46 protein-coding genes, 2 tRNA genes, 1 other RNA gene and 2 pseudogenes (1 of these 51 running past the window's edge) are annotated in these 57671 nt (G+C 58.6%); 22 read left to right on the top strand and 29 right to left on the bottom strand.

Annotated elements, in window-relative coordinates:
* From HMPREF2849_RS09510 to HMPREF2849_RS09475, 9 genes and pseudogenes are all read left to right on the top strand, one after another.
* A protein-coding gene (locus HMPREF2849_RS09510; protein ID WP_016423055.1) for a glucose PTS transporter subunit IIA crosses the window boundary here: on the top strand, positions 1–5 show its end. 2116 nt of this gene lie to the left of the window's left edge; the window shows 5 of its 2121 coding nt (coding positions 2117–2121); its start codon lies beyond the left edge, outside the window; its stop codon occupies positions 3–5.
* A 41-nt stretch (positions 6–46) separates the two neighbouring features.
* Positions 47–886 (top strand): annotated as a pseudogene (locus HMPREF2849_RS11410) (PRD domain-containing protein); the annotation flags it as partial.
* A 177-nt stretch (positions 887–1063) separates the two neighbouring features.
* Positions 1064–1330: an HPr family phosphocarrier protein gene (locus tag HMPREF2849_RS11405; protein WP_224433282.1), complete on the top strand. Its 267-nt coding sequence runs from the start codon at positions 1064–1066 to the stop codon at positions 1328–1330.
* 88 nt (positions 1331–1418) lie between these two features.
* Positions 1419–3110 carry a phosphoenolpyruvate--protein phosphotransferase gene (gene ptsP / locus HMPREF2849_RS09500; protein ID WP_070862918.1) on the top strand — a complete coding sequence of 564 codons (1692 nt, stop codon included), beginning with the start codon at positions 1419–1421 and terminating at the stop codon, positions 3108–3110.
* Positions 3111–3577: 467 nt separating this feature from the next.
* On the top strand, positions 3578–4981 hold the full coding sequence (brnQ, locus tag HMPREF2849_RS09495; RefSeq protein ID WP_070549801.1) for a branched-chain amino acid transport system II carrier protein: 1404 nt from the start codon (positions 3578–3580) through the stop codon (positions 4979–4981).
* 80 nt (positions 4982–5061) lie between these two features.
* Positions 5062–6306 carry a dicarboxylate/amino acid:cation symporter gene (locus HMPREF2849_RS09490; RefSeq protein WP_049189588.1) on the top strand — a complete coding sequence of 415 codons (1245 nt, stop codon included), beginning with the start codon at positions 5062–5064 and terminating at the stop codon, positions 6304–6306.
* 123 nt (positions 6307–6429) lie between these two features.
* On the top strand, positions 6430–7878 hold the full coding sequence (thrC, locus tag HMPREF2849_RS09485) for a threonine synthase (RefSeq protein ID WP_049189589.1): 1449 nt from the start codon (positions 6430–6432) through the stop codon (positions 7876–7878).
* Between the two features lie 135 nt (positions 7879–8013).
* On the top strand, positions 8014–9747 hold the full coding sequence (locus HMPREF2849_RS09480) for a thiamine pyrophosphate-binding protein (RefSeq protein ID WP_246822150.1): 1734 nt from the start codon (positions 8014–8016) through the stop codon (positions 9745–9747).
* A 77-nt stretch (positions 9748–9824) separates the two neighbouring features.
* Complete coding sequence (locus tag HMPREF2849_RS09475; RefSeq protein WP_070862916.1) at positions 9825–11252, top strand: MFS transporter; 1428 nt, start codon at positions 9825–9827, stop codon at positions 11250–11252.
* Positions 11253–11281: 29 nt separating this feature from the next.
* Here the strand turns inward: HMPREF2849_RS09475 and HMPREF2849_RS09470 are convergent, their stop codons facing one another.
* The 3 genes from HMPREF2849_RS09470 to HMPREF2849_RS09460 all read right to left on the bottom strand — a co-directional run bounded on the left by HMPREF2849_RS09470 (position 11282) and on the right by HMPREF2849_RS09460 (position 18178).
* Positions 11282–13495 (bottom strand): hypothetical protein, encoded by a 2214-nt coding sequence (locus HMPREF2849_RS09470; RefSeq protein WP_070862915.1) that lies wholly within the window; start codon positions 13493–13495, stop codon positions 11282–11284.
* Positions 13496–13593: 98 nt separating this feature from the next.
* Complete coding sequence (locus tag HMPREF2849_RS09465) at positions 13594–16776, bottom strand: bifunctional [glutamine synthetase] adenylyltransferase/[glutamine synthetase]-adenylyl-L-tyrosine phosphorylase (RefSeq protein WP_070438619.1); 3183 nt, start codon at positions 16774–16776, stop codon at positions 13594–13596.
* Positions 16777–16837: 61 nt separating this feature from the next.
* The gene (locus HMPREF2849_RS09460) at positions 16838–18178 is read right to left on the bottom strand and encodes a glutamine synthetase family protein (RefSeq protein ID WP_005511085.1); all 1341 of its coding nucleotides are present in this window, start codon (positions 18176–18178) and stop codon (positions 16838–16840) included.
* A gap of 140 nt (positions 18179–18318) precedes the next feature.
* Here HMPREF2849_RS09460 and panB point away from each other — a divergent pair, with 140 nt between their 5' ends.
* Together panB and HMPREF2849_RS09450 are read left to right on the top strand one after the other, a co-directional pair.
* The gene (gene panB / locus HMPREF2849_RS09455) at positions 18319–19128 is read left to right on the top strand and encodes a 3-methyl-2-oxobutanoate hydroxymethyltransferase (RefSeq protein ID WP_224784052.1); all 810 of its coding nucleotides are present in this window, start codon (positions 18319–18321) and stop codon (positions 19126–19128) included.
* Between the two features lie 30 nt (positions 19129–19158).
* On the top strand, positions 19159–20979 hold the full coding sequence (locus HMPREF2849_RS09450) for a CYTH and CHAD domain-containing protein (RefSeq protein ID WP_070862914.1): 1821 nt from the start codon (positions 19159–19161) through the stop codon (positions 20977–20979).
* A 12-nt stretch (positions 20980–20991) separates the two neighbouring features.
* Here the strand turns inward: HMPREF2849_RS09450 and HMPREF2849_RS09445 are convergent, their stop codons facing one another.
* Positions 20992–21195 (bottom strand): SPOR domain-containing protein, encoded by a 204-nt coding sequence (locus HMPREF2849_RS09445; protein ID WP_016423068.1) that lies wholly within the window; start codon positions 21193–21195, stop codon positions 20992–20994.
* 263 nt (positions 21196–21458) lie between these two features.
* Between HMPREF2849_RS09445 and HMPREF2849_RS09440 the strand changes: the two genes are divergently transcribed.
* Entirely contained in the window at positions 21459–22622 is a 1164-nt protein-coding gene (locus HMPREF2849_RS09440) for a galactokinase family protein (RefSeq protein ID WP_049170173.1), read from the top strand.
* 11 nt (positions 22623–22633) lie between these two features.
* Here the strand turns inward: HMPREF2849_RS09440 and rnpB are convergent.
* The 5 genes and pseudogenes from rnpB to cobC all read right to left on the bottom strand — a co-directional run bounded on the left by rnpB (position 22634) and on the right by cobC (position 26987).
* An RNA gene (rnpB, locus tag HMPREF2849_RS09435) (RNase P RNA component class A) lies at positions 22634–23098 on the bottom strand.
* A 59-nt stretch (positions 23099–23157) separates the two neighbouring features.
* A pseudogene (locus HMPREF2849_RS09430) lies at positions 23158–23823 on the bottom strand (histidine phosphatase family protein); the annotation flags it as partial.
* Positions 23824–23847: 24 nt separating this feature from the next.
* Positions 23848–24591: a zinc ribbon domain-containing protein gene (locus HMPREF2849_RS09425; RefSeq protein WP_049189597.1), complete on the bottom strand. Its 744-nt coding sequence runs from the start codon at positions 24589–24591 to the stop codon at positions 23848–23850.
* A gap of 5 nt (positions 24592–24596) precedes the next feature.
* Positions 24597–25784, bottom strand: a complete 1188-nt coding sequence (locus HMPREF2849_RS09420; protein ID WP_049192886.1) for a Nif3-like dinuclear metal center hexameric protein — start codon at positions 25782–25784, stop codon at positions 24597–24599.
* A gap of 69 nt (positions 25785–25853) precedes the next feature.
* Positions 25854–26987, bottom strand: coding sequence for an aminotransferase class I/II-fold pyridoxal phosphate-dependent enzyme (gene cobC / locus HMPREF2849_RS09415; protein ID WP_070429149.1), 1134 nt, complete (start codon positions 26985–26987; stop codon positions 25854–25856).
* A gap of 35 nt (positions 26988–27022) precedes the next feature.
* Here cobC and HMPREF2849_RS09410 point away from each other — a divergent pair, with 35 nt between their 5' ends.
* A complete protein-coding gene (locus HMPREF2849_RS09410; RefSeq protein WP_049192884.1) occupies positions 27023–27703 on the top strand; it encodes an HAD hydrolase-like protein in 681 nt (226 codons plus the stop codon).
* A gap of 68 nt (positions 27704–27771) precedes the next feature.
* Positions 27772–28275 (top strand): low molecular weight protein-tyrosine-phosphatase, encoded by a 504-nt coding sequence (locus HMPREF2849_RS09405; RefSeq protein WP_369707166.1) that lies wholly within the window; start codon positions 27772–27774, stop codon positions 28273–28275.
* Here the strand turns inward: HMPREF2849_RS09405 and HMPREF2849_RS09400 are convergent.
* A complete protein-coding gene (locus HMPREF2849_RS09400; RefSeq protein WP_042388795.1) occupies positions 28272–28853 on the bottom strand; it encodes a GtrA family protein in 582 nt (193 codons plus the stop codon). The genes HMPREF2849_RS09405 and HMPREF2849_RS09400 overlap by 4 nt on opposite strands.
* 136 nt (positions 28854–28989) lie before the next feature.
* Between HMPREF2849_RS09400 and HMPREF2849_RS09395 the strand changes: the two genes are divergently transcribed.
* Complete coding sequence (locus tag HMPREF2849_RS09395) at positions 28990–29976, top strand: SURF1 family cytochrome oxidase biogenesis protein (RefSeq protein WP_049170162.1); 987 nt, start codon at positions 28990–28992, stop codon at positions 29974–29976.
* Here the strand turns inward: HMPREF2849_RS09395 and HMPREF2849_RS09390 are convergent.
* The 4 genes from HMPREF2849_RS09390 to HMPREF2849_RS09375 form a co-directional block, all read right to left on the bottom strand.
* The gene (locus tag HMPREF2849_RS09390) at positions 29973–30932 is read right to left on the bottom strand and encodes a cobalamin biosynthesis protein (RefSeq protein WP_222865368.1); all 960 of its coding nucleotides are present in this window, start codon (positions 30930–30932) and stop codon (positions 29973–29975) included. The two genes, HMPREF2849_RS09395 and HMPREF2849_RS09390, sit on opposite strands and share 4 nt — an antisense overlap.
* Before the next feature lies 1 nt (position 30933).
* Positions 30934–31539, bottom strand: coding sequence for a zinc metalloprotease (locus HMPREF2849_RS09385; RefSeq protein ID WP_141698021.1), 606 nt, complete (start codon positions 31537–31539; stop codon positions 30934–30936).
* A gap of 72 nt (positions 31540–31611) precedes the next feature.
* Positions 31612–31683: transfer RNA gene (locus HMPREF2849_RS09380), tRNA-Val, on the bottom strand.
* 123 nt (positions 31684–31806) lie between these two features.
* Positions 31807–32217, bottom strand: coding sequence for a DUF3052 domain-containing protein (locus tag HMPREF2849_RS09375; RefSeq protein ID WP_005511050.1), 411 nt, complete (start codon positions 32215–32217; stop codon positions 31807–31809).
* 276 nt (positions 32218–32493) lie between these two features.
* Here HMPREF2849_RS09375 and aceE point away from each other — a divergent pair, with 276 nt between their 5' ends.
* Both aceE and HMPREF2849_RS11040 read left to right on the top strand, forming a co-directional pair.
* Positions 32494–35250 (top strand): pyruvate dehydrogenase (acetyl-transferring), homodimeric type, encoded by a 2757-nt coding sequence (aceE, locus tag HMPREF2849_RS09370; protein WP_070546218.1) that lies wholly within the window; start codon positions 32494–32496, stop codon positions 35248–35250.
* Positions 35250–35615, top strand: a complete 366-nt coding sequence (locus tag HMPREF2849_RS11040) for an acyl carrier protein (RefSeq protein WP_083276308.1) — start codon at positions 35250–35252, stop codon at positions 35613–35615. The genes aceE and HMPREF2849_RS11040 overlap by 1 nt, the downstream gene beginning before the upstream one ends.
* On the opposite strand, the gene HMPREF2849_RS09360 is transcribed toward HMPREF2849_RS11040, so the two are convergent.
* The 4 genes from HMPREF2849_RS09360 to HMPREF2849_RS09345 all read right to left on the bottom strand — a co-directional run bounded on the left by HMPREF2849_RS09360 (position 35591) and on the right by HMPREF2849_RS09345 (position 40690).
* Entirely contained in the window at positions 35591–36214 is a 624-nt protein-coding gene (locus HMPREF2849_RS09360; RefSeq protein WP_070546216.1) for a DUF3145 family protein, read from the bottom strand. The genes HMPREF2849_RS11040 and HMPREF2849_RS09360 overlap by 25 nt on opposite strands.
* A gap of 267 nt (positions 36215–36481) precedes the next feature.
* Positions 36482–37336: a serine hydrolase domain-containing protein gene (locus tag HMPREF2849_RS09355; protein WP_070546250.1), complete on the bottom strand. Its 855-nt coding sequence runs from the start codon at positions 37334–37336 to the stop codon at positions 36482–36484.
* 10 nt (positions 37337–37346) lie between these two features.
* Complete coding sequence (locus tag HMPREF2849_RS09350; RefSeq protein WP_048732641.1) at positions 37347–38729, bottom strand: dicarboxylate/amino acid:cation symporter; 1383 nt, start codon at positions 38727–38729, stop codon at positions 37347–37349.
* Positions 38730–39046: 317 nt separating this feature from the next.
* The gene (locus tag HMPREF2849_RS09345) at positions 39047–40690 is read right to left on the bottom strand and encodes a DHA2 family efflux MFS transporter permease subunit (RefSeq protein WP_083295715.1); all 1644 of its coding nucleotides are present in this window, start codon (positions 40688–40690) and stop codon (positions 39047–39049) included.
* A gap of 257 nt (positions 40691–40947) precedes the next feature.
* Between HMPREF2849_RS09345 and HMPREF2849_RS09340 the strand changes: the two genes are divergently transcribed.
* Positions 40948–41021: transfer RNA gene (locus HMPREF2849_RS09340), tRNA-Ile, on the top strand.
* Between the two features lie 20 nt (positions 41022–41041).
* Here the strand turns inward: HMPREF2849_RS09340 and HMPREF2849_RS09335 are convergent.
* On the bottom strand, positions 41042–41608 hold the full coding sequence (locus HMPREF2849_RS09335) for a thymidine kinase (protein WP_048732776.1): 567 nt from the start codon (positions 41606–41608) through the stop codon (positions 41042–41044).
* A gap of 94 nt (positions 41609–41702) precedes the next feature.
* Between HMPREF2849_RS09335 and HMPREF2849_RS09330 the strand changes: the two genes are divergently transcribed.
* Entirely contained in the window at positions 41703–42707 is a 1005-nt protein-coding gene (locus HMPREF2849_RS09330) for a PfkB family carbohydrate kinase (protein WP_069359224.1), read from the top strand.
* Between the two features lie 69 nt (positions 42708–42776).
* Here the strand turns inward: HMPREF2849_RS09330 and HMPREF2849_RS09325 are convergent, their stop codons facing one another.
* The 9 genes from HMPREF2849_RS09325 to HMPREF2849_RS09285 form a co-directional block, all read right to left on the bottom strand.
* Positions 42777–43409 carry a MusI family membrane protein gene (locus HMPREF2849_RS09325; protein ID WP_070546210.1) on the bottom strand — a complete coding sequence of 211 codons (633 nt, stop codon included), beginning with the start codon at positions 43407–43409 and terminating at the stop codon, positions 42777–42779.
* 115 nt (positions 43410–43524) lie between these two features.
* A complete protein-coding gene (locus HMPREF2849_RS09320) occupies positions 43525–44421 on the bottom strand; it encodes a carbohydrate ABC transporter permease (protein WP_070862949.1) in 897 nt (298 codons plus the stop codon).
* Between the two features lie 18 nt (positions 44422–44439).
* Complete coding sequence (locus tag HMPREF2849_RS09315; protein ID WP_016423090.1) at positions 44440–45285, bottom strand: carbohydrate ABC transporter permease; 846 nt, start codon at positions 45283–45285, stop codon at positions 44440–44442.
* Between the two features lie 179 nt (positions 45286–45464).
* Positions 45465–46748 (bottom strand): ABC transporter substrate-binding protein, encoded by a 1284-nt coding sequence (locus tag HMPREF2849_RS09310; RefSeq protein WP_088611979.1) that lies wholly within the window; start codon positions 46746–46748, stop codon positions 45465–45467.
* Between the two features lie 525 nt (positions 46749–47273).
* On the bottom strand, positions 47274–48485 hold the full coding sequence (locus HMPREF2849_RS09305) for a DUF4032 domain-containing protein (RefSeq protein ID WP_172620277.1): 1212 nt from the start codon (positions 48483–48485) through the stop codon (positions 47274–47276).
* Between the two features lie 81 nt (positions 48486–48566).
* Positions 48567–49703 (bottom strand): ABC transporter ATP-binding protein, encoded by a 1137-nt coding sequence (locus HMPREF2849_RS09300; RefSeq protein WP_016423093.1) that lies wholly within the window; start codon positions 49701–49703, stop codon positions 48567–48569.
* 97 nt (positions 49704–49800) lie between these two features.
* Positions 49801–51075, bottom strand: a complete 1275-nt coding sequence (locus HMPREF2849_RS09295; RefSeq protein WP_042388806.1) for a PhoH family protein — start codon at positions 51073–51075, stop codon at positions 49801–49803.
* Positions 51076–51263: 188 nt separating this feature from the next.
* Positions 51264–52700 carry an FtsX-like permease family protein gene (locus HMPREF2849_RS09290; protein ID WP_070862913.1) on the bottom strand — a complete coding sequence of 479 codons (1437 nt, stop codon included), beginning with the start codon at positions 52698–52700 and terminating at the stop codon, positions 51264–51266.
* On the bottom strand, positions 52697–53413 hold the full coding sequence (locus HMPREF2849_RS09285) for an ABC transporter ATP-binding protein (RefSeq protein ID WP_141764556.1): 717 nt from the start codon (positions 53411–53413) through the stop codon (positions 52697–52699). Before HMPREF2849_RS09285 ends, HMPREF2849_RS09290 begins: the two co-directional genes overlap by 4 nt.
* A gap of 126 nt (positions 53414–53539) precedes the next feature.
* Between HMPREF2849_RS09285 and HMPREF2849_RS09280 the strand changes: the two genes are divergently transcribed.
* The 3 genes from HMPREF2849_RS09280 to HMPREF2849_RS09270 all read left to right on the top strand — a co-directional run bounded on the left by HMPREF2849_RS09280 (position 53540) and on the right by HMPREF2849_RS09270 (position 56683).
* On the top strand, positions 53540–54319 hold the full coding sequence (locus HMPREF2849_RS09280) for a sensor histidine kinase (RefSeq protein ID WP_083327266.1): 780 nt from the start codon (positions 53540–53542) through the stop codon (positions 54317–54319).
* Complete coding sequence (locus HMPREF2849_RS09275) at positions 54316–55041, top strand: LuxR C-terminal-related transcriptional regulator (RefSeq protein WP_038626003.1); 726 nt, start codon at positions 54316–54318, stop codon at positions 55039–55041. The genes HMPREF2849_RS09280 and HMPREF2849_RS09275 overlap by 4 nt, the downstream gene beginning before the upstream one ends.
* A 121-nt stretch (positions 55042–55162) precedes the next feature.
* Positions 55163–56683: an acetaldehyde dehydrogenase ExaC gene (locus HMPREF2849_RS09270; protein ID WP_070600897.1), complete on the top strand. Its 1521-nt coding sequence runs from the start codon at positions 55163–55165 to the stop codon at positions 56681–56683.
* A 181-nt stretch (positions 56684–56864) separates the two neighbouring features.
* Here HMPREF2849_RS09270 and HMPREF2849_RS09265 read toward each other — a convergent pair whose 3' ends face one another.
* Complete coding sequence (locus HMPREF2849_RS09265; RefSeq protein WP_070600898.1) at positions 56865–57302, bottom strand: hypothetical protein; 438 nt, start codon at positions 57300–57302, stop codon at positions 56865–56867.
* Between the last annotated feature and the right edge of the window lie 369 nt (positions 57303–57671).

Raw genomic sequence — 57671 nt, 5'->3', positions numbered from 1 at the left:
CATAATTGATTTCTAGAAGGCATACCGGCCTGAAATCCCTCAACTTATGGAGGAGTTCACGGTTACCGACATGGAAATCCTGAGAGTATTCAATAACAACGTGGTCCTGGCCAAGGACGCGACCGGTGAAAAAATCATCACCGGCCGCGGCATTGGGTTCAAGGCTCGCCCGGGACAGCCGGTTGATTCGAGCAAAGTAGTCCGAATCTTCGTCCCGGCAGAAGGCCGCGATCCGGACCATATTGCCACGATGCTCACAGAAATTCCGCTGGCTCACATGACTCTTGTGACCGATGCGGTAACCGCAGCCGGCCTGCCGGAATCAATGACGAAGAACGCTTCCCTCCTTGTGGCGTTGGCCGATCACATTGGTTTCGCCATCATGAGGGCAGCTAACGGGCAGCGAGCCGATTACCCGCTGCTCGCGGAGGTCAGCCAACTTTATAGTGAAGAATACGCGCAGGCGCAGGCGATTTTGTCGCATATCAATCGCGCTCTCAATGACCGTCGTATAGCGCCATTACCCCGCTCAGAAGCGGTGGCGATTACGTTACACCTAGTCAATGCTGGTTTTTCTACGGGTGATTTGAGCTTCACCTACACCATGACGGGCGTCCTGCAGCAGCTGCTCACAATCATTGAAAGTGATTTTGGCATCACGCTGGAGCCAGAGACTGTCAATGTGGGGCGCTTCATCACACACCTGCGCTACCTGTTCGTCCGGATTGCCAAGCATGAGCAGTTGAAAGATCACTCCTCCGCTATTGGCCAGGCCATCCGTGACTCCGCCCCAGAGGCGTTTCGCTGCGCACAGCGTATCTCCGCAGTCATTGAACTGCGTCTGGGGTCGGGGTTGACGGAAGACGAAGTTTCCTACCTCACCCTGCACATTGCACGCATTGTGCAGGCAGCGGCTGTATCTCCCACCGCCTCCAGGGTTTCCCGGAGCGTGCGCGACGTTGATGCTAAGCAAGCACCAGCGGGCGGCGCACCAGCGGTGGGGTGTACAGGCACTGTGCCTGAGTCAGAAAATTTCACATATTCGACCCGAAAGGATTCAACCATGATTACTCGTACCGCTACCATCGGTTCCTCCGTAGGCCTGCACGCTCGCCCGGCTTCCCTGTTCACTCAGGCTGCTGCTGAGTACGACTACGACATTGTCATTTCCCTTGACGACGAAGAGGCCGATGCCGCCTCGATCCTGGAGGTCATGACCCTCGGCGCTAAGCACGGCGACGAAGTCACGCTGAGCTGCGAGGACGACTCCGCAGCTGCAGCTCTGGACGAGCTTGCAGCCATGCTCGAGCGCGACCTTGATGCCGAGTAAGCCCAGCTAGAACGCTCCTGGATAACACCACGGCACACCACGACCGACGAGTATCCCCGCAGAGGTCCCGAAAAGGAGATCGGAAGCAATGAACGAGCAGCACACTGTCATCTATGGCATCGGTGTCTCGACCGGTACGGCCAGCGCTGAAGTAGTAAAGGTACTCCCCGCCCCGGGAGTTGATACTCAAGAGCCGTCGTCGACCGATCCCGTCGCCGATGGTGAGCGCGTCCGCGCGGCGATGGCCAACGTCGCAGAGTCGCTGAAGAAGCAGGCTGAGCACTCCAGCCCGCAGGCACGCCCGATTCTGGAGGCCACTGCGCAACTGGCTTCCGATAGGGCGCTCGCCAAGGCCGTGGTGAAGAAACTCAAGGCAGGCTCCGGCATCACCCAGGCCGTTCACGATGCCGTTGAAGACTACGCGCAGCTCCTAACCAGTCTCGGTGGCTACATGGCTGAACGTGTCACCGACCTCTACGATGTTCGCGACCGCACAATTTGCGAGCTGCGTGGCCTGCCAAAACCGGGCGTCCCGGATGTTTCCACCCCAACTATTCTGCTTGCCGACGATCTCGCGCCCGCCGAAACCGTGGGTCTTGACCCCGAGTTTGTCGTAGGCATTGCCACCGCCGGTGGCGGGCCGACCAGTCACACGGCTATCCTCGCAGCACAGCTGGGCATTCCAGCCGTCGTTAAGGCGAAGGGCGTCATGGAACTCGAGGCCGGTACCTTCGTCGCCATTGACGGCGGCGCCGGTGAGGTAATTGCGAATCCGACCGCCGATGAGGTCGCCGCGTTAGAAGAGCGCGCTCGACGCCGGGAAGCAGCCCTGGCACAGTCTGTGGGCGCAGGCAAGACCGCTGATGGGTACCCCGTGAATCTGCTGGCCAACATTGGTACGGCGGAAGATGGTGAGTCTGCAGCAGCGCAAGATAATGAGGGCACCGGCCTGTTCCGTACTGAGTTCCTTTTCCTCGACCGCGACAAGGCTCCGAGTTTGGAGGAACAAACGGAAACCTACACTCGTGTGCTGAAGGCATTCGGTGAGCGACGCGTGGTTGTGCGCACGCTGGATGCGGGTGCGGATAAGCCGCTGAGCTTTGCCGACCTAGGCGAGGAAGAAAACCCGGCGCTGGGTCGCCGCGGACTGCGCCTGTCGCAGGTTCGGGAAGATTTGCTGGATACGCAGCTGGATGCACTCGCCGCTGCGTTTGACGCCACCGGCCGTAAGGCTGACCTGCGGGTTATGGCTCCGATGATCGCAACGGTCGAAGAAACAAAGTGGTTTGCAGACAAGGCACGGGAGCGTGGCCTGCCGAAGGTCGGCATCATGATTGAGGTCCCCGCAGCAGCAATTCGCGCGAAGCAGCTGCTGTCCATTGTGGACTTTGCCTCCATTGGTACTAACGACTTGTCGCAGTACACTATGGCGGCCGACCGTATGCAGGGGGCTCTGGCGGATCTCCTATCGCCATGGCAGCCGGCTGTGCTGCAAATGATTAAGTCCGCATGCAAGGGCGGCAATGCTACCGGCAAGCCCATTAGTGTCTGCGGTGAAGCCGGCGGTGACCCGCTGCTGGCACTGGTCCTGGTGGGCCTCGGCGTGAGCTCGCTGTCCATGGCTTCCAAGAAGGTGCCGGCCGTCCGCGCCGCTCTCCGCCTCCACGACCGCGCTACCTGCCAGCAGATGGCAGCATACGCTGTCGATGCCGAAACTGCGGCCGATGCGAAGGCCGCAGTGACCGCGCTGGTGGATCCGAAGGTGAAGGATCTGCTGTAGAGCGACGGAATTAGCACTAAGCCTGGCGTACACACGCTGTCAGCGTAAACGTGTGCGCCAGGCTCTTTCTCTTATGTTCGCTGCCCCATCACAGGCAGCAAATTTTCTGGGAAATTTCTTGATTTTCTCTCTCTCGAACGCCCCATTAGGATAAATAGAGTGCCTTCGTCGGCACCACCAACGCCGTCGAAGCCCCTTAATAATTCCAATAAAGACGGCTCATACAAGCCGCAACTTAATTCACGCATCAGGCTCCACCCAGCCCGTGAAAATTCACAATTTCACATTAAGAGTGTCAGTTTTCGACATCGTGGCCTTTCATCTACATGGGCACACGAACTGCAATTGCGCTGTTGTAACGGGCGTTTGCGCCACCGCAGCACAGGCAACAACGGCGTCGCCACAGCAGCTTGCAGCATCGCCCTTGACCTTACGGGCGACACTAATTTAGAAAGAACACAATTCTCATGACCAAGTCGAGCGGAGTGGAGTCCCCGAAGTCTTTCGCTTCCATTATCGTTGTTACAGCTCTCATGCTGTTTTCGATGTTCTTCGGCGCGGGCAACCTCATCTTCCCGCCGAAGCTCGGAGTGGATTCCGGTACCAATTTTGGCCCCTCAATCACCGGCTTCCTGCTCACCGGTGTGGCGTTGCCAGTTCTGGCCATCATCGCCATCGCCATTTCAGGCAACAACCTGCGTGACCTAGCGTTTCGCGCGGGCCGCATCTTTTCCTTAGGCTTCCCGGTAATCGCATACCTTTCCATCGGTGCTTTCTACGCTCTGCCGCGTACCGGTGCCGTGTCGTACGAAACCGGTGTCCAGCCGATTTTCGGCAGTGATTCACTGGCCGTCGCTGCGGCCTTCTACTTTGTTTTCTTCGGTATCGCCTTAGCACTTGCGTGGAATCCGAATGAAATTGTGTCCAAACTGGGCAAGATCCTCACCCCGGCTCTGCTAATTCTCTTGGTTGTATTGGTTGGAATGTCGGCATTCAAATTCGATGCCGCTCCGGCTGCGCCAATTGAGAAGTACTCCTCTACCCCATTTGCCTCCGGCCTGGTCGAGGGCTACCTCACAATGGACTCCATCGCCGGCCTGGCATTCGGCATCATTGTCATTTCTGCCCTCCGCGTCAGCGGTGTCCCAGAGGGCAAGCGTATGGTTCGCGGCACAATGATCTCAGGCCTGTTCGCCGGCATTTTGCTGGCCATCATCTACTTGGGTCTGGGCTATGTCGGCCAGGTGCTGCCGAATGCCGCCTCCTTCGATAACGGCTCGGGCATTCTCGCAGAGGCTTCCAAGCTGGCCATGGGCCAGGTCGGACAAATCGTCTTCGGCCTCATCGTTCTGCTCGCATGTATGACCACGGCTGTCGGCCTGATTGCCGCCACCAGCGAGTTCTTCAACCTGCTACTTCCGGGCATCAGTTACAAGGCATGGGCGATTATCTTCACGGTCATGTCCTTCGTAATGGCAACACAGGGGCTGTCTCAGGTACTGGCGATTGCCGCGCCAATCATCACCTTTATTTACCCGCCGGCTATCACGCTGATTGCACTGACTCTTCTCGACCCGGTCATTTCCTACTCCTTCAAGCTGCATTACACCTACCGCCTGGGCGTCTGGGTTGCCACCATCTGGTCGGGTATCTCGGTGCTCTCCGGTTTGGGTGTCGGTGGTTCTGCTTTGGCGGACTTCCTCAGTCTCGTACCTGGTCAGACCATCGAGTTCGGATGGTTCCTGCCAACTCTGGCAGCGACGGTAATTGGTTACGCAATTGACGTCGTCACGCGAAAGCAGCGCGCAAATCGCCCGGCGAGTGTGCTTGCCGACGAGACCGTTGCAGAAGAGGTAGCCGAAAAGGCGTAAAACCACACCCGGTTATTTGCGTTGCATAACGTAAATACCGCACGCTAGAGAAGTAAATTCCATCCGAACAAGGATTGACTATGAGTACCCGAATGCGTTTTACGCAAACGCTCCTATTCCGCGTTATTGTCGCGATTATTCTGGGCATTGTCTGCAGCTTTTTCTTCCCGGAATGGCTGGCTCGAATTTTTGTCACTTTCAATGGCCTCTTTGGTAACTTCCTGGGCTTCTTTATCCCGGTGCTGATTTTTGCCCTCATCACGCCGGCGATTGCCAGCCTGGGCCGCGGCGCCGGAAAGTGGCTGGGTATTACCACTGCTATCGCCTACGGCTCGACGGTGTTTTCAGGCTTGCTGGCCTACGCCGCCACCCAGGGGCTCTACCCTTGGCTGCTCGGCGCTGACCAAGCCGGCGCATCGGTGGATATTGATGAGGGCGCGCTGGAGAGCTTCTTCAATGTGGAGATGCCACCGCCGTTTGACGTCATGACCGCCCTGTTGCTGGCTTTCACGGTCGGTGTGGCGATGACCACCGTGAAGTCGGACTCGCTCTACCGCGGTGCGACGCAGCTGCGCGACGTGATTATGAAGATCATCTCGGCGTTTATCATCCCGCTGCTGCCGATTTACATCTTTGGCATGTTCCTGTCTATGGGCATGAACGGCAACCTGACCACGACGCTGTCGATGTTCTTCAAGGTGCTGCTTCTGGCAGTCATCGGCACCGTGCTCCTGTTGGCAATCCAGTTCTCCATCGCTGGCGCCATCGCTGGCCGTAGCCCGTGGACGTCCCTGAAGAACATGCTGCCGGCTTACGTCACCGCACTCGGCACCTCCTCCTCGGCCGCTACCATTCCGGTGACGTACAAGGCCGCGCTGAAGAATGGTGTCTCGGAGAAGGTCGCTGGCTTTACCGTGCCGCTGTGCGCAACCATCCACCTGGCCGGTTCGATGATGAAGATCACGCTGTTCGCGTTTGCGGTGATGTTCATGGCGGACAAGCCGCTTTCGCCGGGCATGGCCATCGGCTTCATTCTCACTTTGGGTATCACCATGATTGCGGCTCCGGGCGTTCCGGGTGGCGCAATTATGGCCGCGGTCGGTGTGCTGCAGTCCATGCTGGGCTTCGATCAGGAGCAGGTCGCTTTGATGATTGCCGCCTACATCGCCATCGACTCCTTCGGTACCGCATGTAATGTCACTGGTGACGGTGCAATTGCCATGATTGTTAACCGCTTTGCCAAGGATGATGTCATCGACCGTTCCGAAGAGCTCAGCTTCGACGCTGAAGAGGCCAATTCCGCATCTTCCACAACCGAGGCCTAACTGGCTTCGGTGCATATGTAAAAATTAAAGAAAACATCCACCGGTCAACCCCGTCGCAATCTTTCAAAAGGCCTTCTTATGGGCCGATGCGGCGGGTGTTGGCATACATGTAAGGGGCCCGCCTTGGACTTCATTTCGACTCGCGACCCAGAGCGCACGCCGCACAAGTTCTCAGACATTCTCCTGGGAGGTCTCGCTAACGACGGTGGCCTCTACCTGCCGGTCGAGTACCCACAGGTTGACGATGCCACTTTGACGCGTTGGCGCTCCGTGCTTGTCGACGACGGTTACGCAGCCTTGGCTGCAGAGGTCGTCAGCCTTTTTGTGGACGACATTCCACTGGAGGATTTGCGCGGTATCTGTGCACGGGCGTACACCTACCCGAAGTTCTCCGATCCGGATATTGTGCCGGTGACGAAGCTGGAAGATCAGCTCTACATCGGTCACTTGTCCATGGGCCCCACAGCGGCATTCAAGGATATGGCGATGCAGCTGCTCGGTGAGTTCTTCGAGTATGAACTGGCTCGTCGTGGCGAGACCCTGAACATCCTCGGCGCCACCTCTGGTGACACGGGTTCCTCGGCCGAGTATGCAATGCGCGGCCGTGAGGGAATCAGCGTGTTCATGCTAACTCCGGCTGGTCGAATGACCGCGTTCCAGCAGGCTCAGATGTTTGGTCTGCAGGATGCCAACATTCACAACGTCGCCCTCGACGGTGTCTTCGACGATTGCCAGGACATCGTTAAGGCGGTCTCCGGTGACTTGGAGTACAAGGCCAGCCGCCACATTGGCGCAGTCAACTCCATCAACTGGGCTCGCCTGATGGCTCAGATCGTGTACTACGTCTCCTCGTGGATTCGTGTCACTGGCGGCAACGGTGCTGAGGCGAACAACGCGCAGAAGGTCAGCTTCAGTGTGCCGACCGGCAACTTCGGTGATATTTGCGCCGGCCATATTGCGCGCCAGATGGGTGTGCCAATTGACCGCCTGATTGTGGCTACCAATGAAAACGATGTCTTGGATGAGTTCTTCCGCACGGGTGCCTACCGCGTGCGCAGCGCTGCGGAGACTCAGGCTACCTCTTCCCCATCGATGGATATCTCCCGCGCGTCTAACTTCGAGCGTTTCATCTTCGATCTGCTGGGGCGCGATGCTGAGCGCACTGCAGACCTCTTTGGTGTCAAGGTCAAGGAGGGCGGCTTCTCTCTTACTGCTGATCCGATCTTCCCGGAGGCTTCTGCCCAGTACGGTTTCCTCTCCGGTCGCTCGACTCACGCTGACCGCGTCGAGACCATCAAGGACTGCTGGGAGCGCCTAGAGGTCATGGTCGATCCGCACACCGCTGACGGCATCCACGTCGCCCGCGGCCTGGTAGACCAGGTATCCACCCCAATTGTCTGCCTGGAGACCGCTCTGCCGGTAAAGTTCTCCGAGACCATCCTGGAGGCCACCGGACGCGAGCCGGACTGCCCGGAGCGTTTCGCGGACATCATGAATGCCCCGCGCCGCGTTACTGAGCTGCCGAATGATGTCGATGTGGTGAAGAAGTTCATCGACGACAACGTGGCTTAAAACCGGGCATAGCCCAACCTCCCCCCCATCCGCGCAGCAGCGATGTGGAATAGTGCCCTCTTTTTTAAGGGCAAACGGCATTATCTTGGGCTATAGGGCTGTTATTACCCCCGTGATTATCTCACAATTGTTCACATGAGTTTCACTCGAGTTAATAGCCGTCCTATGCCCCACGCGCCCGCATCTTCCCCGCAGGAAGGTTCCCAAAAGACAACCACGGTCTCGCGGGCGCTGGCCGACACACTGGCCCAGCACTGCGACCACTGCTTCGGTCTCATCGGCAACGCGAACTCCCACTTCACGTCAGCCCTTACTGAATCGGGATTCGGCTACTCCTCCGTCCGACACGAATCGGCTGCTGTCGGGGCCGCCGATGCATTCCACCGTGCAGGTGGAGGGCTTGCCATCGCGACCGCCACTTGCGGCGCAGGATTTACCAATGCGCTAACCACTCTGGCCGAGGCTCGAGTAGCCCGTATTCCGCTAATTTTTGTCGTCGGCACGCACCCGGAACGCCCACGTCCCTTTGACCTTAATCAGGCGGCGCTCCTCGACGCCCTCGACGTCTGTCATCGCACCGTTACTCCCGAGTCCGCGCTTGACGACGCAAACTTTGCGGTCCAGCACGCACTGAGTTCTCGGCAGCCTGTCGTGCTGCTGCTCCCCTATGACATCCAAGAAGCACCGATTACGGCATCTGCGTCTGAAACACAGTCGGCTAACCAGGAACATCTGCACACGGGCCGACCAGAATGGCTGGAGTCAACTGTCACGTCGCTGGCCGAGGAACTGCAGACTGCCCGTCGCCCTCTCATTATTGCTGGTAGAGGTGTGCTGCTCTCTGATACCGCAGAGCTAGTCCGCCGCATCGGGGACAGCGTGGGGGCACTGTTTATGCACTCAGCGATGGCTCGTCATGTGCTTTCCAGTCCGTGGCAGATTGGCACCGTGGGCGGTTTTGCGCATGCGTGGCAGGTGGAGCTAGCTCGACAGGCCGATGTGGTGCTGTTCCTGGGAGCAAGCTTTAACGCTTTCCAAAACCGTGGCGGCAACATGTTTGCACCGGACGCGAAGATTATCCAGGTTGTCGACGAGCCCCATCCCGCTGCTCAGCCGTCGGTGACACCGCTATTGGCTAAGTTGGAGGAACTTCTGCCCGTACTGGCAGAGCAGCTGGAGAAGCCCCGGGCGTCGTCAAGCACATGGCGTGCGGAGTTGAAGACACTGCCGACGACAGCGGAGGTCGAGTCGCTGACGTGCGCGGATGGCCGGTTGGATCCGCGGGCGTGCCTGCAGTATCTGAATCGTATCCTGCCCAATCAGCGCGCTGTGTGTACTGACGGTGGCCATTTCCTGGGGTGGGTTCCGAAATATCTTGATGTGCCTGGTCCGCAGCAGCAAGTGATTGTGGGCACGGCGATTCAGTCAATTGGTTTGGGCATGGGGTCACTTGTCGGCCTCGCGGCGGCACGCCCCAAGGACTATTGCGTGCTAGTCGCCGGTGACGGTGGCGGCACGATGGGTATTGCGGATTTACCTGCGGCGATTGAGCAGCTGCGGCGTGGTCGTGGCGGTTGCGTGGTGTTCATTAACGATGCTGCCTATGGCGCGGAGCTGCACCAGTTTGGCGATGTCGGGTTGGACACCTCGTCCATGGAGATTGCCGACTACGACTTCGCCGCAGTCGGACGTGCCTATGGCGCTCACGGTTTCAGTGTCGGCGAACCTGAGGACTTTGCCCAACTCGACGCCTACTTCCATGACGTTTCCAACTCCGATGAGGCTTCCGTTGCCGTAATTGATTTCAAGGTCTCACGGCTGGTGGTCGCGGACTTCGTGAAGGAAGTTCTGGCTAAGGCACAAAGGTAGTTTGCCGCAGGCATGATCGGGGCCATCTAGGCCCCGGTGCGACCCCTCTTCAGGCCGGTTGGTTGATGGGGTCTACAATGTGGCGAGTGGTAAAGCAGCGTAACGGTAAAGATCAGATTTCATCAACAGATCAGCCCGCCACAGCGGTGGCAAAGGACCCGCGCGAGCACGTCACTGGCCGCGCGATTGCCGTCTGGCTGGCGGCGCTGATTACCTACATCGTTGCCATCGTCGGCCGCACCTCCATGGGTGTCGCTGGCGTCGAGGCGCTCGATCGCTTCCATATCAACGCCTCCCAACTCGCGCTGTTCACCGCCGTGCAGGTTGGCGTCTACGCCCTGGCGCAGATTCCGACGGGCATCATCATTGACCGCGTCGGCGCCAAGAAAACGATGGTCGTGGGCGCACTGATCATGGCGCTGGGCCAGGTCATCATCGCGTTTACGACATCGTATCCGCTGGCTGTCATCGCTCGTGTGTTCATCGGCGCCGGCGATGCCACCGCATTCCTCGGTGCGATGCGACTGCTTCCCGCGTGGTTCCCACTGCGCGTCACTCCGCTGTTCACGCAGCTCACGGCTGGTCTTGGCCAGCTCGGCCAGTTCATCTCTGCGGTCCCGTTCCTCGCGATTCTGCACGCCGCGGGGTGGGTGCCCGCGTTCTTGTCGCTGAGCACCGCGGGTCTTCTCATCGCTATCGTAGGCATGATCGCGCTTGCCGACGTCCCGGAGAACTCCTCCACAGCCAAGATGTCACTTCGTAAACGCCGCGCCGCCAAGAAGGCCGCGAAAACGGCTGCCGATGGCGGAGCCTCTGCCGCAGCCGATGAGAAACTAACTATCGGCCAGACTCTGAAGATTGTGACCACTCACCCGGTGTGCTGGCAGGGTTTCTTCACTCACTGGACTGGTTTGATGCATCAGTGCATCTTCACATTGCTGTGGGGCATGCCTCTGATGATGCTGGGTATGGGTCTTAAGCCCTCCGAGGCCAGTGTGGTGCTGGTCGTTAACACGCTGTCAGTAATTATCGCCGGGCCGTTGATGGGCATGGTCTCGGCACGCACCGGCCGCGACCGTATCAAGGTTGTTGTCGCAATCGCGTTTATCAACATGGCCGTCTGGATTGTGTTCCTGGCACCGAGCAACCCACCAGCGTACTGGGCAATTATTGTAGTCAACATCCTAATGGCCGGTCTTGGTGCAATGTCCAACTTCGGCTTTGACTCAGTGCGCGAAGAGGTCGATCGCAAGGTACTCGCCACCGGCACTGGGTTGGCGAATATGGGCGGTTTTGTGGCCACCATGCTCGCTGCACAAGGTGTCGGCTTCCTGCTGGATATTGCAGCTCCCGATGGAAATTACACCTGGGAGACCTTCCGCATTGGCTGGTTGGCTGTCGTCGGTGTGTGGGTGATTGGTTTCGTTGGCCTGCTGGTGGCAAAGCGTGCGGCGGCACGCTTTGCCGCCCAGCAAAGCCGTTTTGAGCTGGAACCTACGGAGTAGGAACTACAGGAAGTCGAGAGACGGAGCGGCTAGAACAGCGAAAGCTGCTCTGGTCCTTCCAGTCCCTCCGAGTCATCCGAGTCCTCCGATCGCCCAGAGGAGTCTGCGCGGCCGCTATCCGCCGTGCGTTCGCTGCCATCGGTCTGAGCACCATGGGAAGCGCGCTCACCGGTGTCAGTTTCGGAGGCTGCGTTCTCCGGGACGTCGTCAAGCGAAGGCGTTGATGCTACGGCCTCACGCTCATACATTTCCTGCAGCTTCTCGGTCTTGGTAATGCGGACTAGCTCGGCGTAGATGACCAGCTTCATAGAACTATTGACCAGTGGCCCCAGCTGGGAAAACAGGACATCGACATCGCCGTCAACCGCGAGGCAAGCGCGACGCAGGCTCTCCTCGGAAATAATCCAGCGAGAAGTTTCCGCGCAGGTTTCGCGGTCGCCGATGAAGTCCAACGCGAGGGCAACCTGGTTGCTGGCGACGCCATCCAATGTGGCAGCCAGGCGCTCGTTAGGTGCGGCATCCTTGAACAGGCGGGCAATCTGGACTGCCTCCGCCGTCGGCACCTGGCCAGCGGCATACTCAGCGATGAGTTCGGCCATGCGCTGAGCACCGACGTGCTGATCAGTCAGCCAGATGTCGTGCAAGGCATACATGATGGCCATGGCTTGCCAGGAGGCGTGCCCATGATAGAGAATGCCCAAGATGCCGGCCTGCTCCAGCAGCCAACCGACCATCGCTTCCCCATCGGCGCCATTGCGAGCGCAGAGGTTGTCGACATTCCAAGCCATATGCCCTTCGACGCAGCAGCCATAGAACTTCTGATCTTCCTCCAGCTGCGCGGCCAGTGACACTACTTCACGCGCGGCATACGGGTAGCCGTAGGCAAGGGTGGCATGCGACAGATCATCGACGCCCATGGTCACCCACGGAAACTCGCCGTGCCACGGACCGCGACCAACGAGGAAGCCCGCCGCGAGATACGCCCATCGGGTCGAGGCATCAGCGTTGTACCAGTACTGCAGTGCGCGCGGCGTCGGATGCCCGCTGTCAGCGTGAATCAATCCCGCGTTGACCAGCATCTCCACAATCCAGGGCGCCGCGAAAGCACTCGCCCCTATTGACGCTGCGAAGTCCTGAATCCACAGCAGGCTCGATTCCTCATACATGTGCAACGGGTCCTTCAGACGTCCGTCGCCGCTGCCCGCAGCATCCATAAACGCCGAAGCAAACGCCACCGCAGCCACCGAAGCTTCGGTCAATTCCTTTGACTCCAGCGTTGCCGGGAAAGACTCCGTCGGATGCGGCTTACGAATCGACCACATGTCGCCCTTGAGCGCCAACGCGACTGCGCCCACCAGGCGGGCAACCACTGTCGATTCGTTGCGTGCTTCCGATTCTTGCTCAAATGTCGGCATCGCCGGTTCTTCTAGCACAGTCAGCAGCAGACGCTCTTCGGCCCAGCGCACCGCGTCGGCACGTAGTTCAGACCACATATAGGAGGGCAAGTACTTCTCGTCGGTTGCCATCCAGCGCAGCTCATTGCGAATATCCACCGGAGCTGTCATCACCAGAGCCCGCACCTTCACCGGATCGCAGAGGAAGCCTGCAATGTGCTCCACCTGGCGAGCCTGCACATTCCGCACCGTTAAATCGCTGGCGTTCAGAGCTCGCGATGTGCCCTCTCCCGGCGCGTTATCCGGCTCCAGCCCCATGCGCTCCATACGGCGACTCAGCACATCCGCTGGCATATTCGCCACCAAGTCGGCGACGCGGAAACTGAGGCTCGGTTCCGCCGGGAACACCTCCGAAATATGTGGTGGCACATGCCACACGCCCGCCGGTTCCTCCCACACGAGCCCCTGGCGCTGGCCACGGCGTAGCACATGCTCAAGCTGCTGCTTGCCGACGCGACGACGCTTGCGGTCAACGCCCTTCGGCGTATCGTGCGCCATCACGTCCGCATCCGATGCCCAATAAGCCACTTCTGTGAGGGTATCCAGCGATGCGGAATCCTCCAGAATATGAACCAATTGGGCCACATCGAGAACATCGGGATCACAAAAAGACAGCGCCGTATGCGCTGAATCCTGTGACATCAGCAATTCCACCGCCTCTTGTCCAGCAGCTGAGGTGTCAGCTGCTGGACACGTGCGGCTCAATAAAAAACGCAGGTCAGTGCCATCTAGGTTGAGAATGAAATCCTCATACCTAGGGCGTACCGAGTAATCGACGTTGCGTTCCATAGCCCACCATTATGCCCGGTCGCCGTGCTAAGACAAAGGCTGCACCCCGCTGCCACATAATGAGCCTCGCAGCGAGGTGCGGCAGACCTCTGCCCGGCCTACTCGTGGTCGGGGTTCTCCTCACCCCAAAACACACGATTGACGACACGGCTGGAGTGACGAGTCAGACGCAAATAGTGCTCAATAAAACCGTTGGAATCCGATGCTTCCCACCCCGCCGCACCTGCGACCTGAGTCAGCTGACGCCCCGGCTGTGGCAGCTGATCCGTGCGTTTACCACGCGTGAGCACCAGCGCATTGCGAGCATTCGTCGCCATCAGCCAGGCATCCCGAAGTGCGTCGGTATCCTCCTCATCTAGAATTCTGCGGTCTTTCAGCACTTCCAGACACTCCAGTGTCGACGTGTTGTGCAACTCCGGCACTTCGTGGGCATGCAGCATGATTAGCAGCTGCACAGTCCATTCAATATCGGTCAGTGCACCGGAACCGAGTTTGGTGTGGGTACGCCGATCAGCTCCGCGAGGCAGCCGCTCGGAATCAACACGCGCCTTCATACGACGGACATCGCGGACCATCTTGGCATCAGCTCCGCCCTGTGGGTACCTCAGCGGATCGATGGCCTTAAGGAAGCGGGTGCCCAGGTCTTTGTCGCCGGCAATCCAGGTAGCCCGTAGCAGTGCCTGAATCTCCCAGGTTTCACCCCAGCGCTCGTAGTAGGTCACATAGGAATCCAGGGTCCTGACAATCGGGCCCGAGCGTCCTTCTGGGCGCAGGTCCACGTCGACCTCCAATGGCGGGTCCTGGCTTGGCTTTGCCAGCCGACGACGCAACGAGTCACAAATCCTGGTTGCCCACTTGACCGCCTCGGAATCGTCGACAAGCGGCGCTCCATCGGCGTCCTTGCGGGGTTCACAGATGAACATCACGTCGGCATCGGAGCCGTACCCCAGTTCAGCACCGCCGAGTCGCCCCATACCAATCACGGAGATAACGCCCGGGACCTCCGAGTCAGGATGCTCCAGCGACCATGCACGGATTTCGGCGGCAAGGGCAGCTTCGAGCACGTTGTCCCACACCATCGACAGAGAGTGACAGACCTCTTGCACATCCATCAGTCCGAAGAGATCTGCGGAGGCAATGCGCGCGAGCTCTGCACGGCGCAACGCACGTGCCACACCAATGGCCTTAGCTGGACTGTTGTGTCGGGCAGCCGCTGCGACCAGCGCACGCCCGACTGCATCGGAGTCGGTATTCAGAAGCTTCGGCCCAGATGCACCGTCGCCGAACCGTTTAATTACGTCCGGCGCACTCATAATCAGATCAGACGCGTACGGCGAAGAACCGAGCACACGCATCAGCCGTTGGCCGACGACGCCCTCATCGCGCAGCGTACGCAGGAACCACGTTTCGTCGTGGAGCTTCTCAGAGAGCTTGCGATAATTGAGCAGACCCGCGTCGGGGTCTGGCGTCGACGATAGCCACTCCATCAGCGTCGGTAGCAGCATCGCCTGAATACGCGACTTGCGCGAGGTGCCCGCCGCCAGCGCAGAAAGATGCTCGTAGGCGCGATCCGGGTACTGATAGCCCAGCGCGGCCAGCTGGCGCTTTGCCGCATCGGCCGATAGCTGCAGGGTTCCAATGTCCTGCTCCACCACGGAGTTCAGCAGTGGACGGTAGAAAAGCTTGTTGTGCAGGGAGCGGATCTGTGAGCTGGCCAGTCGAACCTGCTTGGCCAGCGGTTTGCTGGCATCGGTGCCGCCCTCACCGACGATGCCAGAGGCGCGACCGAGCCACTGAAGAGCTTCGGTGTCGTCGTCGGCAGGCAACAAATGCGTCCGCCGCATCTTTTGCAGCTGCAGGCGGTGCTCCAGCAGACGGACGAACTCGTAGGCGTTAATCAGCGCGGCACCGTCTTCGCGACCGATATAGCCAGCCTCGACAAGTGCGTCGAGTGCCATCACAGTTGGCAGCACGCGGAGGCTATCGTCATAGCGACCATGGACCAGCTGCAGCAGCTGCACCGCGAACTCGACATCACGCAGACCACCGCGACCGAGCTTGAGCTCTCGGTAGCGAAGCTCTTCGGGGACGTTTTGGACCACACGGGCGCGCATGCGTTGAACATCATCGACGAAGGATTCCCGCTGAGAGGCGGTCCACACCATCGGAGCTAGAGCATCGATGTATTCGCGGCCCAGCTCGATATCGCCTGTCATCGGCCGCGCCTTCAGTAACGCCTGGAACTCCCAGGTTTCGGCCCAACGCTTGTAGTAGGCGACGTGGGAATCCACGGTGCGTACGAGTGCACCCGACTTACCCTCCGGTCGGAGATTCGCGTCGACCTCAAAGAAGCAGTGGCAAGAAATCCGGATAAATTCGCTGGCCAAACGGGTGGCTCGGGCATCCGCCGGCTCTGCGACGAATATGACATCCACATCGGAGATGTAGTTCAGCTCTTCCGCACCGCACTTGCCCATGGCGATTACGGCCAGGCGTGTTGAGACCGGCGACGAAGGAAAGACCTGTTGCACCGCGACAGAGAGTGCAGCCGTCAACGCCGCATCAGCCAGATCACTGAGTGCCTCCGAGACCTGACGGAATGGGACTTGTGGCTGTCCCGGACGGCGAGGACCCCGTGGATACGTGCCAGCCAAGTCGTAGCACGCAATACGCATGATCAAGTCGCGGTAGGCGCACTGCATCGCAACTTCGGCCTCACGGCCGGTTAGCTTCGCACGGTACAAACCGGGGCCTTCAAGCGTGGCGGGCGCAACGACGGGGTTGCGATACTCGGGATCCTCCTGCTTTTCCAGACTGGCCTCATCAGTGAGTTCGATGACCTCGGGCACAGCCCCGACGCTGGAGAGCATCTCGCGGAACATGTCTGCCTCAGTTGGAAACTCAGCTTGGAGCAGAACCCACTTTTCTGGGTGTGCAACCAGGTGATCGCCCAGTGCACTCGAGCCGCCGAGCAGCGCAAACATACGCGTACGTAGCGGCACCTGCTCGCGCATGGCTTCATCGAGACCGGACCAGGTGGCCCAGTTCTCCAGCTTTCCCTGCTGCTCCAGCTCGTCGAGAGCGCCTTTCAGCCGCACTAGCGCCATAAGCGCCAGCTTGGGGTCGCTGGCTCCGGCAAGACCCCACAACAGATGTAGGGACTCCTCGTTGTACCACCCCAAATCTTCCAGGTCAGCCCGCGTCCGATCGTCGTTACGCAAGCCCAGCGCTGCGGGCCGCGGCACTGATTGGCGAGATGTGCGAGGTCGATTCATCACCATTGAAACTGGTCACCCAAAAAACAAATTAAAGACGAAAAAGGAAGGGGGCGGTACGGGGAAACTAGTAATCCAGAGTTGTGCGCAGCTCCCACTGCGTCACCTGACGCTGGAACTCGCGCCACTCGCGCCACTTATTGAGCAGGAAGAACTCGTAGACATGGTCACCGAGAGCATCGGCCACCAGATCGGAGCGTTCCATCTCCTGCAGCGCCACCTCCAGGGATGTCGGCAAATCGCGGTAGCCCATCGCACGTCGTTCCCGCTTGGTCAACTCGGAGATGTTGTCCTCTGCCTGCTCCGGAAGCTGGTAACCCTCCTTAATTCCCTTCAAACCGGCGGCCAAAATCACCGAGTAAGCAAGATACGGGTTACAGGCCGAGTCCAAGGAACGAATTTCCACCCGGCGCGAATGTGCCTTACCCGGTGAGTACATGGGCACACGCACGAGAGCCGAGCGGTTGGCCATGCCCCATGTCGCGGACGTCGGAGCCTCATCGCCAAATGCCGTGCGCTTGTAGGAGTTGACCCACTGATTGGTCACAGCGGAAATTTCGCTGGCGTGAGTCAGAATGCCGGCAATGAAACCCTTTGCGGTGTCGGAGAGCTGGTTTTCATCATCCGGGTCGTGGAATGCATTAGTGTCCCCTTCAAAGAGGGAAATATGAGTGTGCATGCCATTGCCCGGCAAATCCTGGAAAGGTTTCGGCATGAATGTCGCCTGCACACCGTTTTTCATTGCGATCTGCTTAATGATGTAGCGGAAAGACATCACGTTATCCGCCATAGTCAGCGGATCGGCGTAGCGCAGATCGATTTCCTGCTGACCCGGCGCATTTTCGTGATGGGAGAACTCCACAGGGATTCCCATGTCTTCCAACACCGTGATCGCTTCTTGGCGAAAGCGGGGTGCGCGGTCGTAGACCGCCTGGTCAAAGTAACCGCCATTGTCCGTTGGCACCGGCGGCTTTCCATCAGTAGCCAGGCTCTCTACTAGGAAAAACTCAATCTCCGGGTGGATGAACGCGTGGAAGCCCTCGTCGGCAAGCGCCTTAATTTGGCGGCGCAGCACCTGGCGTGGATCTGCCCACGACGGCTGACCGTCGGGCATGACGATGTCGCAGAACATGCGCGCGGACGTGATTGTGTCTTCTTTATGCAGACGCGGCATGACCTGGAACGTCGAAGGATCCGGTTGCGCGATAGTGTCAGCCTCGGAGACGCGGGAAAAGCCCTCCACCGCGGAGCCATCGAAACCAATGCCCTCTTCAAAGGAGCCCTCGAGCTCAGCCGGTGCGACGGCAACGGACTTCAGATACCCCAAAATGTCGGTAAACCACAGACGGATATAACGGATATCTTGCTCTTCGATTGCGCGGAGGACGAATTCCTGCTGACTGTTCATACTTTCCAACGTTACCCAGGTGCCCGGATTCGCGGTACACATTTTGACCATCCGGCGTGGCTAGCCAACTGCCGCACCCGTGCCATAACCGCTGCCCTCGTGGCCTCGAATTGCGGGTGACTATGGCATGCTCTATTGACATGAGCGGAAAAAAGATTCGTCTGAATAATCTGGCCGAATGGAAGGCTGAGTCTCGCCCCTGGGCAATGTTGACTTGCTACGACTACTCCACCGCGCGCGCTTTTTCCGCCGCCGGTGTCGAGCTACTGTTGGTCGGCGACTCTGCAGCAAACGTTGTCTACGGCTACGACACCACCACCGAGATCTCGCTGGAAGAAATGATCCCGCTTGCGCGCGGTGTCGTCCGGGGCGCTGGCAACGCACTTGTTGTTGCCGATCTACCCTTCGGCACTTACGAGGCCTCCGATGAGCAGGCCGTGCTGTCCGCCGCGAAGATGATGCGCGAAACCGGCGCACACATGATCAAGATCGAAGGTGGCGTGCGTATCGCTCCGCGCATCCGTGCGCTGGTCAACGCCGGCATTCCGGTCATGGCGCACATCGGTTTCACCCCGCAGTCCGTCAACGCGCTGTCCGGATTCAAGGTACAGGGGCGCGGTGCGGGGGCGGAACAGCTGCGTGCCGACGCCCATGCGGTAGCCGATGCTGGTGCCGCGGCCGTGGTCCTGGAGATGGTGCCTGCGAATCTGGCCACCGAGATTACCCGCGAGCTATCCATCCCGACCTGTGGCATTGGCGCTGGTAATCAGTGCGATGGCCAGGTTCTCGTCTGGCAGGATGCCTTTGCAGTTCCGGCCGATGGCCGCAGGCCGTCGTTTAGCTCGGTGTTCGAAGAGGTCGGTGAGATGCTGACCAAGGGAGCGAAGCAGTATGTCGACCAGGTGCACTCCCGCGAGTTCCCTACTGAGGCGCAGAACTTCTCGGGTTAGCTCTTCGATTCAGGGGTAGAATTAGTGGTTATGGCATCTAAGTCTGGTTCTAAGTCCAAAACTCCAACTGCGGCGTTGGAGGTGGAATCTAAGTTCTCAGCTACCCCAGAAGTGGTAGCCCCATCGTTCGATTTCGTTCCACAGGTTGGCTCCACCACCACTGAGGTGCGAAATCTCTCCGCGATTTACCTGGACACGGCGGACCTGCGTCTGACCCGGTCCAAGCACACTCTGCGTCGCCGAACGGGCGGCCCCGATGAGGGGTGGCATCTGAAGGCGCCGGGTACCGGCGGTCGCCTCGAATATGGCGTTGACCTGGAAGAGGGCTCTGTTAACGGTGAAGGCCGCGATGCTGACTACATCGTGCCTACCGAGTTGCTTGCCCCCGTGCGCGCAATTGTGCGCAATCACCCGCTGCAACCAATCGCGCAGGTAGACAATGAGCGCCACGTCACCACGGTGTTTGCCCTCGATGGCACGCCCATGGCGGAGTTTGCGGATGATCACGTCACGGCGACTTCCTTCCTCGATGGCGGCGAAACCACTACTTGGCGTGAGTGGGAGATTGAGCTGCTCGGGGATTGGGCAAATCACCCGGACGGTAAGGCCGTAATGGCAGCGATGTCCAAGGTCGCTGAGGTGGCTGGCGCCGTGCCGTCGGAAAGCCCTTCGAAGTTGGCGACGGCGTTGGGTGACTCCATCGACTCCGCTCCCCTGCCGCCGGTTCCAGCGAAGCTGCCGAAGGGTACTCCGGGGCGCACTGTGGTCGATGCGCTGGCCGCTAACGTGGCCAAGATGGTCGAGTACGACCCGAAGGTACGCCGCGATGAGTTTGACTCGGTGCATCAGATGCGCGTCGCCACTCGTGAGCTACGCAGTCACATGCAGACCTTCCACGGCATTGTCGTGGGCGATAAGGTCGCTGAGCTGGAGAGCAACCTCAAGCAGCTGGCGGGTGTTCTCGGCGTGGCTCGTGACGCTGAGGTCGTCGCTATGCGCTGGGAGGAGCTGCTGGCCAATCGCGAAAGCGCCGCTTTGGGCGAGGAGCTGCGTGCGAATCTCGTCGAAGATGTCCAGAAGGACTACGACCGCGCTCATCAGCGCGTCATTTTCGCACTCAATTCCAGCGAGTACCTGCAACTTCTCGACGATCTCGATGAGTTCCTCGCCAATCCGCCAATTGCCGCAAATGCGGACGAGGCCGAGGCTGGGGAAAAGAAGTCTAAGAAGAAGGATGATTCGCTTGTCGACGGCGCGGAGAACGCAGACTCCGAGGATACGTCGGCAGCTGGTTCCGAGGTCGCGGCTGAGGCTGATACTGCCGCCGATGCAGCAGCTTCCACGACCTCAGACAAGGCCGAGCCGGAGAAGGTAGCGGCACCGAAGGAACTCGACACCACTGCGGTGCTGCTTGATCACCTGCGCAGCGCGTTTTCGAAGTTCCGTCGTCGCCACAACCTGGTACTCGATGGCCGCGAGGATGCTGACCTGCCAGAGGCAGATTTGGACGAGCGTTACCACGATGTCCGCAAGGCTGCGAAGAAGCTCCGCTACAGCGCGGAAGCTGCTCAGAACGCGGACCTGCCGACCGAGAAGCTCTACGCTGCTTGCAAGAACCTGCAGTCGGTTCTCGGTGACTTCCAGGACACCTGTACTGCGCGCGACTTCGTGCTGGCTCGCGCTAAGCGTGCCTCCCGTGCGGGCAGGGACACCTTCGGCTACGGCGTGCTTTACCAGATGGAGTACTACGACGGCCTGAAGGCCCTGGCTGAGTACGACGATGCCGTGGCAAAGGTTTTCAAGGCCTTCCGCAAGATGGAGAAGAAGATTAAGAAGGGCAAGAAGGCCTAAAGGCGTAGAGCCTTATTTTTCAGCTACTCCCCAGTCGTCATCTTCTTCATCCCAGTCGTCGGCCGCCTTGTTGCGCTCGGCGACTTTTTCCATGGCAGCGCGGGCTTCCTCTTCGGAATCGTAGGGGCCCATTCGGTCGTCCCAACCGGTTTTCTTTCCCTGAAACACCGTGCCCGTCGACGGCTGGTAGTACCACTTACTGCTGTTGTCGCTCACGATTTTTCTCCTCTTCCACATCGAGAACTTGTCGAGTTATCAAGCGGTTCTGTCACCGCCAACTCCACACATAAGCAAACTTGCAGAGAGGCAACCATTTGCCTGCCATGTGCGCTGCGGCGACATAAAATCCCAGTATATAGGTTTGTCACTGTCCCCCGACCCGGGTATTATCGACGGAATTGTTCACCTTAGAACACAAGCGTTGAACGCGAACACTGCACACCAGCACTATGAGTCCGATCTCTGGAGAGGTTTCACCCATGCCCGCCGCACCCGCTGTCGTAAACGACGTCTTCGATGCCGTCGGTTCTAATGCTTCAGTTGCATACGCCCCGGGTTCCATCAACCTGTTGGGTGAGGACTGCGCGTCCTCCGGCGGCATGCTCCTAGCCACCGCCATTCCGGCCTATGCTGCGGTCGGCATCGAGGAAATTGACGAGCAGCAGCTCGTTGTCGTGTACAAGCGCGAAACTACCAAGATGGATTTCCCGGATAGCGTCCCCGCCGCTTTTTCTCAGGTGCCGACCGCTGTCGCGGCTGCCATTGTCGCATTGCAACACTCGCTGCATCTCGTTCCGCGCAACAGCAACGGCCTGAAGGTCACCATTGCCTCCACCATCGCGCCAGGTCGCGGTTTTGGAGAGATTCCGGCAATTCAGTGTGCTCTCGCGCTGGCTCTCAATGCGCGTTTTGGCGACCGCGATGATGTGCCCACCCGCACGCGTATTGCCACCGCTATCCACGAGACCATGGTGCAGATTAAGGGACAGTCGTGGCCGCTGTACCCCTACACCACGGCGCTGCGCAGCCGCCCGGACAGCCTACTGTGCATCAACCACTCCGATGAGGCAGTCACGCAGACGGCGTTCCCGCAGTCGTTGGCGCTGACTGTCGCTTACTCCCCCGATGTCACCGGCGGTTCGCCCGACGAGGAGCGCTACGAGTTCTTCCAGCAAGCCTGCGCCGCTTTTGGCGTGCCGACTCTCGCTAGCCTCCCCGACTCACAGGAGCGGGTCGCGGACTGGGTGCGTGCTCGTCACGAGGTGCACCCGGACGACGAAGACATCCCGACCATCGGCCGTGCCATTCAGTGGCTTGACGAAGCCGACGCATCCTCCGACCGTGCCCGCGCAGTCATCGGCCACATCCGTCACAGCGATATTCAAGCAGCCATCGCAGGGGTTTCGCGCGATGTCAGTGAGCGTGGCTCCGCGCCGTCGGCAAGCTCTGTGCTGGGGCAGATTGCCGAGCTGACCGACACCATTGACTGCGAGAAGATTGCCCGTTGTGCGCCATGCCCGGGTGCGTCGCTGGTGATGTGGTCCCACGTCGACGACGCCGATCGGATTGCCTCCGCGCTTAACGACGGCGGTTCCGAGACCATCCGTGTGGAGAACACTGCAGCCGGCGCGGTGGTCGAGTAATAGAGCTTGTGTGAACGAGTCGGCCTATGAGCCGGATTCTGTCCCTCGGCGCTCCTTTCGGAAAGCGCCGGGTGGCGATCATCCATCTCGGTCTGCCATTGCTGACAGCCTGAAGCAGCACACCCGCGAGTATCGGACGGGCAGCCCTCAAACACTCGCGCACGCGCACGACGAAGCATGCGCGATTTTGCCTTGCTCCTGGTGGGGTTTACCTAGCCGGTGCAATCACTTGCCCCGCTGGTGCGCTCTTACCGCACCTTTTCACCCTCACCGGATCTCCACAGCTTTACGTCAAAGACATCGGCTGTGCGCCCGGCGGTCTATTTTCTGTGGCACTATTCCCGCAGGTCACCCTGGGTTGCTGTTAGCAACCACCATGCCCAGTGGAGTCCGGACTTTCCTCGACAGCGGCCTGGACACACTCTGTAAAAGAGGCGTCCGGTTCCGTTAACTGCCGCGATCACCCGGCCGGCTCGCTCGAATGGTTAGTGTACCCGCCACAACCGCAATTCAAATAACCCGCCGTGCTCGGCTGCTAACCACGCAGGTAGCTGGTGTCGTTAATCAGCCGCACCGATGTCGGCCCATCTGCGTAAAACTCCGCGATGGAGAGGCTGGCCAGGTCCAAGTGCAGGCGAGTGAAGATTTCAAAGCCGCAGCCGAGCCCCTGGCGCAGCAGCGACTTGATTGGCGTGACATGGCTGACTACCAGCACATCCGAGGCACCGAATTGTTGAGCGATGCGCTCACGCGCGGCGCTCACTCGGCTATCGACGGTAGGGAAATCCTCCCCCTCCGGTGGCGCCACGGCCGGATCCGCAAGCCAGGAACTGTGCAGCTCAGGGGTGGCGTTGTGAGCCTCGGAGAAAGTCATGCCCTCCCACTGCCCAAAGTCGGTCTCGCGCAGATCCTCTTCAACGTGGATGTCCAGCCCGAGCGCTTTGGCTGCCGCCTCTGCTGTCTGCTGTGCACGACGCTGTGGAGAGGCCACAATCGCCGAGAAACTCATGTTGCCGCTATCGACCAGCGCCGCCAGGTGACGTGCTGCCGCTTTCGCTTGCTGTCTGCCCACCTCTGTCAGGTCGGGGTTCGAACGGCTTCCCGAGTACTCCCGGCGAATCGACATTGGCGACTGCCCATGGCGCAGCAGCACCAACCGCGTGGGATCCGTAGTCGCCCCCGTCCAGCCCGGCGCGCTATCGCGCTTGTCTGCAGCCTGGCTCATCTACTTGCCTTTCACCGCTCCCAGCGTTTCCGCACGCACAATCATCGCGCCGCATTCAGGACAGAACGTCACTTCTTCCGGCGCGAGCGTGGTGAATTCATGCACGGTTCCGACATCGAGCTCCATGAAGCAGGATCCGCAGGTGCGTCCGTTCAGGCGTGCAACGGGGATGCCGTTAGCAAGCGCTAGACGACGGTAAAGCTTGGCTGCCGAACCATCAATAAGCTTGTCAGCCTCTTCGATTCGGGTCTCAGCGATGGAAATGCGCGCAATGAGGTCAACCTCGGCGTCGTTAAGCCTTTGCTTGGCAGCGACGATGTCATCGTGCGCCTCATCGGCGTCGTATTCGTGCTCAGCGTCGACCTGATAGGCCTCCTGCATGCGCTCATACTGCTGGAGTTCCTGTTCAGCGCGTTCGCGGCGCCGCTTGGTGGAGCGCAGGTCGTGTTCGAGGTCACGGCGCGTGGATGCGTCTTCTGCGGCACCGAGCGACAGACGGTCTGCCTTTTCGCGGGCCTTCAGCTTGTTGATGTCCGATTCCAGCTTGGCAATATCGCGGCCGATATCGGAGGCGCTGAGCTTGGAGCGCGCTGCCTCACTGGCCTGACGGCTGTGCTTTTTGCGCAGCTCCTGCAACTCGGCACGCTCGGGCAGAACGTTCTGGCGGGCGGTGAGCCCATCCAACAGAGTTTGGTTTTCCGCCTTTTCCAACATCGCAACTTGGATTTGTGGACTAAGCCTCATGGTCTTCACTTCCTTGCCTGTGTCGACGATTCTGCCACTGTCCAGGGATCGGTGCGCACCTCAAGGACCTCGGTCGCGACCCCGAGCCTCTCGGCCAGGATCTCTGCGGCCTGGTAGCACCAGGGGAACTCGCTGGCCCAGTGAGCCGTGTCCACCACGCAGAAGTCCGCGGTTCGCAGTGTCTCATCGACAGGATGATGCCGCAGGTCAGAGGTAACGAACGCATCGACGCCCATCTTTGCCACAGTGTCCAGGAAAGAGTCACCTGAACCAGATGCGACGGCAACCGTGCGAATCATCCGCTCCGGATCGCCTGCGCCTCGCACGCCCCATGCCGTTGCGGGCAGGCGCTCAGCCACACGGGCGACGAATTCCTTAAATGGCATCGGCGTATCCAGCGTGCCCACTCGCCCAATGCCCACAGCCTGCTGCGGATCCAAGCCGGTGGCCTGATTGTCCACGATGTCGAAGGCAGGCTCCTCATACGGATGCGCTGCAACGAGAGCCTTGACAATCGCCGCGCGCACGGACCGTGGCGCGACCATCTCCAGGCGTACTTCCTCGACATACTCAATCTGCCCCTCGGCACCGATGAAGGGATTCGCCCCGCTCAGCGGGCGGAACTGGCCGCGGCCGTTAATGCGAAACGCACAGCTGTCGTAGTCGCCGATAGTGCCCGCGCCCGCCTCAAACATGGCTTGCGCGACCTTATCGACGTGATCTGCCGGAACCTTCACTGTCCAGGTATCCAAGCCGGGAGCCGGCTGCGGAGCTAGCGGCGCACCCGGTTCAACTCCGAGAACCGTGGCCAACTGGTCGTTGACACCCGGTCGGGCGCTGTCAGCGTTGGTGTGCGCTGCAAAGAGAGCCACACCTGCCCGAATCAGCTTATGAATAATCCGACCCTTCGGTGTATCCGCCGCCACGGAATTCACACCACGCAGAAGCAGCGGATGGTGCACAACGAGCATCTGAGCACCGGAGGCAATCGCGCGATCTGCAACCTCGTCAGTGCAGTCCAGCGCCAACGCGATGCGACGCACCTCATCCTGCGGGTCACCGCAGATCAGGCCAACTTTATCCCAGCTCTCCGCCAGTGCCGGCGGGTAGGCCGCGTCCATCGCCGCACGCACGTCGGCAACGGTCACCACCGTGTTATTGCCCTCGGCACGGGTCTGCGCAGAGTCCGTCATACATCCATCCCTTCAACATGCATTTCTCTCCAGCTTCTCTTCCAGCGTAGTGAACTCTGCCCCGCCCCATCAGTTCTGCGACAGCAAATCCGCTACTTCCGCAATAAGCCGCCGCACACTCGTCTCGTCCCGCACAGCCAGCCGCCACCACGAACCGTCCAAACCGGCGAAGGTGTCGCAACGCCGCACGGCTACTCCGCGCGCAGCGAGCCGCTGTCTCAGGCGCTCGTGCTTGACGACGTCAACCTCCGCAGCGCCCGGACCATCATGCGTGCTCAGGGCAACCCCCGGGCGTGCCAGCACAAAGGGAGCCTTGGAATCCAACACCTGCCAGCCGGCGGCTACTAACAGCTGTGTCATAGCCTCGCGCTGCTGACCAATCTCAGCGCGGATTTGTGGCAACAGCTCTGCCTCGCGACGCGCGATTGCCGCCATAGCGGTAAGTTGCAGCGTGCCCAGTGGCCAGTGCGGACGTAGTCGCCCCAACTGCGCCAGGAGCTCAGGGGTTCCCAGCGCGTAACCACAGCGCAGGCCTGCGATTGCCCAGGTCTTAGTCATGCTGCGGAAAACGATGACATTATCGGGGATACTGTTCGCTTCCCCCGGCCTGCAATCAGCTAGCGAGCACCGCCGAATAATCTCACCATCGGCGATGTCCATAAATGCCTCATCCACGACCAAGATCCCACAACGGCTGGCGAGCCCCCGCAGGTCATCCGCTGAATGAGCAACACCGGTGGGGTTAGTCGGATTGCCGATGATGACCATCCGACCGTCAAGCTGCTGGGAATGCGGGGAGGAGGCGTTCTCGTGGACGTCGGCAAGCGTAGGCGTGAGCGTGTACGGCGACGGTAGTACCAGCGAATCCACCCCGACTCCCGCGGCGCGGAACGCGGCTTCAGGTTCGGTGAACTGCGGCTGGACGATGGTGGCGGGCAAGCCCAGGTGCGGCAAGAGCGAAAAGCCCTCGGCGACGCCGTGAAGAAGCAGAACCTCGTCGGCGCTGCGATTGTGATTGGCGGCGATGGCGGCGCGGACGTCGGCATCGAGCTGCGCAGACGGATACGCGGCAAGTTCTCCAAGGGACGTGGCAAGCGAGTCCTGCAGCCACTGCGGTGTGGTGCCGTGAACATTGACGGCAAAGTCCAGGTCAGCGCCATGGGCGGCCTGATCGCCGTGATAGCGCAGCGGGTCGTCTAACATGCCATCCAGCCTAATGACCTTTTAGGATGAACAATATGTCCACTGGCCATCGTCCCACTGTCCTTATTGATGTCGACGGCACCATCGCCGATTCTCTCCCCGCAATCGCACATGGATTCCGCCTTGCGTTGGAGGCAATTGACCACCCACTTCCGCCCGAGAGCTTTATCAACACGATCCCAGGCCCGCCAATGGTGGAGACACTCGCATCCCTCGGGCTTTCCGACGAACAAGTCGACCGAGCCTTCGCTGTGTACATGGAGCATCAACACGCCGGTGCTTGGCAGCGTGCCGAGATGTTCCCCGGCTGGCCGGAGCTCCTGCGCGATTGGCGGGCAGCTGGTGTCCAACTAGCCACTGCGACTTCCAAGGGCGACTACTTCGCCCGTAAAACCTTGGACAATTTCGGGCTTCTCGACGCCTTTGACTTCATCGGCGCCGCCAGCGACGACGGCTCACGACAGACAAAGACCGAGGTCATTGAGTACACGCTCAAGGAGTTGGGCATTGAAACCGATGAAGCAGTGCGTCCGCACGGTTCGGTCGTAATGGTTGGCGATCGCATCCATGATTTTGAGGGCGCCGCACAGTTCGGCATCCCCGCCATCGCTGTTAAATGGGGCTACGGCTCGGAATCTGAGTGGGCATCGGCAGCGGCGGTGGCGTCGTCGCCTGGGGACCTGAATCGTGTTGTGCGGGAAATGTTGTATCTTTAAGACTCGTCAACGATTAGTGACAATCCTATTTTTATTTTCCGAGAAGTTTGGTTTTGCCTATTATGCTTATGAACTCGTCGCATCGTACTGAGTCCGTGTACGTCGTGTTTGTCTGCTCCGGAAATATCTGCCGCTCCCCCATGGCTGAAATCATCGTCCGTGACGCGGTTGAAGCCAATGCGCTTGCCGACGATGTCCTGCTCGCCTCCTGCGGAATCGGCGGCTGGCATGTCGGCGAACCCGCCGACGAGCGAGCGCAAGCCGAGCTGGAAAATGCTGGCTACGATCCGAACCACACCGCGGCACAGCTGGGCGATGAGCACATGGATGCAACGCTTTTCATCGCCATGGATGAATCGCACATCAATGGTCTACTCCACGCTGGCGTGCCAAAAGAGAAGATTCGCCTGATGCGTTCCTTCGACCCGGCATCCCCGAAGGGGGCCGTCGTGGCTGATCCTTACTACGGAGGTCCGGAGGGATTCGTCCGCACTCGAAACGAAATTGAGGCCGCGACGCCGGGAATCATCGCATGGTTGCGTGAGACTCTGGCGCTGGCCTCTGAGCGTTAAGGTTTCAAAACAACCTTTTCTTTTGTTTTGCTGGCATTGCCCCGGTTTCGAAACGCCCAAATCTTATTCAAGATGAAGTTAGCGGGCGTACCCAAGATGACGCCGATGAGGTTTGCCCAGTAGAGGCGGTTTCTAAAGCCGGTGGAGTCGTCGAAAATATCCACCGGCAGTGCCAGTGGCGAGGTGGGGTTAGTCAGCAGCGTGATGACAACCAGGTTCACAATCAGTGCTGAGATACCTGCAAATAAAAACGGGAAGAACTGTCTAAACCAGTTCGGGCGATTGTCAGTTCGGAAGGTCCAGGACCGGTTGAGCTGGAAGTTCCAGATGTTAGCCACGACAAACGCCAGAGTTGCATAGACGTGGGAGTAACGGATATTCCACCGCGTTCCGAACAAGTTCATAAACACGTCGTGCTCATTGGTGCCCAGACTGAGGCCCAACTTGCGGGCAATAATCACGACAATCAGGTTGACAACCACACCTGTGCCGCCGACCAGGCCGAACTTGATGAACTGGCGCGAGACTGTGCTGAAGCGGCGTGAAGGCGAAGATTTCGCTGTTTGCGTGCCCACCACGACACCTCTCTTTCCATCTATCCCCGGGTAGATTCCCCGTCAAATACGCTCAAATAACTTTACCCGAAGTTCACTCAATCTCCGCACCGCCAATCACCTGCCGCTCTAGTGCCATCCACACCACCGGGTAAGCTCAATGAATGTGTTTAAGAATGTGCGCCAGTTTCTGACCCCTGGATGGGTTCTCACTGCCATTGTCGCCATTGCGTTTTCCTATCTCGCATTTACTGTTCTGGCTCCGTGGCAGTTGGGTAAGAACACCGCGACGCAGCATCGCAATCAGCAGCTTGAGCACTCATTCGAGCTCGACCCCGTAGATGTCAATGAGCTAATGCCCAAGGGCAAAGGGTTCGTCGAGGGCAACGAATGGCGTCGCGTTACCGCCACCGGGTCCTTCCTACCGGATACCCGCGTGCTATTGCGTAACCGCCCGGTCAATGGAGCCCCCGCCGTCCAGGTACTCGATGTCTTCGTCGCTAACAATGGCGAAAACTACCTGGTCAACCGCGGCTTTGTACGCCCGACAGACTCCAGCACCCCCAATGTTGAGCCAGCCCCGAAGGGCACCTTGACTATCTCGGCCTTTACCCGCCGAAACGAGATTCCCGCCGAGACCGCCCCAATCCCCGGCACCCCGCCGCAGGTCTACGGAATCAACACCAAGGAAGTGTCCGAGCTAGTCGACACCGAACTCAACCCCGATTGGCTTCAGCTCTCGGACAAATCCGATGCCGTCATCGAGGCCATTCCACTGCCCACTCTGGAGTCCGGCCCCTACCTCTCCTACGGCATTCAGTGGATTTTCTTCGGCGCTCTCGTGCCGCTGGCCGTCGTCTGGTTCATTCGTGCTGAAATCGTCGAGCGCAGACGAGACCGCGCGGAGCAAGAGGAGATGGCTAAGAACCTCCGCGATGCCGAAGCCGCGGAACCAGTAGATGACGCTGATGACTCTGAGGACGCAACACCCGAATCGGACGATGCCACCACTCCCACTCCTCCGCAGGCTAAGTCCGAAGAGGATCGCGCCGCCGAGCTGCACCGCCAGCGCATGGCGCAACGCTACGGCAACACTGGCCACCGCGCCGCAGGTTACCGCGACAACCGATACGACGAACGCTTCTAGCTCGCAGCTCGCGCCTTCGCGTGCCGGACGCATCCGGCCACAACCACAGCTCCCGCACAGCTGAGCGCAACAATATTTTGCACTCGCTTGCTCAGCTCAGCTGCACGCCGAACATCCGCCACCGCAGGCGCCCGGCCACCGCCCAGCACTGGGCGCATCTCCACACCGCTGAGATACACCGTCTTACCACCCAGCTGCAGCCCCAGCGCGCCGGCCGCACTCGCCTCCACAACGCCCGCGTTTGGACTTGGATGGTTGCTGGCATCTCGTTGCCACGCTGCCAATGCTTGACGACGATTCGGGCCCGCAACCACAGTTGCGACAGCTGTGAGCCTGGCGGGGAGGAACCCGGCGACGTCGTCAAGCCGTGCACTGGCCCACCCGAACTGGCGATAGCGGTCATTGCGGTATCCGACCATCGCGTCAAGGGTATTGACCGCTCGATGAGCAACCACACCAGGAGCTCCTGCAATGGCTCCCCACATGAGTGTGCCGGTGACTGCGTCGGAGGTATTTTCGGCGAGCGATTCGACGGTGGCTCGGGCGATCCCATCAGCGTCGAGCGCCTCTGGATCACGCGAGCACAGCCACGGCACAAGCTCTCGGGCAGCATCGATATCTCCGGCGGAAAGTCGGTCGGCCATACGTTCGCCCGTGCGGCGGAGGGTAGTGCCGCCGAGCGATGCCCACGTGGTGGCAGTCAGTGCGAGGGTCGGGGCGACTGTACTGACTGCGGCGGTAAGCACTACCGGTGCGGCCACTGCGATTGTGGTGAAAGCTACACCGCGCGCCTTGGAATCGGCATAAATTCGGCGCTCAAGTTTGCTGACGGCCTGCCCGTAGATTGCCACCGGATGGTGATTGGTGGGATCTGCGAAAATGCGGTCAAGCGCATATCCCGCAGCGATGGCTGCACCGCGTCGCCAGAGGCGTCGACTTCTGGCTTTTATACGCAATTTAATCGAACTGTCCCTGCAGAACGGCTACGACATCGAGCGGAGTGACATGTGCTGCCGGATGACGGTGCGAAGATGCAGCCATCAAGGTGTAATCACAGGTGTGCCGGATACCGAGTAGGTGCCCAAACTCGTGTGCAAGCGTGCTGCGAATTGCATCAGGATAGAGTGTGGAAGTAACGAAAACCGTCATTTCTTTACTAATTTCCGATGCAGAAGCCAAAACGTGCGAGTTCGGCTTAGGCACGTAGCGAACGCTCACGGTATCCGAATCAGCTTTGTCTTTGGTCACTTCCCGGAGCACGACCTTGCCACCGAGCTTTTCATTCCACTCTTGGGCAGCAGCGTCCAGCTGCGCGCGGTACGGAAAGTCTGGAGCAACAACGTAGTCCAGGGTGCCGTCGGCAAGGTAGGAAGGCATCTTGTCGGAGAGATGGAGAATCGATGGATCCTCCACCGGCTCGCCTGCATTTGCGGCTTTGACCATTGCCTTACAGGTGGCAGCGTCGATTACTGGTTTACCGTCTCCTCCAATTGCGTAGGCCTGTGGGCCCGCAAGTAGAGATCCGGCAACAATGATGGTTACTAGCGATTTTGTAAAACGCACAGACCGGGAGTTTAGCACAAACAAAAATCCACCCGGATTCTCCATTACAAGAATCCGGGCGGATTATGTCTGTGCGGCGAGAGGGTTTCGAACCCCCGACCGCTGGTGTGTAAAACCAGAGCTCTACCGCTGAGCTATCGCCGCGCTGCTGCGAAACTTTAACACACGGCAAACATAGATTGCCAATTGCGCACTACACACAGCGTTTATGCAGATTATTTCAATAGCTCGGCTAGTAGCCGATTCAAACGGGACAGCGAAAGCCGGCTAGCTAGAGCGCTGCACCAGGCAATTGCCCTGCCAATCCCCCAGACGAAGCGCCGAGGTGTTGGAGAAACCTGCCAGCTGTGCGGACTCGTCAATCACACCAGGATCAATGGCACCCGGCTGACCAGCACCCGGCGTGAGCAACCAAACGCGGCCTTCATCCTCCAAAGGGCGGGAAGCATCCACAAGACCATCGACCAAGTCGCCGTCTTCTTCACGCCACCACAGCAATACGACGTCGACAACCTCATCCGTGTCTTCGTCGAGCAGGTCTGCATCCAGGAAATTCTCGACCGACTCACTGATTGCTGAGTCACAGTCCGTATCCCAGCCAACCTCCTGGACTAGCTGACCTTCCTTGATGCCGAGCCTGCTCGCATATTCATGAGCAGCGCCTGTGGCGTTGACCACTTCCCTTTTCCTCCTCTAGAAAAAATATTCAGCTCGATTTTTCGAACTATGTGGAGAAATTTTACCGCTCAAATACATTTTTCACAGCTGCAAAATAAGAATTTCCCCAAAAAGGTGCAGTTTTCGCAGTGTTCTTCGCAATGTTCGTCGTAAAGCCGACCGGATTGTTCGGTGAAAGCGTGTGCAAGAAACGGCTAGGGGCACAACAAACGATTCAGACGTAGAGTGGAGAAAAATAACCTTTGCCTTTCCTTCAGGGACTGAAAGGAGCTCACAATGTCCGATACCTCGTCGGGTACGCCACAAGCCCACTCTGATGAGTCAAACTTTGCCCTTATCCGTGATGGGGTCGCCTCCTATCTCACGGATGCAGATCCTGAAGAGACCAAGGAGTGGCTTGAGTCTCTCGACGGACTGTTAGAAGAGGCAGGTCCGGAGCGCGCACGTTTCCTCATGCTGCGCCTGCTGGAACGTGCCACGGCAAAGCGCGTGGCTCTACCGCCGCTGACCTCGACAGACCTCGTCAACACCATCCCAACTGAGATGGAGCCAGAATTCCCAGGCGATGAGGACATTGAGCGCCGCTACCGCAAGTGGATTCGCTGGAATGCGGCAATTATGGTCCATCGCGCACAGCGTCCGGGTATCGGCGTGGGCGGACATATCTCCACCTATGCGGGCGCCGCACCGCTTTACGAGGTCGGCTTTAACCACTTCTTCCGCGGCAAAGACCACCCAGGCGGCGGTGACCACGTCTTCTTCCAGGGCCACGCTTCGCCGGGTATGTACGCCCGCGCATTCCTAGAGGGGCGTCTGACCGAAGAGGACCTCGACGGTTTCCGTCAGGAAGTCTCCCTCGGCGAGGGCAATGGCCTTCCCTCCTACCCGCACCCGCATGGCATGCCAGAATTCTGGGAGTTCCCGACGGTGTCCATGGGCCTTGGTCCGCTCAACGCCATCTACCAGGCACGCTTCAACCGCTACCTGCATGACCGCGGCATCAAGGACACCTCACAGCAGCACGTTTGGGCCTTCCTCGGTGACGGCGAAATGGACGAGCCGGAATCTCGTGGCGCCATTCAGCATGCGGCGCTGAACAACCTGGATAACCTGACATTCGTCATTAACTGTAACCTGCAACGCCTCGACGGTCCGGTGCGCGGCAACACCAGCATCATCCAGGAGCTGGAGTCGTTCTTCCGCGGCGCTGGTTGGAATGTCATCAAGGTCGTTTGGGGCCGCGAGTGGGACGAGCTCTTCGCTAAGGACAAGGACGGCGCACTAGTCGACCTGATGAATAAGTTCTGCGATGGCGATTACCAGACGCTGAAGGCTAACGACGGCGCTTGGGTGCGCGAGCACTTCTTCGGCCGTGACCCGCGCACTGCCAAGCTGGTCGAGGACATGACCGACGAGGAGATTTGGAACCTCCGTCGCGGTGGCCACGACTACCGCAAGATTTACGCTGCCTACAAGAAGGCCTTGGAGACCAAGGACCAGCCGACCGTCATTCTGGCGCACACGGTTAAGGGCTATGGCCTCGGCCATAACTTCGAGGGCCGCAACGCGACCCACCAGATGAAGAAGCTGACGCTCGATGATCTGAAGCTTTTCCGCGATAACCAGCGCATTCCGATCTCCGACGAGGAGCTGGAGAAGGATCCCTACCTGCCGCCGTACTACAACCCGGGCCCAGAGTCCGAGGAAGTGCAGTACATGCTGGAGCGCCGCAAAGAACTCGGCGGTTTCGTGCCGGAGCGTCGCACTAGCTACGAACCACTGACAACGCCAAAGCCGGAAACCCTGAAAAACCTCCTCAAGGGATCAGGTAAGCAAAAGGTTGCCACCACTATGGCGACGGTGCGTGTTTTCAGGGACCTGATGCGCGATAAGGATCTCAAGGACCGCTTCGTGCCTATCATCCCTGATGAGGCCCGCACCTTCGGCATGGACTCCTGGTTCCCGACGCTGAAGATCTACAACCCGCACGGCCAGAACTACACTCCGGTCGACCATGAACTGATGCTGTCCTACAAGGAAGCGAAGGACGGTCAGATTCTGCACGAGGGCATTTCCGAGGCGGGCTCTGTGGGGTCGTTTACCGCTGTCGGCTCGGCGTACGCCACCCATGGCGTGGCCATGATTCCGCTCTACATCTTCTACTCGATGTTCGGTTTCCAGCGCACGGCTGACTCCATCTGGGCTGCCGGTGACCAAATGTCCCGCGGCTTCCTACTCGGCGCTACCGCCGGTCGCACGACGCTGACAGGTGAAGGCCTGCAGCACATGGACGGTCACTCCCAGCTGCTGGCAGCTACGAACCCGTCCGTGGTCTCCTACGACCCAGCATTCGGCTACGAGATTGCTTACATCGTCTGCGACGGTATCGACCGCATGTATGGTCCGGAGCGCGGCGAAGATGTCATTTACTACCTGACTATCTACAATGAGCCGACTTCGCAGCCGGCTGTCCCGGAAGACCTCGATGTCGAAGGGCTGCTTGGCGGTATCTACCGCTTCCGCAAGGCTGAGGGCGACAAGCATGTCAACCTGCTGGCTTCCGGCATTGGCATGCAGGAGGCGCTGCGCGCCGCGGACATCCTGGAAGACTACGGTGTGGCTTCCTCGATTTACTCGGTGACTTCGTGGAATGAGCTGGCTCGCGATGGACACGAGCGTGACACTGAGCGTCTGCACAACCCGGCTGAAGAGGTCGAAGCCGCCTTCGTAACCCGCCAGCTGTCCGACACCGATGGGCCATTCATCGCAGTGACTGACTTCCAGCGTGCGGTCCCGGAGCAGATTCGCAAGTGGGTTCCAGGTGACTACACCGTCCTCGGCACCGATGGCTACGGCTTCTCGGATACCCGTCCGGCCGCTCGCCGCTACTTCAACTCCGACGGCGAGTCAGTCGCTGTTGCGGCCCTGGCCGCACTGGCACGCGCTGGCAAGCTCGACAAGAGTGTCGCCCAGGAAGCAGCTGAAGAGCTGCAGATTACCGATCCAACCGCAACCACTCAGGACGCTGAATAATGACCTCTAGCCTTGGAGATCAGCTCAGCGCCCTACTGGGCACACAGGTCACCGGCGCCGGTGACGCTGACGATGCCTCACCCAATGCAGCGAACGCGGGCTCGAAGAAGGGTTCCGCCGACGCTGACCTGCCCGCAGGTCTTCACGGCGAGGTCGCGGCAATCGTCAAAAAGATGGCTAACGACGAGGTGGAGTCCCTAGAGCTCTCCACTTCGCTGACCGACTACGGCTTTGACCGCTTGAGCGTCGTAGAGTTGGCTGTCCGCTGTGAGGAAGAGCTGGGAGTCCGCATTGAGGACGAGGACATTTCCTCGTTTAAGACCCTTGGCGATGTAGTTGACTACATCGCCGCCCGGCGCGGGTAGAGCTGCAGCACGTTAGCTGCCTCTACCCCACCGAGGTCTGCGTTGCCAGCGGTCGAGTTGCCGCTGGCACTGTCGGGTCCGGCAGGGGTGGACGTCGTAAAGCACTCTTCGGGGGCGTAGCCTGCCGTCATCATGCGCATCGGCTCTAGCACGCGGTCCCACGGCCCGCCGATGGCCGCGTCGAGGGTTCCTTCGATGTCGCCGCCGCGTGCCATGATGGAACGCAGCGCATCTTCGTTGACCACGATGTTTCCGGCGGCATCGGTCTGTCCGGCGAAAGTCCCCAGCTGCGGGGTATGACAGTAGCGCATGCCATCGATGGCGTAGCCGTCATCATCCACGGCTGGGTCTTGCGCCAGCTCGAAATAGAGGCGCGGCCACCTAGCCAGGTTGTCCACCAGTGTGGCGATGGTGTCAGCACTTGCAGTGAAAGGCACCTCGGCGCACAAAGTGGCATCCTGGTCGGTCGCACGCCAAATATCCCGGCCTGGCTTAGTGCCATCGGGCATGCTGAGTCGGGCCAGCGCCCACGTGATGTGTGGTTGCAGCGGCCCTGGCATGCTGTGAATCCACAGGACGCCTGAAAGTTGGGTGCGCATAGACGAAGGTCCTCGGAAAAGTTGCGGTCAATTGGTGTAAGACGAGATTCGTCTTCCCCTACGAACTCATCCAACGACACTTGCCACACTGCAGAAAAAGCACTGCGGTAAAACAACACTTCTGAGGTTTGCGTTGCACGTGTTTATGATTGTTATTTCCGAGACGGCTGCTGGCAACCCTCAAGTTGTCCTTAATCCCCCAGATGTGATTTAGCGCTGAGACGAAAAATCGGCGCCGCAGCCGACGCCGACTTAGCTCATATCCCCTTAACCTTTAGCGTGTTCTTCCAGTTCACGCCATAGTTCGTCGTTGAAGTCAGTCCACAGCGGCTTGGCCCATTCGCCGAAAGCTCGGTCGGTCAAGGCGATTGCCGCCCGCCCGGTTGGACGATGAAGCCACAGGAACGTGCCCGCCTGCCCGAAGTGGCCTGCGACATCCTTGGGCATCGAGGCGCCAAACCACAGCCCCTGCTTGGAATCGGGGTGCCCGAAAATCTCAAAGCCCAGGCCCCAATCGGCCGGACGTTGCATTCCATAGCCCGGCACGACACCATTCAGGCCCGGGAACTGCACGGTCAACGCTTCGGAGACGGTACCTGGGTGCAGGAAAGTCGGGGTGAAGATCTCATCGACGAAGACCATGAGATTAGCGACACTGCTACGCGCGCCATGCCCTGCCGAGCCATCCAGCACGGAATCTGACATCCCCAGCGGCTCAAACACGGCCTGGCGCAGGTATTCACTAAACGGCATGTCTGCCTCCGCAGCGATGGCATCGGCGATGATTTCAAAGCCCGCGGAGGAGTAAATGCGCCGCTCCCCTGGTTCTTTTTCCAGCTCACGGCTGGCAAACCTCACCCCGCCGGCGTGCGCCAGAAGGTGACGCACAGTCGCGCCGTGACCGGGTGGCGTGAGCTCTTGGTCGAGCTCCACCGCGCCCTCCTCGACGGCCACAAGCATGCCCACAGCGGCCAGTAACTTGGTCACGCTAGCGAGCTCAAAAACGCGACCGCTATCACCGTGGGTATGCCAACTGCCATCGTCGGCACGCACGGCAGCCGCGACCGTGTCAACTGGCCACTGATCAACTTGCGCAAGAACAGAGGGCTTCCAAGAAGTCATGTCCTCAAGACTACGCAAGCGTGGCGGACTCGGATTTTTCGGCGGAATCGGACTTCTCAGCAGGCGCGTCTGCAGACTCGTCGTCCGACTCGTCGGCTGGCGACAGGTCGGCGTTGGCGCTGGCGTCCCACTCGTCCTTATCCCAGATTCCCGCACGCTTTGCGACGACCAACGGGACCACGGCCTGACCGGTAACGTTCACCGCAGTGCGGCCCATATCCACGATCGGCTCGACAGCCAGCAGGAGGCCGACACCGGCAAGTGGCAGGCCAAGGGTCGACAGGGTCAGGGTCAGCATGACGGTAGCGCCGGTGGTGCCAGCAGTTGCAGCCGAACCGATGACGGAGACGAAGATGATGAGCAGGTAGTCCGTGAAGTCCAACGGCACACCGTAGAACTGCGAGACGAAGATAGCCGCGATAGCCGGGTAAATGGCGGCGCAACCATCCATCTTCGTGGTGGCGCCCAGCGGTACGGCGAAGGAGGCGTACTCATCCGGTACTGCCAGACGACGGGAGACAACGCGCTCAGTGACCGGCATGACGCCCATAGACGAACGGGTGAAGAAGCCGAGCGAGGTCACTGGCCAGACGCGACGGAAGAAGTCGATTGGGCTAATGCCATGAATCTTCAGCACAACTGGGTACACAACTGCGATGACCAGGAACAGACCAATGTAGATGGCAATGGCGAACTTGCCCAGGCTGCCGAGCGCTTCCCAGCCATACTCAGCGACGGCGTGGCCGATGAGGGCTGCGGTACCAATTGGTGCCAGACGGATGACCCACCACAGGACCTTCTGCACGATGGTCAAAAGAGAGCCGGAAAACTCGATGAATGGCTCAGCCTTCGGGCCAACCTTCACTGCGGCGACACCGAAGACAATCGCGATGACCAGCAGCTGCAGGACGTTGAAGTTCAGCGAGCCGGATACAGCACCGTCAGATTCGCTGATCTTCACGCCAAGGCCGAGGAAGTTCTGCGGGACGATGCTCTGCAGGAATCCCCACCAGGAGCCCACGGAACTCGGCTCCTGAGCTGCCGAGGCATCCACGCCAGAGTTAACGCCTGGCTTGATGACCAAGCCCAGCACGATGGCGATAACCACCGATACAAAGGATGTAATGGCAAACCAAATCAGCGTCGAAACAGCCAGCTTGGCTGCACCTGCGACCTGACGCAGGTTGGCAATCGACACTACGACTGCGGTGACCACCAGCGGTGGGATGAGCAGCTTCAACAGCGTGACGTAGGTACTGCCGACCTCGTCGAGCGCTGTGCGCAACGAGGAGTCATCGCCAGTACTGCGGGCCATGAAGCCCAAAATGAGACCAATAATCAGGCCATAGACAACTTGGGCACCGAAGCCGGTCGCCCATTTAAATTTATTCACTTTTCCTCCTGGATATTTCTTTCTCTGAAAACACTTGTGCCGCGCCTTATGCCGTCTGACAAATGCGCGCGACGGGATCCGAGGCCGCTGAGCTCAGCCTCGAAGAGACAGGCGCAGCGAGGCGGAAGCTCCGAAGTGTTTAGCGACAGGAGGAAGTGGAGATTCGGCCGTAATCGAGCCAACGCCGCTTTGTGAGCATTTTCATGTTGGTCATTTCTATCTAGCAAGTCCGGTTAAGAGACAAACGATAAGACTGCCACGATTGATGTTGTGACACCAATTTCCAACACGGCCCCTCACCCGAATATTCCACATCGCTAATTCGATTTCTCAGCCTGCCTGCGCAACTGCAGTACCTTCAGCGAGCAGAGGAAGCCAATAGTCAACGCGCCGACAGCGGAATACAGCGCAAACTGCGTGGCATGTGCAAACGCATTTGTCAGCGGCACCAACACACCGTCGGGAGCACCCTGCGCACGCAGACCAATCAGCATCGAGCCAGCGGAATCCTTCAGCCCCTGCCCCATCTGCTCCAGGCCCGGCGACAGCTTCGCGATCTCACGATCCAGCCCAATCGTCAGCGCCATACCACCGAGCGCAGCACCGAGCGCCGAACCAATCTGCCGAATCGTCGACTGCGTTGCCGATGCCTGCCCCGACAGCCGCACCGGAATATCACCAAGCACCAACGAGGTCAGCTGCGCCGATGCCAGACCAAGACCCAGACCGTAGACAATCAATGCAAACACAACCAGCCACAGCGGCAGGTCAACGCGCTCTTCGGCCGCCAACTGCAGCGAACCAAAGACCTCGAGACCAAGGCCCACAATCACCACACCGGCCGGGGTAATCCGAGCTGCCAGATGACGCGCCATGGCACCTGCGAAGAACGCACCGAGAGCCATTGCTGCCAGGACCAGGCCGGTTGCGATCGTCGATAAGCCAATCGCCGACACCAGGTAGAGCGGCAGCACGAAGACCAGCGCGAACTCACCCACCGCGACAAGCATCGCCGTGGTATTCCCCCAGCTGAACGTGGCGTAGGAGAACATCGACACGTCCAACAGCGCAGGATCCGCGTTCTTCCGACGACTGTTTTCCCACAGCACGAAAGCGACAAGCACCACCGCACCAACTAAGAGCGTGACGACGGGTGCGGAGGGAAAAGCAAACCCTATCTTGGCGCCTTGAATGATGCCGAAGACCACGGCACCAAAGCCAATTCCAGACAACACCAGGCCAAGGACATCGAAGCGACCCGCGCCATTGGTATCGCCTGCGGTGTTCGGCACCCAGCGCAGCGCAAGGACGAAAAGCACGACGGCGATGGGCACGTTGACCCAGAAGATAGCTTCCCAACCAGCAAACTGCGTAAGCACGCCACCCAGGAGTGGGCCGACTGCTGCAGCACCAGACATGACCGCACCCCAGATGCCGAATGCGGTGGCACGATCTTTATCACGGAATAGTGCGTTCACGCTGGACAGTGTTGATGGCAGAATGCACGCGCCACCAATGCCTTGGATGACGCGGGCAATGACCAGTGGCGCCAAGGCTGTGGAAAGTGCGGCCACGACGGAGCCGACCGTGAAGATGACCAGACCGACGAGAAAAAGCGTTCGACGGCCGAAGCGGTCGCCAGCGCGGCCAGAGGTCAGGAGTAGTGCGGCGAAAACGACCGAGTAGATCGTGGTAATCCACTGCGCGCCCACGATGTCAAGGCCCAGCTCCGAAATGATGGTCGGCAATGAAACACCAACGATGGTGCCGTCCAGGACAATCATGCCGAGGCCAACCGCGAGCACGAGCAACCCCCACCACCGCTGTGGCGAGGCCCCGAACTCAGCAATCTGATCCTCGTTGGCGATTGCCATGACGGGGGTGCCCTTCGCTTTCGCTGTGGCACCGGTTTGTGCGTCGACTGAGACGTCGGCGCTGCTCAAGGAAGGTTTTGTACTCATAGGATTAATGCTAGAAGTGTCCTAGGGCTGATTCATCAACCGAAAGTCGTAACTTTGCGGAAAGATCAGCTTCGTTGAGAACGGGGATTACCTTCGTCGACACGGAAACACTTAGCTTCATTGAACCCACGCAATGGCAGCCGAACCCGCTGGGTATAGGGCTTTTATCACCGCACGGTGGCAGATTGCTATGATGCTATGAGGTTTTGGACACTGGTTCATAGTGCTTAATTGTCACTTCACAATGCCCAATCCTTGCCCCTATAGCTCAGTCGGTTAGAGCAGAGGACTCATAATCCTTTTGTCCCAGGTTCGAGCCCTGGTGGGGGCACTAAAAACTCTGGGCTCTACTCACGCCCATTTACCCGACATCCGGTTGTAGCAGCTGGCGCATAGGGAGATGTACTTCGGCGCTTCGAGTGCCTCAATTTCCACGGTTTCGCCGTCGAGGATAATGCTGCCGTCCGGATTCAACCGTGCAGTAAAGATGGCCTTCTGCCCACAGGTGCAAATTGTCTTGATTTCCTCAATGGTGTGGGCAACTTCGAGCAAGCGCTGGGAGCCTGGGAAGGCATGCGTGCGAAAGTCGGTACGCAGACCGTAGCAGAGCACCGGAGTACCGCGAAGGGTAATTCCCAGCAACTGATCGACCTGGTCAGGGGTAAGAAACTGTGCCTCATCGATGATTAGACAATCGTAGCCGTCGGCAAGCGAGGAGAGGTCATCGCCATCGTGGATGAGGTGCGCGCGTTCCGCGATTCCGATGCGGGAGTGCACGTCGCCGTCAGCCAAAGTATCCACGGCCGGCTTGGCGATCAACGGCCGCATATCGCGCTCGCGGTAGTTGTGGGCGACGCGGAGGACCTCGATGGATTTTCCGCTGTTCATGGTTCCGTAGCGGAAGTACAGTTTTGCCATAGCCATCGATTGTAGGGCATCGATTCGCGGGCTCTGACGGCTGTAAACTCGGGCCGCCAACACGGATTTGAATTCCCGACTATCCTTTATTTTTATGCAGCCGATTCCTGACCTGAATGAGAATCCAACAGTTGTTGTATGTGGATCTATCCACCTAGATACCTTGGTACAGGTCGATAGTGTCCCCGCAGAAGGTGGCACGCTCATCGTTGATGACGGCACGAATATGCTGGGCGGCAAGGGCGCTAACCAGGCCGTTGCTATCGCTTATGACGGCGTCCGTGCGATCATGGCCGGTACGGTTGGTGAGGACCGCGCAGCGGATTTCGTGGTCGAGGAACTCAACGCACACGGCGTAGATGTCCACTCCATTCAGACGTCCTGGGATTTGCCGACCGGCAGCGCTTTCGTCGCAACGAACCGCAAGGGTCGCCCGGTGATTTTTGTCCAGCGCGGTGCCGATGCGCTAACCGACCCCACCGATTTCGTCGACGAGTTCGCATCAGCGGATGTCGTGCTCGCGCAGGGCGAGCTCCTTCCGGAAGCAACTGAGGCCATCGCGTCCGTCGCATCCATGTACAGCGCGCGACTGGTGCTGAACCTCAATCCGGTCGTAACCGTTACACCTGCCCTGATTGACCATGCAGATCCGCTGATCGTCAACATGAAGGGCGCCTGGGAAACAATCCGTCGCCTGGACATCGCCGAAGGAATCCGCGCTACCGACTACCGCGCACAGCTCGAGGCGCTTCTGCAGTACTGCCCCAGTGTCGTCATGCTCCGGGGCGACCACGGCTGTCTCTTCGCACAGCACTCCGACGGTCTCGACGACGAGCCGACAATCTACGAGCACCCCGCGCTCAAGCTGCCAGAGGAGAAGATTGTCGACGGCACTGGCTCCGGTGATGCGTTCGTCGGCACGCTCACCGCGGAACTGGCTAAGGGCACCTCGCTTTACGACGCCGTCCCCCTGGCCACCGCAGCAGGCGCAGCAGCTGTACAGGCGGTCGGCGCATGCTCCGCTTTTGCACGTCGCGAAAAACTGCTGGAGATGGTCGAGGCGGAGGATTTTCCCCCTGTGAAAGAGTACGCGGGCTAAGGGTCGTCAGCGGCCTGGTGTGCGAGCTGGCACCGATTAAGTCAGTGCCAGTGGGGCCAGCGGGAGAACCTACCCAGCATTGTCTGGCAGAACGGGCTCAAGCGCCAGCATCACCAAGTACCAACTCAACGCGTACCCGATGAGGAAGACATAGGTAGCAATCGCGTAGATTTTCGCCGGGAAAAAGAATATGGCCGCGGGCACGATGAGAAGCGCCAATACTGCGAGCGCAGTCCGCGGCAGGTTTTTGACGGTCATGCTGGTGGCCGTTGCCAGGGTTCGGCGGAGCGACGAGTGACCGTCGGAAAGCGAGCACAGCGAGTAGACCCACGCGGTAATTCCCAGCAGTATTAGCGCCCCGGAGGTAACTCCTGCGGCGAAGATCAGGCCGACAGTGCCGAGGTCCGCGCGGGAGATAACGTAAAACTCATAGCCAATGCCACTGGCGAGAACCAAGGTGAATAGCCACCACACGGTTGGTGTGCGCCAATTGTCCAACAGTGCGCGCAAGAAGCGCCGTACGGGCCTTGAGCCTTCGTCACGGACCATGTCGCGAGCGACTACTACTCCAGCGCGAGTTGCGGCGCCTGCAGTGACTATCGGGATGGATGCGACGATCATCAGCAGGTTGATGATTACAAGGTCTGCTAACAGCGACCAGGCTGCGTAGAACTTTGTATCGGTGCTGAAAAATCTATCCACGGGTTCATATCCTAATAAAGGCTGATTAACAGACGAAAGCCTCAACCTACGCGGTTGAGGCTTTCGCTTTCGTAAAACGCGGTGCTTGGCGTCCTATGCGCTAACGCTTAGGCAGCTATCCCTTAACGGCACCCGCAGCAACACCCTCGATAATGTGCTTCTGGGTGGCGACGTAGAAAATCACAATCGGAATGATTGCGAGCACCAGCATTGCCATCATCGCGCCAAGGTCACGGTTACCGTTGGAGCCAACGAAGCTCTGCACGACAACCGGGATGGTCTTGTACTTAGTGGACAGGCCGATGACCAGGTACGGCAGCAGGTAGTCGTTCCATACCCACATTGCGTTCAGAATGGCGACTGTCACTGCAGTCGGCTTGAGCATGGGCAAAACGATGCGGAAGTAGTTCTGCATCGGAGATGCGCCATCAATCATCGCGGCTTCCTCGATGTCAATCGGGATGGACTTGATGAAGCCTGCAAACATGAAGACCGACAGGCCGGAGCCAAAGCCCAAGTAGAGAACCACGATGCCGATTGGGTTGTTCAAATGCAGCATGTCGGCGATCTTGACGGTCGGGAACATCACCATCTGGAACGGGATGACCATCGAGAACACAAACAGGTAATACAGCAGCGAGGTCCACCACGTCTTCACTCGCGTGATGTAGTAAGCCGTCATCGCAGAGAAGAACACAATCGCAATAACCGAGAGGATCGTGATTACAAAGGACCACACGATCGCCCAGCCGAAGCCCTCCTTCATCAGGCCGACGGCGTAGTTTTCGAACCCGACCCACATGTCACCTAGTGGCAGCTGGAAGGGGTTATCTGAAATTGCGAACTTGGACTTGAACGAGTTGAAGATAATGAACGCGATTGGCCCCAAGAACACGACGGTCAAAAACACCAGAATCGCGTAGATGATGACCTTAGATACGCCTCCCACCTTGGCCTCGTCCTGTTTAGCGGGCTTGGTCTTTGGGAGCTTGGTGGCCGTTTCAGTGGTCATTGCAGCGTCGACAGACATTTATGCCTCCACTTCCTTGCTGCGAGTAGCACGCAGCTGCAGCATCGCGATCGCTACGACCACGACGACGAATATTACTGCCTTGGCTTGACCAACGCCCTCCACACCAATTCGGTTGAACATGGTGTTGACGATGTTCAGAGCAACCATTTCTGTCTCTGAACCCGGCGCACCATTGGTCAGGGCCAAGTTTTGATCGAAGAGTTTGAAAGTGTTCGACAGGGTCAAGAAGAGGCAAATGGTAATCGATGGCATGACCATCGGGATAGTAACGTGCCGCAGGATCTCCCAGCGTCCAGCGCCATCAATCTCCGCAGCTTCGATGAGCTCCGGCGGGACATTCTGCAAACCGGCAATATAGATAATCATCATGTAACCGACCAGCTGCCAGTTGATGAGGATGATCAGACCGGCGTAACCGAACTTCCAGTCGGACACGATTGTCGTACCGTACGATGCCAGCACTGCGTTAATCATCGACTGCCAGGTGTAACCGAGCACGATGCCACCGATGAGGTTCGGCATGAAGAAGACTGTGCGGAAGAAGTTCGTGCCCTTCAGCTTGCGCGTCAGAATCCATGCGATCCAGAACGCGAACAAGTTCACAGTAATGATGGAAACAACAACCACCATGAGAGTAAATCCGAAGGAAGCGACGAAGCCCTCGCGCTCACTAAAGGCCTTCTGGTAGTTCTCGATACCAACCCACTGCGCATTAGTGATGGTTGTGAAGTCAGTAAATGATAGGAAGAAACCGATAACGAACGGCACCAAGAACGCGATTGCAAAGGCAATCAGCGTGGGTAGCACGAAAATTGGGAAATACTTTTTCAATGTTGCTTGCATCTACAACACCGCTCCTAAAGCTAAAGGCGGAGCCTGGTGCCTCGAGACCGGTTTAACAGGTCACCGAGCCCCGAGCTCCGCCTTGCCATTGGATGAACTCATTCCGTCGGTTGTTCATGCGCGAGAAGCTTTCGCTTCACACTCACCGATGGAATGGATCACCATTGATTTGCTGGTATTTAATTGTTCGGAGATTCCGCATTCCAGCTGTCGGCGAAAGTCTCGACAACCTTGTCCCACGGCATCTTTCCGGAAGCGTACTGCGCCAGCGCTGCGCCAAAATCATCCTTGAACTGCTGCGACGGGAAGTACTGGAAGTCCCACGGGATGGTGGTCAGGTCCTCGTTCTCAATTGCTGCGGCCACTTCCTTGGCTAGCGGGTCATTCGGAGTGTCGGCTTCAGTGAAGTTCTGGAACGGAGCGATGAATCCGAGATCCTCGACGACGTACTTCTTGCCCTCATCGGTGTTGAACAGCCAATTGACGAAGTCCTTCGTTGCCTTTTGGGAAGCCTCCGAAGCCTTGGAGTTGACCGTCAGGTAGTTCTCAGTACCAACCGAGATGCCGGTCTTATCCTCGTCCTTCAGGCCCATGTACATAGGCATGAACTTAATCTTGTCCTGCTTGACCACGTTGCCGGAGACATCGTTGATCTGGGACCATGCCCAGTTGCCATTCTGAACCATAGCGGCCTTGCCCTGGGCGAATTCCGCCATCGAGTCGGACACAGCCTTCGACGGGGCCAGAGTCTTTTCGACAGTGGAGTTATTCAGGTACAGATCAAAGAGGTTCTTGAACTCCTTGTTGTACTTGAACTTCACATCAGCGGTTTCCTTGGTGCCAAGGTCCTCGAATTCATAATGAACCGGTCCGTTGGCCAAGTGTGTCTGCCAGCGCCAATCCTCACCGGATGCGAGCGAGGTGGAAGCGAAGGTGCCGGAAATCCCCAGCTTGTCCTTCTTGGCCTGCATGTCCTCAGCAACTTCCTTCAGCTTTCCGAAGGCCTTAATCTCGTCGATGCTCTTGGCCTTGGCATCGGGCAGCGCGAAGTACTTGTCCATGATCTCTTCGTTATAGATCAGGCCAAACCCCTCGACTGCAAACGGGACGCCGTATACCTTGCCGTCCTCGCCCTTCAGCGGCTCGATGCCCTCGTTGAGGTTTTGTGCGATCTCAGTGTCAGACATGTCTGCCATGTATTCCTGCCAAGTACGCAGGCCCGCCGGACCATTGACTTGGAACAGTGTTGGCGCGTCCTTTTTACCAATCTCGGCCTTCAGAGTTTGCTCATAGGAATTCGAAGCTGCAGTAACGACCTTGACCTGGACACCAGTCTTGTCAGTGTATGCCTTCGCAATCTTCTGATATGCGGCATCCTGCTCCGGCTTGAAGTTAAGGAAGTAGACACCACCATCTGCAACCGCATCATCACTCGAGCACGCAACCAAACCAGCGGTTGCCATCAGGCCTGCTGCACACAGAGCTGAAAGGCGCTTGAAGTTCTTCACTATGTTTTCTCCCTTGAGAAGAAAGGCCACTTCAATGGCATCCTCCGAGCAATTCGGACGAATATTTGCCAGCAGCCGTGGCCTAATTGGATTATCCCGCCCTGCGGCTAGAAGTAGCCTTTCATGCGAACTTCGACGCCACCCACGCGGGTATTCGGTCTCACCAAAATCTTACTTGACCAAAACCAATTTAGGTTGGCCTTCAGCCAGCTGTGAACAAATGCAAAGGAGAAAAATAGCAAAAGCTCTCGAAAGCACACCTAGAATTTGAGCTGTTTTCGAGCTGTTTTCGCTGAACAGAGCCGCCTACCGGCACCAAAGTAAGCACCTGGCCGCGACAATCACACGCAGACCCGACAACCACCCGACCACCAAAAGCACCCCTGTTTGGCCTGAATGTATATTTTTATAATATTCTGGCGGGTCGTTTACTTGTCACTTTTGAAATAATCGTACGCTCGACAGTCTGCTTCTAGAGAGCTACTCGACCTCATCGCTCGCGGGAAGATATACGGACTCGTCGCGATGCCCGGGCAACACTCGATCCACGTAGCTCTGCACCGCTTCTTGAAGCGGCACATCCGCACGGCGTTTTTCTGCCATGTACCAGCGATGCTCCAAGACCTCGTGGAAAACCTGCGCATCCTGCAGCCTTCCACGCAGCCCCTCGGGCACAGCCAGAATTGTGGCCTCGAAAACTTCACGCAGCCATCGGTGCGCAACCTGCTCTAGCGGAACCCCTTCAAGACCTTCCGCCAACCGAAAGGTCTGCATACTATTGAGCATCCGCCTCGCTTGCCGTTCTTGAACATCCAACCCCGTCAGTCGCATTAACTGCCGATGGTGATGCCCTGCGTCAACCACTCGTGGTCGGAACACAACACGGCCACCATCACTGGTGACTTTCAGCTCGCCAACATCGAAACCGAGGTCGTTGAGCCTGCGAATCCGCTCATCGACAAGCCAAGGCTCCTCAACACCAATAGATTCTTCCCCCGTCAGCTCTTGCCACAAGTCCTCATAACGCTCAATAATGCGCCTACCCACCGCAATTACGTCCAACTCAGGATCGAGGAATCCGCCGGCCTGCAGATCCATGAGCTCTCCGATGATGTTGGTATGGGCAACGTCAACGTCGTAAAGCCTGCGGGAATCTGAGAGTGTGCCTTGCAAATCTCCCGTTTCCGCGTCGACAAGGTAGGCGGAGAAAGCGTCTGCGTCACGACGAAACAATGTGTTCGACAGTGACACGTCGCCCCAGTAAAAACCAAGGAGATGTAACCGAACTAGCAGGACTACCAGCGAGTCAATCAGGCGGACCACAGTTTCGCGGGTGACCTGTTGAGAAAAAACTGCACGATACGGCAGCGAATACTCGAGATGTTCTGTGACGAGTGCGGCAGTTAACGGTTCGCCATCTGGATCCTTCCGGCCGGTGATTACCGCGAGCGGGCGAACCGATGGAGCACCGAGCCTGACCAGGTCACGCAGCATTCGATACTCATGATGAGCAGTGAACTCACCAATTTCTTTCACTGCAATGACGCGGTCATCTAAGTTGACGAATCGAACAATGTGTCGCGAAATTCCCTGAGGCAAGGCGGCTAACAAATCATCTGGCCACTGTTCCAGAGGTATATGCCAAGGAAGGCGCAAAAGCTTTGAAGCCACCGTTGTCGCGGCTATTTTCATAGTTTCCGACACGGTGGCTCCTAAAACTGTCTTACTGTCCCACTGCCCTACCAGCTACTCATTTCATCTAAACGAAAGATTTTAGGCCGGAAGGCGCATACCAGTCGACTTCGAGAACAGGTGCAGCATGCCCGGACGAATCTTGCCGTAAACTACCGAGCCCAACTTCGGCGCGGTGCGCGGGGCGGTACGAATAACCACCTGACCGTGTTCCTCTTCGTCCGGGTTAGAGGAAGATCCGGAGCTCAGTGCTCCGCCACCGACGAGGTCTCCATACATGAATGCATCGGAGCCCAACTCCTCGACCAAGTTAACCTGCACCGGAATGACGTCATCGCCCGGACCCTCGACCAGGTCGAATGCCTCCGGACGGAAGCCCACGATAATCTGGTTCTGATCCTCCGGCGTGATTGCAGCAAGTGTGGCTTCCGGCAGCTTAATCTTGGCCTCGCCCAACGTGGCGTAACCATTAGAGACGTTGAACGTGCCCAGGTTCATCGCAGGCGAACCAATGAAGCCCGCGACGAATTCGTTTGCCGGGGTTTCGTAGAGTTCCCGCGGGGTACCGACCTGCTGCAGAACACCGAAGTTAATGACCGCGATGCGGTCGCCCATGGTCAGCGCCTCAGTCTGGTCGTGGGTGACATACATGGTGGTCACACCCATCCGACGCTGCATGGCCGCAATCTGAGTACGGGTTTGAACACGCAGCTTCGCGTCCAGGTTCGACAACGGCTCGTCCATCAGGAACACCTGCGGCTTGCGCACAATCGCACGCCCCATTGCCACACGCTGACGCTGACCACCGGATAGAGCCTTAGGCTTACGATCCAGGAACTGAGTTAGATCCAGGGTCTTCGCAGCTTCTTCGACACGACGGTCAATCTCGTCCTTGTCCACACCAGCAATCTTGAGCGCGAAGCCCATGTTCTCGCGCACCGTCATATGCGGGTACAGGGCGTAGTTCTGGAAGACCATCGCAATATCGCGATCCTTGGGCGAGACATTGGTCACATCACGATCTCCAATGAAAATCTTGCCCTCATTGACCTCTTCCAGACCGGCAAGCATGCGCAGTGTTGTGGACTTACCACAACCGGAGGGGCCCACCAGAACCAGGAACTCGCCATCGGCAATTTCCAAGTTGAACTTGTCCACAGAAGGCTTCGTCGCACCAGGGTAAATGCGAGTGGCATCAGCAAAAGTCACAGTAGCCATGTGAATACAAACCTTTCATCAGCAGGTACGTGCCGAACGATCCGAGTGAAAGTAATCGCAGGAACAGCTCCTACGTAGCTGCCTCACAAGCTTACTCTTAATCGAGCAGCCCCGTCACGAGCTCCGCAATCTTCGAGCGCTCCGAGCGCTTCAGCGTGATGTGTGCAAAAAGCTCGTTGCCCTTGAGTTTTTCAATCACCGCCTGCACACCGTCATGGCGGCCGACGCGCAGGTTGTCACGCTGCGCCACGTCGTGCGTAAGGATGACCCGGGAATTGCTACCAAGACGCGACAGCACCGTCAGCAGTACGTTGCGCTCCAGCGACTGTGCCTCATCGACAATCACGAAGCTGTCATGCAGGCTACGACCGCGAATGTGTGTCAGTGGCAGTACCTCCAGCATGTCGCGCGAGGCAATCTCATCCATCACGTTGTCTGAAACCAATCCCTCCAGGGTGTCGTAAACAGCCTGCGCCCACGGGTTCATCTTTTCGTCCTCACTACCTGGCAGGTAGCCAAGGTTCTGACCACCTACCGCGTAGAGCGGACGGAACACCACAATCCGGCGATGCAGTCCGCGCTCCAGCACCGACTCCAGTCCCGCGCACAGCGCAAGCGCCGACTTACCCGTACCGGCTCGGCCGCCGAGGGACACAATCCCTACCGAGTCATCCAACAGCAGGTCAAGCGCCACACGCTGCTCCGCCGACCGCCCCTTCAGGCCAAACGCCTCCGTATCGCCCCGCACAAGCTTGACGACGCCCGGGGCGCTCACCCGTGCCAGCGCAGACTGGCTACCAGCGCTGAGCTGCACGCCGCAGTGCAGCGGCTGATCCTGGATCTGCTCGAGCTCAAGGAACCCATTGGCGAAGAGACGATCAATTTCCTCCGGGTCGACGTCCACTTCCACCATTCCCGAGTACCCAGTCAGAACGACGTCCTGGGCGCGGTAATCGTCGGCAGGCAAGCCGACCGCACCAGCCTTGACGCGAAGCGGAATGTCTTTGGTGACCAGCACGACATCATGGCCATCGTGCTGAAGATTGAGGGCGCAAGCGAGAATGCGGTGATCGTTTTCGGCGGTGCGGAAGCCTGCGGGAAGGATGGAGGGATCGGAGTGGTTGAGCTCAATATGCATAAACCCGCCAAGATCATTGGCGGGCACAGGCCGGTCCAGGTGGCCGTAGCGGTAACGCAGCTCTTCGAGGAAACGGAGCGCTTCTCGGGCGAACCACCCCAGCTCTGGGTGGTGGCGCTTGGCCTCCAACTCACTCACCACGACCAGCGGAAGCACAACTTGGTGCTCATCGAACTTCTTGGTGGCGTGGGGATCGGACAGCAGGACCGAGGTATCAAGCACGTAGGTACGCATGCCCTCAGGCTAAAAGTCAGAGGTAGAAATTACGTGGTTGTGAGATGAATGCTTGGTTATCAGATGAACCACAGTTGGTTACAGGCTCTAATCCTCAAGTTGAACCCTAAGGAACTGGCCGAGCACCGAGCACCACTGCCCGGCCACTCCACTGCCCTTTTAATGGCAACTAGTCGTTGCAATGGTGACTAGTCGTTGTGACGGATTTGGCGACCCAGCAACTTGTGGCGAAGCGGATCAACCGCCAAGGTCACAGCGCCAACTGATACAACTCCCACGAGGTACGCCAGCGCAACTACAAGGGAGCGTTGACCAAACGTGATTTCGTTCGCAATCGGGCCGAACATGGTGGCTCCCAACAGCGCACCCATGACAAAGCCGAAGATGCTGGTCGCAAGCATGGGAAAGAATGTCTGCTTGAAAGTGACCGTGCGGTGGAAGTTGATTGGCGTACCGATGAAGTCCAGCGCCTTTGTCAGCGATGCCTCTTCATAGACGGCTGAGGCCTGAGTCAAAAGCGTTGACACCAGCAGCAGAACGAAACCGATTACGAAAGTGATAGTCACACCGGTTGCAATATCGTGCGCGAATGTGACATCTGCAACCTCTTCAATCTTGTCTTCGCCAGGCACCATCATTGTGTAGCCAAGCAGCAGGGACAGGAAGGCCATGGAACTTACTCGACGCCACGATTCCTTAGCGTTAGTCGCGACTCGTCGCGTCGCCACAAAATCACTTGAAGTACCGAAGAAGCTGGAGATGCGGGCAACAAGCTGGATAAAGAAAGGCGCCACCAGGCCAATTGCCCAGACCATCAGGTACATCATCGCTGCGACACCAAGCGTGGCAGTGACGGTTCCACCCGCGATATTGGAGTTGGCAATCACGTACAGGACGATCGCACCGATAACAACGGCCACAATCATGCGCCATGCCTTCATCGACTTGGGCACTTCCTTGCGGCTAACGCCGAGTGGTGAAATCATCACCCTTCGCAAACCGACCACAGCGGCAAAGAGTGCGAGTAGCACCACGGCAACCCAGACCAGCGGGTAGCCCCACCAGGGCAGCAACATGTCCCAGGTATCCAGGTAGTCATTGTCGAACTTGATTATCGCCCAGAATGGCGCAGTGGCCACCGACAACAACGTGCCCACCACAAGCCCAACAGCTGCCAAGACGAGGGTTTCGATAACTACCATGCGTGTAACTGCCCCGTTGGAGAGACCAATTAAGCGCAGAGTTGCCAACCTCTGCTCACGCCCCGCAGCGCCAAGCACCGCCGACTGGGCCACCAGCGAAACCATTGCCGGAATCACAAACACACAGGCCACGAGTGCCAGCTGCAGGTACATCTCGCCCTGACCTTGATTCATGTAATCCTCGGGCGTTGGGTTCGGCGGCAGCTTTGGCTCAGCCTGCCAACGGCGGTAAAACATCACCGTGCCGCCAACGACAACCAGCGCCAACCAGGTGCTCACAGTCATAGCGACCACAGACAGCGCGGACAACCAACCGTTTCCCGAGTGCGATTCGCGCCCGGCGCGCTGCAGCCGCGTGCTCAAGTCCGCTAGTGCGCCGGTAGGAATTCTCTGGGGTTTTGGTGCTTCAGTTACGGTGCTCACTTTGTAACCTCCGCTCCTGCCAGCATGCGGTCGTCGTGAATCAGGCCATCGCGGATCTCCACACGTCGACGACACCAGTCGGCCACCTTCACATCGTGCGTGACCATCACCAATGTCGTCCCAGTCTGCTCCACCAACGCGGTGAGCTGCTGCATGACCTCATGGCCTGTGGACTGGTCCAACGCGCCAGTCGGCTCATCAGCAAAGATGACACCTGGCTCGCCGGCCATCGCGCGGGCAATTGCTACACGCTGTGCTTGGCCGCCGGACATCTGTCCTGGGCGACGGCGCGTTAGGTCTTCTAGGCCCAGGCGGCTGAGGACATCGTCGGCAAGCGCGAGTGACGTTGAGCGCTTCTTGCCCTGCAGAATCATTGGCAGAGCAACGTTTTCCCGTGCCGTCAGCTCGGGCAGGAGCTGGCCATCCTGGAAAACGAAGCCGAAGTCGTGTAGGCGGAGGGCGGAGCGGTCGGCGTCGGAAAGCGAATTGATCTTGGTATCACCGAAAATGACGTCGCCGTCATCCGGCAGCAACACGCCGGACATGCAGTGCAGCAGCGTGGACTTACCAGAACCTGACGGTCCCATGACTGCAACGGTTTCGCCGGGCTCAATGGTCAGCGAAATGCCGGTGAGAACGGGAGCGGAATTGTAGGACTTAGTGATGTCACGAATACAAAGTCGTGCGTTTCTTGGGCTGTTGTTCTCTGTCATGACACTCATTTCACTCGCACGGAGGCGATTTCAACACCGTGCCCACTTTCCTTTTGCGGTAGTGCTAGGTCTACCATGCCGGAAATTAATTCCTCCGTGCACAGAGCTTTCGTACCATAGGAAACTATGGAGCTGAAGGATTATTTCCGCAAATGTGTCGGCGCGAACCGCCGCGAAAAGGCGCATAAACGCAGCTACGAGGAATCCGCCGCCGCTCGCATCGCCGAACTTACCGCTTCACGACGAACAATTGCCGAAGCCTTCGAGATTGAACGTCGCCGCATTGAAAACGACCTCCACGACGGAGCTCAGCAATACATTGTTGCGGCTTCAATGAAATTAGGACTTGCGGAATTAGAGGCCTCCAATACTGGCAATGAGGAACTAATGCAGCTTCTCGCGGAAACTCGCGGCCATTTGGATGATGGATTACGTGCTTTGCGGCGAACAGTCCACGGAATTCATCCGCAGGTGTTGCGCGATCGCGGTCTGCAAGCGGCTGTTGAAGAGATTGCTGAAGGGTACGGCCCTAACGTTGTTGTACACACTCCCTATCCCCTGCCGGAATTGGAAGAAAGTGTGCTCGCCGCGGCGTATTTTTTCTGTGCAGAAGTGCTGACTAATGCGGCGAAATATGCACCGAACGCTCCTGTTTCTGTGCTGCTCACCTCAGATCAAACACTGAATATTTCAATTACGGACCAAGGCCCTGGCGGCGCAAAATTGGGGCGCGGATTGCGGGGCATGAAAGAGCGTCTAGCCACTTTCGACGGTGCGATGACCATGCACTCTCCCGAAGGTGGGCCAACGCAGGTAATAGCCAGAATTCCTTTGATGTTGAACCGCTGGGAATCGGGCATTGGAGAAATGGAAGACGTGAAAATGAAAGGTGCGGAGAAGAAATGAAAATTGTCATTGCGGATGACTCGGCACTCCTGCGGGAGGGGGTCGCGGGGCTCGTCGAAAAGCGTGGACATGAAGTGATTGCGATGGTCGACACCGCCCACGGCCTGGTAGCGGACATCGATGACCGTTTTGATGACACGGGCGAGCTGCCAGATCTGGTGATAACCGATGTGCGCATGCCTCCAAAGATGAGCGATGACGGCCTGCGGGCGGCGGTCGAGTTGCGCGAGCGCTATCCGCAGCTGAATGTGATGGTGCTGTCGCAGTATGTGGCGCCGGCGTATGCGCGTGAGTTGTTCTCGCCGGGCGGGGCTGGAGGTAGTGCTGGGGTTGGTACTGGGGTCGGTTCGAGTGGCAGCAGCTCGAGTGGCGGGACCGGGTATCTGCTCAAAGACCGCGTTGGCCAGGTGCTGGACTTCTTGGGTTCGCTCGAAGTCGTCGCCGGTGGTGGCGTGGTGATTGACCCTGATGTGGCGACGGCATTGATGCAGTCCGGTAAATCGGGGTTAGCCAGTTTAACGGCGCGCGAGCGCGAAGTGCTCGAGCTGATGGCACGCGGCAAGTCCAATAAGCAGATTGCCGATGACCTCGTGCTTTCCGGGGCGGCAGTGGCGAAACACGTGTCCAACATTTTTATGAAGCTGCATCTGGAGCCCGGTGAGGAAAACCGCCGTGTGCGGGCAATTTTGGAGTTCCTCACGGCAACGTCGGGGCAGATTTAGGGTCGGCAGCAATCGCATCTCTCGCAAAGGCGATGAAAAAATAAGTGTTGATTGTGGCACGAGTCACAATTTAAAGTTGGCACATACGCTTGTTGTTTCCCTATCGAAAGGACGTGTCTACATGACTGTTTACGCCAACCCCGGCACCCCCGATGCAATCTTCACGTACAAGGAGCAGTACGAGAATTTCATCGGCGGTAAGTGGACACCTCCAGTAGACGGGCAATACATGGACAACTCCACCCCGGTTACGGGCGAGGTTTTCTGCCGGGTTCCGCGGTCTAACGAGAAAGACATTGAGCTCGCCCTCGACGCCGCACACAAAGCGAAGGACTCCTGGGCCTCGGTTTCTGCGGCCGAGCGGGCGCTGATCCTCCACCGCATCGCGGACCGTATAGAGGAGAACCTTGAGAAGATTGCCGTCGCCGAGACCTGGGAGAACGGCAAGGCCATCCGCGAGACCCTCGCCGCTGACATCCCGCTCGCAATCGACCACTTCCGCTACTTCGCCGGCGCCACCCGCACGCAGGAGGGGCGCATCTCGCAGATCGACGACAACACGGTCGCCTACCACTTCCACGAGCCACTCGGCGTCGTCGGCCAGATCATCCCGTGGAACTTCCCCCTCCTGATGGCCGCATGGAAGATCGCCCCGGCCCTCGCCGCCGGCAACTGCATCGTGCTCAAGCCTGCAGAGCAGACCCCCGCGTCGATTCTCATGCTCACCGAGATCATCGCCGATCTGCTTCCGGACGGCGTCCTCAACATCGTCAATGGCCTCGGCACCGAAGCCGGTGCTGCGCTGACCGCAAGCGACCGAATCTCCAAGATTGCGTTCACCGGATCGACTGCCGTTGGCCAGGTAATCAACAAGGCAGTGTCCGACAAGATTATTCCAATCACGCTGGAGCTCGGCGGCAAGTCCCCATCCATCTTCTTCCCCGACATCATGGACGCCGACGACGCGTTCCGCGAGAAGTGCATCGAGGGCCTGGCCATGTTCGCGCTGAACCAGGGCGAGGTCTGCACCTGCCCGTCGCGAGCTCTAGTCCACGAGGACATCGCTGATGAGTTCCTGAAGCTCGCGGTCGAGCGCGTTAAGCAAATCAAGACCGGCAACCCGCTGGATACGTCGGTACAGATGGGTGCCCAGGCATCCCAGGAGCAGCTGGACAAGATCTCCGGCTACTTGGAGTCCGGACCGAAGGAGGGCGCACAGGTTCTCACCGGTGGCAACGTCGCCAAGCTCGAAGGGCTGGAGGGAGGCTACTACGTCGAGCCGACAATCTTTAAGGGCAACAACTCGATGCGTTTCTTCCGCGAGGAAATCTTCGGCCCGGTCCTGGCCGTGACAACCTTCAAGACCCTGGACGAGGCTCTCGAGATTGCCAACGACACTATCTACGGTCTTGGCGCCGGCGTGTGGAGCCGCAACCAGAACAACGCCTACCGCGCTGCCCGCGGTATCCAGGCCGGCCGCGTGTGGGTGAATAACTACCACAGCTACCCTGCTCACGCAGCCTTCGGCGGTTACAAGCAGTCCGGTATCGGCCGCGAGAATCACTTGATGATGCTCGAGCACTACCAGGAGACCAAGTGCATGCTCGTCTCTTACGACGAGAACCCGACTGGCCTGTTCTAAGAATCCGACCCCTTGGGGCTAGGCGATTTGTCGATTCCGATTCACGTCCGATGAAGGTGTCGACAATCGCCTCTGCCCCAAAAAACGCCCTCCGCGCCTGGCAGGTTACGATGGTCGGCCTTAACCTGACGCACCAGGCGCTGGCGGCTCCAAAGTTAGAGGCCTAACTCACGGCCGCCAGCTAGGCCTCTCTTTCTTTCTTCACTTGCCGGTACCACCTACGCATCCGATTAATCGCGGCACTAGCGGCCCATCCGCCGAGAAATAGTAGCGGGATGTAAAAGAACACAACATAGGCGACGACCAGGCCGTCCTGACCATCGGGCGGCGTGGTGAGAAATAGGAATGCCAGATCGCCAAGCGCGGCAATTCCTGCGCCGGTAGCTGCTGCGACAATGCTCCGCACGCTGGTCATCCCCCGAGCCAACGACCCATCACCGGCGAAAACGGCTATTGCTCCGACCAGCATTACTGAGACCAGCATGGACACAATCCACGACGCAATTCCTTCGTCGTAGGCGAGATTGGGCTCCGGCAAGATTAGCCCACCTAAAACACTCCACGCGACCGCGGCGAAAAAGGACGCCAGCAAGGGGCGGGTTATATTGTCGAGCCTCATGCGTCCCAGGTTACGTGAGATGACCTCCAAAAATGCTGAATCTCCCCTCCTCAGTGGAGAATCGAGTCACGCCCACAAGAACAAAGATCTCCGAGCATAAAGTGGGGTAAGGAGAGAAACTGACAACCCGAAAACTTACGGGCTGCAAATGTGAAACTGTGTGAGTTTATGACACTTTCAAGCCATTTTTCGGACCATTTTTGACATAAACGCAGTCAGTAACTCGCATCCACCCAACGCCATCAGCCATAAACGCAGTCAGTAACTCGCACTGGGGTAAGTGGCGAAAGGTGCCCACCGGCGACGCACCGCCCAGACACGCTTTTCTTTACCTACGGGTTAAGTAAAGAAAAGTGTGTCCGCATGCCA

It is taken from the genome of Corynebacterium sp. HMSC073B01, assembly GCF_001838255.1.
Classification (GTDB): Bacteria; Actinomycetota; Actinomycetes; order Mycobacteriales; family Mycobacteriaceae; genus Corynebacterium; species Corynebacterium jeikeium_D.
This window is presented reverse-complemented; position numbering and strand designations above follow the sequence as displayed.

Bases quoted from the DNA above. Each gene is read 5' to 3' on its own strand.
- HMPREF2849_RS11405 (WP_224433282.1), top strand. From the start codon at position 1,064: ATGATTACTCGTACCGCTACCATCGGTTCCTCCGTAGGCCTGCACGCT.
- ptsP (WP_070862918.1), top strand. From the start codon at position 1,419: ATGAACGAGCAGCACACTGTCATCTATGGCATCGGTGTCTCGACCGGT.
- brnQ (WP_070549801.1), top strand. From the start codon at position 3,578: ATGACCAAGTCGAGCGGAGTGGAGTCCCCGAAGTCTTTCGCTTCCATT.
- HMPREF2849_RS09490 (WP_049189588.1), top strand. From the start codon at position 5,062: ATGAGTACCCGAATGCGTTTTACGCAAACGCTCCTATTCCGCGTTATT.
- HMPREF2849_RS09480 (WP_246822150.1), top strand. From the start codon at position 8,014: ATGAGTTTCACTCGAGTTAATAGCCGTCCTATGCCCCACGCGCCCGCA.
- HMPREF2849_RS09475 (WP_070862916.1), top strand. From the start codon at position 9,825: ATGTGGCGAGTGGTAAAGCAGCGTAACGGTAAAGATCAGATTTCATCA.
- HMPREF2849_RS09470 (WP_070862915.1), bottom strand. From the start codon at position 13,495: ATGGAACGCAACGTCGATTACTCGGTACGCCCTAGGTATGAGGATTTC.
- HMPREF2849_RS09465 (WP_070438619.1), bottom strand. From the start codon at position 16,776: ATGGTGATGAATCGACCTCGCACATCTCGCCAATCAGTGCCGCGGCCC.
- HMPREF2849_RS09460 (WP_005511085.1), bottom strand. From the start codon at position 18,178: ATGAACAGTCAGCAGGAATTCGTCCTCCGCGCAATCGAAGAGCAAGAT.
- panB (WP_224784052.1), top strand. From the start codon at position 18,319: ATGAGCGGAAAAAAGATTCGTCTGAATAATCTGGCCGAATGGAAGGCT.
- HMPREF2849_RS09450 (WP_070862914.1), top strand. From the start codon at position 19,159: ATGGCATCTAAGTCTGGTTCTAAGTCCAAAACTCCAACTGCGGCGTTG.
- HMPREF2849_RS09440 (WP_049170173.1), top strand. From the start codon at position 21,459: ATGCCCGCCGCACCCGCTGTCGTAAACGACGTCTTCGATGCCGTCGGT.
- HMPREF2849_RS09425 (WP_049189597.1), bottom strand. From the start codon at position 24,591: ATGAGGCTTAGTCCACAAATCCAAGTTGCGATGTTGGAAAAGGCGGAA.
- HMPREF2849_RS09420 (WP_049192886.1), bottom strand. From the start codon at position 25,784: ATGACGGACTCTGCGCAGACCCGTGCCGAGGGCAATAACACGGTGGTG.
- cobC (WP_070429149.1), bottom strand. From the start codon at position 26,987: ATGTTAGACGACCCGCTGCGCTATCACGGCGATCAGGCCGCCCATGGC.
- HMPREF2849_RS09410 (WP_049192884.1), top strand. From the start codon at position 27,023: ATGTCCACTGGCCATCGTCCCACTGTCCTTATTGATGTCGACGGCACC.
- HMPREF2849_RS09405 (WP_369707166.1), top strand. From the start codon at position 27,772: ATGAACTCGTCGCATCGTACTGAGTCCGTGTACGTCGTGTTTGTCTGC.
- HMPREF2849_RS09395 (WP_049170162.1), top strand. From the start codon at position 28,990: ATGAATGTGTTTAAGAATGTGCGCCAGTTTCTGACCCCTGGATGGGTT.
- aceE (WP_070546218.1), top strand. From the start codon at position 32,494: ATGTCCGATACCTCGTCGGGTACGCCACAAGCCCACTCTGATGAGTCA.
- HMPREF2849_RS11040 (WP_083276308.1), top strand. From the start codon at position 35,250: ATGACCTCTAGCCTTGGAGATCAGCTCAGCGCCCTACTGGGCACACAG.
- HMPREF2849_RS09360 (WP_070546216.1), bottom strand. From the start codon at position 36,214: ATGCGCACCCAACTTTCAGGCGTCCTGTGGATTCACAGCATGCCAGGG.
- HMPREF2849_RS09355 (WP_070546250.1), bottom strand. From the start codon at position 37,336: ATGACTTCTTGGAAGCCCTCTGTTCTTGCGCAAGTTGATCAGTGGCCA.
- HMPREF2849_RS09345 (WP_083295715.1), bottom strand. From the start codon at position 40,690: ATGAGTACAAAACCTTCCTTGAGCAGCGCCGACGTCTCAGTCGACGCA.
- HMPREF2849_RS09335 (WP_048732776.1), bottom strand. From the start codon at position 41,608: ATGGCAAAACTGTACTTCCGCTACGGAACCATGAACAGCGGAAAATCC.
- HMPREF2849_RS09330 (WP_069359224.1), top strand. From the start codon at position 41,703: ATGCAGCCGATTCCTGACCTGAATGAGAATCCAACAGTTGTTGTATGT.
- HMPREF2849_RS09320 (WP_070862949.1), bottom strand. From the start codon at position 44,421: ATGACCACTGAAACGGCCACCAAGCTCCCAAAGACCAAGCCCGCTAAA.
- HMPREF2849_RS09315 (WP_016423090.1), bottom strand. From the start codon at position 45,285: ATGCAAGCAACATTGAAAAAGTATTTCCCAATTTTCGTGCTACCCACG.
- HMPREF2849_RS09310 (WP_088611979.1), bottom strand. From the start codon at position 46,748: ATGGCAACCGCTGGTTTGGTTGCGTGCTCGAGTGATGATGCGGTTGCA.
- HMPREF2849_RS09305 (WP_172620277.1), bottom strand. From the start codon at position 48,485: ATGAAAATAGCCGCGACAACGGTGGCTTCAAAGCTTTTGCGCCTTCCT.
- HMPREF2849_RS09300 (WP_016423093.1), bottom strand. From the start codon at position 49,703: ATGGCTACTGTGACTTTTGCTGATGCCACTCGCATTTACCCTGGTGCG.
- HMPREF2849_RS09295 (WP_042388806.1), bottom strand. From the start codon at position 51,075: ATGCGTACCTACGTGCTTGATACCTCGGTCCTGCTGTCCGATCCCCAC.
- HMPREF2849_RS09285 (WP_141764556.1), bottom strand. From the start codon at position 53,413: ATGACAGAGAACAACAGCCCAAGAAACGCACGACTTTGTATTCGTGAC.
- HMPREF2849_RS09280 (WP_083327266.1), top strand. From the start codon at position 53,540: ATGGAGCTGAAGGATTATTTCCGCAAATGTGTCGGCGCGAACCGCCGC.
- HMPREF2849_RS09275 (WP_038626003.1), top strand. From the start codon at position 54,316: ATGAAAATTGTCATTGCGGATGACTCGGCACTCCTGCGGGAGGGGGTC.
- HMPREF2849_RS09270 (WP_070600897.1), top strand. From the start codon at position 55,163: ATGACTGTTTACGCCAACCCCGGCACCCCCGATGCAATCTTCACGTAC.
- HMPREF2849_RS09265 (WP_070600898.1), bottom strand. From the start codon at position 57,302: ATGAGGCTCGACAATATAACCCGCCCCTTGCTGGCGTCCTTTTTCGCC.